This is a genomic window from Streptomyces sp. NPDC058289, assembly GCF_042880975.1.
GTDB classification, from domain to species: domain Bacteria; phylum Actinomycetota; class Actinomycetes; order Streptomycetales; family Streptomycetaceae; genus Streptomyces; species Streptomyces stoeckheimensis.
In genome coordinates, this window is sequence record NZ_JBHVYI010000003.1 from 111320 (window position 1) to 165647 (window position 54328).

A 54328-nucleotide genomic window follows, 5' to 3' on the forward strand; every position below is an offset into this window, starting at 1 on the left:
CACTTCGGCCCGCACGCCGAGGCCTACCCGGTCTTCAACGGCACCGGCGCCAACGTGACCGCCCTGCAGGCGCTCACCGACCGCTGGGGCGCGGTGATCTGCGCCGAGTCGGCGCACATCAACGTCGACGAGGGCGGTGCGCCCGAGCGGATGGCGGGCCTCAAGCTGCTCACCGTCCCCACCCCGGACGGCAAGCTCACCCCCGAGCTCATCGACCGGCAGGCCTGGGGCTGGGAGGACGAGCACCGGGCGATGCCGCAGGTCGTCTCGATCACCCAGAACACCGAGCTCGGCACGGTCTACACCGTGGACGAGGTCCGCGCCATCTGCGAGCACGCGCACGCCAAGGGGATGAAGGTCCACCTCGACGGCGCCCGGATAGCCAACGCCGCGGCCTCGCTCGACGTGCCGATGCGCAGCTTCACCAACGCGGTCGGCGTGGACGTGCTGTCCTACGGCGGCACCAAGAACGGGATGATGGCCGGCGAGGCCGTCGTCGTGCTGAACCCGGACTCCGTCCGGCAGATGAAGCACATCCGCAAGATGTCGATGCAGCTCGCCTCCAAGATGCGTTTCGTGTCGGTGCAGCTCGAAGCGCTCCTCGCGAAGGACCTGTGGCTGCGCAACGCCCGCCACGCCAATGCGATGGCCCAGCGGCTGGCGGCCGGGGTGCGCGAGACCGACGGGGTGGAGATCCTCTACCCGGTGCAGGCGAACGCCGTGTTCGCGCGGCTCCCGCACGAGGTCACGCGGCGGCTGCAGGAGCGCTACCGCTTCTACTTCTGGGACGAGATCGCGGGCGACGTCCGGTGGATGTGCAGCTATGACACCCAGGAGGAGGACGTGGACGGCTTCCTCCAGGCCCTCAAGGAAGAGCTGGCGCGCTAGCCACGCTAGCCACGCCGTAAATTTATAGGCATGCAGAGCGATGCATGAGTATGCTCCTGGATCATGGAATTGATCCAGGAGCATACTGACATTGCCGTCTATCTGGCCGCCGATGACGCGGTCGATCACGGCCATCCGCTGGTCGAAGAGACCGCCGACGCCCTGTGGACCGCCACCGGTGATGCATATTCATACGCCAAAGCGGCCTTCGAGTTCGTCCGTGACACCATCCCGCACTCCGCCGACTCCGGCGACGACCGCGTCGCGTGGCGCGCCTCCGACGTCCTCGAGACGCGCAACGGGATCTGCTACGCCAAGGCCCACGCGCTGACCGCACTGCTGCGCGCCCGGGGCATCCCGGCCGGCCTCTGCTACCAGCTCCTGGGCGACGACGACGGATCGAACCTCGCCCTCCACGGCCTCGTCGCGCTGCGCCTGCCCGGCAGCGAGGACTGGTCCCGGGTGGACCCCCGGGGCAACAAGCCGGGTGTGGACGCCCAGTTCACCCTGGACCGCGAACAACTCGCCTTCCCCGTCCGCCCGGAGCTCGGCGAGATCGACTATCCCGGGCTGTACGCGGCTGCGCACCCGGCCACGCTCAAGGCGCTCCAGGAGTCCGCGGACCGGCCGCAGTTGTGGCGGAACCTGCCGACGGGCCTGTAGCCGACGGGCCTGTACTCGACGGGCCTGTAGCCGACGGGCCTGTGGTCGACGGCCCCGTGGTCAGCGGCTCGGCGCCCGCCGAGCCGGAGGCGGCGGCCGAGCCCGGGGCCGCGCGCCGGGCGGGGCCGTGCGCCGCCACCGCGGTGTGCAGCAGGGCCGCGGCCAGTTGCAGGGCGGCGATCGCGAGCACCAGGATCCACGGCGGTGCGGCGGCGGCGAGCCCCACGAGCGCGGCGCCCGTCGACGCGGCCGTCACCTTCAGTCCGGCGCCGAGGGTGAACACCTGGGTCCGGGCCTCCTCGGGGGCGTACTCCGAGCGGATGCGCAGGGTGGCCGTCAGCAGCGGGCCGTCGCACACCCCGGCGGCCGCGAACGCCACCGCGGTGAGGGTGACGGACGGGGTGAACGCGGCCGCCGTCAGCGCCACTCCGGTCGCCGCCATGGCCCAGCGGGCCAGCCGGCCCGGCGGCACGGACGTGATCCGGCCCAGGGTCAGGGAGCCGGTCAGGGCGCCCAGGGCGAAGGCGGTCATGAGCACCCCGCCGCCGCCCGGGCTGCCGAGCGTGGTGGCCAGGAGCACCGCGGTGGTGGTGAGCGCCCCGATGCCCACGAAGGCCAGGGTCGTGGCCGAGGTGACGGCCCGCAGCTCCCGGACCCGCCACAGGGCGGCCAGTCCGGAACCCAGTCCGGCCCGGGGTGCGCCGGGGGCGGGCCTCCGGCCGGGGTTCGCGTAGGGGAGGGTCGCCGCCAGGGCCGCGGCCAGTGCGCCGGAGGTCGCGAGGAGGGCCATCGCCGGCCCGGCCGAGCCGAAGGCCGCGACCAGGCTGACGGCCGCCGGAGCGGTGACCGCGGCGCCGTTGTAGGTCGACGCGTCCCAGCCGTACGCCCGGTCCCGCGCGGGACCGGGCGGGACCAGCCCCGCCACCAGGCTCGACAGCCCGCCCGTCACCATCGGCCCGCAGGAGCCGCCGAGCACCGCCACGGCGAGCACCACAGGCGTCGGAGCTCGCCCGAGCAGGAACGCCAGTGCCGCCACGGCCGTGGTGAATCCGGCCAGGGCGCCCACGTGGAAGAGGCGGGGCCGACGCGACCTGGCCGCGGCGGCGCCCGCGAGGGGAGCCGCCAGCACGTGCGGGGCCAGCCAGGCGGTCAGGACGAATGCGCCGTGGGCGGCGCTCCCGGTCCGCTCGAGGGCGAGCAGCACGACGGCCATGCCCATTCCCTCGGAGGCGAAGCGCGCCGCCAGTGCGGCGGCCAAGTACCGTCCGAGCCCCGGCATCCCGGCCCCTTTCGCCAGGTGACGTGGCAGAGGGGTGCGAGATTACGCCATACGGGTGTAGTGCGAAAGGATCGCGGTTTTCAGTCAATAGGAAACTTTCCTGTCTGACATCGTTGTCAGCTTGGCGTGCGCATGAGTATCTTCGGCCGCACGGCTCCCCCCACGGACCCACGAAGAACCCCACCGAAGAACCCCACCGAAGGACCCCACCGAAGGACCCCCCACCTCCGATCTCCGACCTCCGACCGGAAGGCGCTTCATGCGTTACGGAGTCCCCGCCGGGCTGCTCGCCGCGGCCCTCGGCCTGGTCGCGGCGCTGACCCTCGCCCCCACCTCCGCCGCCGTCACCCCCGAGACCCCCGTCACCCCTGCCGTACTCGCCGTCGCCCCCACGGCCTTCGCCCATCCCGGAGTCCTGAACAGCCGCGCCCAGTTGGACTTCGTACGGGCCAAGGTGCAGGCCGGGCAGCAGCCGTGGAAAGCGGCGTTCGACGACATGCTCGCGAGCCGGTACGGGTCGCTGTCCCGGACGCCCAAGCCGCGCGAGATCGTCGAATGCGGCTCCTACTCCAACCCCAACCTCGGCTGCACCGACGAGCGGGAGGACGCCATAGCCGCGTACACCGACGCGCTCGCCTGGTACATCACCCGCGACACCCGGTACGCGAAGAAGTCGATCGAGCTGATGGACGCCTGGTCCGCGCGGATCAAGGACCACACCAACAGCAACGCCCCGCTGCAGAGCGGCTGGGCGGGCTCCACCTGGCCGCGCGCCGCGGAGATCGTCAAGCACACCTACACCGGCGGCTGGCCCAACCAGGGGCGCTTCGCCACGATGCTGCGCGAGGTCTACCTGCCCGAGGTGATCGGCGGGAGGCCGAACAGCAACGGCAACTGGGAACTGATCATGATGGACGCCGCCGTCGGCATCTCCGTCCACCTCGACGACCGCGCGAGCTACGACAAGGCGCTGGCGGTCTACCTCGGCCGGGTGCCCGCCTACTTCTACCTGGCCTCCGACGGGCCGCAGCCCGCGTACCCGCCGCGCTCCACGATCGACACCAGGAGCGAGCTGATCGACTACTGGCACGGCCAGAGCACCTTCGTGGACGGTCTGGCGCAGGAGACCTGCCGGGACTTCGGCCACACCGGCATGGGCATCGCGGCGGCCATGCACGTGGCCGAGACCTCGCGCATCCAAGGGCGCGACCTGTACCCGGAGTTCAAGGACCGCTTCCGCCACGCGCTGGGCTTCCACGCCACGTACGAACTCGGCGAGGCCGTGCCCTCGTGGCTGTGCGGCGGGAGCCTGACCAAGGGTCTGGGTCCGGCGACCGAGGTCGGCTACAACGCCCTGCACACCCGGCTCGGCGTCACGATGGAGAACACCCGCCGGCTCACCGAGGGCCGCCGCCCGGCCGGAACCGAGAACCACTTCGAGGCGTGGGAGACGCTGACCCACGCGGAGAACCCGAGCTGACGCCACCCCGACGCAGGACCGCGGCCCCACCCGATGGGCGGGGCCGCGGTCTGCCGTAAGGCTCGGCAGGTCTCGGCAGGCCTCAGCCGGCTTCCTTGACCTGCGCCGGGGTCGGCGCGGTGCCGCCGAGGTGGGCCGGCAGCCACCAGGAGTCCTCGGCGCCCTTGGGCTTGGCCGGGTAGGCGGCCTGGGCGGCGTCCAGCAGCTCCTGCACCCGCTCGCGCAGCCGGCGCGTGATGGCCCCGGCGTACTGGTCGGCGGGCGCCTCCAGCGGCTCGCCCACCCGCATCGTCACCGGGATGTGGCTGCGCTTGAGGTCCTTGGGACGGCCCTTGGTCCACATCCGCTGCGTCCCCCACAGCGCCACCGGGATAAGCGGGACACCGGCTTCTTGGGCCATGCGCGCGGCACCGGACTTGAAGCTCTTGAGCGTGAAGGACTGGGAGATCGTCGCCTCCGGGAACACGCCGATGATCTCGCCGGAGCGCAGCGAGTCGAGCGCGTGCTGGTAGGCCGTCTCACCCTGGGCGCGGTCCACCGGGATGTGCTTCATCGCGCGCATCAGCGGACCGGACACCTTGTGCCGGAACACCGACTCCTTCGCCATGAAGCGGACGAGCCGCTTCTGCGGGCGCGCGGTCAGCCCGGCGAAGATGAAGTCGAGGTAGCCGATGTGGTTCGACACCAGAACGGCCCCGCCCTTGCGCGGGATGTTCTCGGTGCCCTTCATGTCGATGCGGACGTCGAGCGCACGGAAGAGGGTGTGCGCGGCACCGATAACCGGGGGGTAGACGAGCTCAGCCATGGTGGGGAGACCCCGCTTTCTGCCTGGAGGTGCTCCCGGCCCGAAGTTACGGCAGCGTAGGTACGCGGCCATGGGGATCGTGCCCCATACGGGAGCCGCAGGCCAGCCCAGACGCCCGTGCCCGGCGAGATTCTCGTCACGCCGGGAATGCGGGGGGTCCGCGGGGCGCTCCGATCAACGTACGACCGTACCGGGATGATGGACGAGTGCCCGTACGGGCCAGGCGACGGCGGAGACGGGGGCGCGGGTGCGCGCAGGCGAGCGGGACGAGGGTGCGGGCGAGGCCGCGGGCGCGGGCGACGGCAGGCTGGGCATCGCCGAACTGGGAGCCGAGCCGGGGGAGCGGGCCACGCTCGTGCAGTTCTCCAGCGCCTTCTGCCAGCCCTGCCGGGCCACCCGGCGGATCCTGGACGAGGTGGCGGCCATGGTCGGGGGTGTCCGGCACATCGAGATCGACGCCGAGAAGAACCTGGACCTCGTACGGGCCCTGGGCATCGAGAAGACCCCGACCGTACTGGTCCTGGACGCGGCCGGCCGGATCGTACGGCGGGCCGCCGGGATGCCGCGCAAGGCGGACGTGATCGCCGCCCTGGGCGCCGCCGTGTGACGCGGGCGCGGAACTCGCCCGGCCGCGGGCGCCGGGGGCGTCCGGTGAGCCGGTGCACGCGTCCGCACGCAGCGTGACGCGCCCTACATCTGCCCGTTGAGGCTTGACTGTGTACACGAGAGATCGCCAGGCTTGCGATATGCGGTATGAACTCCTGCTTTACGGACGGGGCACCTCCTGATGACGGCTCCGACGGCTCCGACTGTTCCGTCCCCACGGGCCGGCGCCGGCCTGCCCGGATCGCCCGCGCTGCTGCGCTCGGTGTTCCGCCGGCACGCCGCGGGCGTCGCCGTGATCACGGCCGAGAGCGGTGGCCGGCCGGCGGGTTTCACCGCGACCTCCCTCAACTCCGTCTCGGCGGACCCCCCGCTGCTGTCGTTCACCATCGGCACCGGGTCCTCCAGCTGGCCCGCGATACGGGACTCCGAGCACCTCGGGGTCCACATACTCGGCGAGCACCAGGGGGAGTTGGCCGGCCTGTTCGCCCGCAACGGGGCCGACCGGTTCGGGCCGGCCACCGACTGGGCGCCCGGCCCGCACGGGGTTCCGGTCCTGGGCGGCGTCCTGGCCTGGCTGGTGTGCCGGGTCGTGGCGCGGGTTCCGGCCGGCGAGCACCGGGTGATCATCGCGGAGGCGGTCGCCGGGGACCCGGCGGGGGACCCCGTGGGGGATCCGGCCGGAGAGGGCCGTCCGCTGCTGTACCACCAGGGGCGCTTCAACGCGTTGAGGGACTGAATCGTCCCTGCTGGGGCCGGTTCCGCCGGCGTTGGCCAGATCACAGTTCACCGGCCTTGCAACCTGGCGGAACCCGCTGTGTACTGACGAGTAACATTCCTGACGGGGCGCGGGCCGCCCCGGCGGGAACGGCCCGAGATGGCGCCTATGCTGCCTGAACAAGGCGGTACCAGAAATGTCGATGCGGTAGGAGAGCCGGCGTGAGCCTGAGGATCGTTGTCTGTGTGAAGTACGTGCCCGACGCCACTGGCGACCGGCAGTTCACCGAAGACCTGACCGTCAACCGTGACGACGTCGACGGCCTGCTGTCGGAGCTCGACGAGTACGCCGTCGAGCAGGCGCTGCAGATCGCCGACGAGGCCGACGACGCGGAGATCACCGTCCTGACGGTGGGCCCCGAGGACGCGAAGGACGCGCTGCGCAAGGCGCTGTCGATGGGTGCCGACAAGGCCATCCACGTCGAGGACGACGACCTGCACGGCAGCGACGTCATGGCGACCTCGCTGGTGCTCGCCAAGGCGATCGAGAAGGCCGGTTACGACCTGGTCATCACGGGCATGGCCTCGACCGACGGCACCATGGGTGTCCTCCCGGCGATCCTGGCCGAGCGCCTGGGCGTCCCGCAGGTCACCCTGCTGTCCGAGGTCAAGGTCGAGGACGGCGTCGTGACCGGCCGCCGCGACGGCGACTCCGCGAGCGAGCAGCTGGAGGCTTCCCTCCCGGCGCTCGTCTCGGTGACGGACCAGTCGGGCGAGGCCCGCTACCCGTCCTTCAAGGGCATCATGGCCGCCAAGAAGAAGCCGGTGGAGTCCTGGGACCTGGAGGAGCTGGAGATCGAGTCCGACGAGGTCGGTCTCGAAGGCTCCTGGACCGCGGTCGACTCCGCGACCCAGCGTCCGGCCCGCACCGCCGGCACGATCGTCAAGGACGAGGGTGAGGGTGGCAAGTCGCTGGCCGCCTTCCTTGCGGAGCAGAAGTTCATTTAAGAACTGTCTGGCCGGCCAGAAGTTCATCTAGAGCTTCGGTCACCTCTCGATACCCCCTGACTACTTCGCATTCGCAGGAGCATCCCCATGGCTGAAGTCCTCGTCTACGTCGACCACGTCGACGGCGCCGTCCGCAAGCCCACCCTCGAACTGCTGACGCTGGCCCGCCGCATCGGCGAGCCCGTCGCCGTCGCCCTCGGCGCCGGTGCCGAGGCCACCGCCGCCGTGCTCGCCGAGCACGGTGCCGTCAAGGTCCTCACCGCCGACGCCCCGGAGTTCTCCGACTACCTCGTCGTACCGAAGGTGGACGCGCTCCAGGCCGCGTACGACGCTGTGTCCCCGGCGGCCGTACTGCTCCCCTCCTCCGCGGAGAACAAGGAGATCGGCGCCCGCCTGGCCGTCCGCATCGGCTCCGGCATCATCACCGACGCCACCGACCTGGAGGCGGGTGACGAGGGTCCGGTCGCGACGCAGGCCGCGTTCGCCGCGTCCTTCAGCACCAAGTCCCGCGTCTCCAAGGGCACCCCGGTCATCACCGTGAAGCCGAACTCGGCCCCGGTCGAGGCCGCTCCGGCCGCCGGCACCGTCGAGGCGCTCGCCGTCACCTTCGGCGCCCTGGCCACCGGCACCAAGGTCACCTCCCGCACCCCGCGCGAGTCGACCGGCCGCCCCGAGCTGACCGAGGCCGCGATCGTGGTCTCCGGCGGCCGCGGCGTCAACGGCGCCGAGAACTTCCACATCATCGAGGCCCTCGCGGACTCCCTCGGTGCGGCCGTCGGCGCCTCGCGCGCCGCCGTGGACGCCGGCTGGTACCCGCACTCCAACCAGGTCGGCCAGACCGGCAAGTCGGTCTCCCCGCAGCTGTACATCGCCTCCGGCATCTCGGGCGCGATCCAGCACCGCGCCGGCATGCAGACGTCGAAGACGATCGTCGCGATCAACAAGGACGCCGAGGCCCCGATCTTCGACCTCGTCGACTACGGCGTGGTCGGCGACCTCTTCGCGGTCGTCCCGCAGCTGACCGACGAGATCAAGGCGCGCAAGGGCTAAAACCCTGCCGCAGGCGTTGACCTGCGGGTAAGTGGTCTCCGGGGCCGTGTGGTGTTTCTCACCGCACGGCCCCGAGTCGTTTGTCCAGGACGGCGGAGGGACCATTGACTGAGCGGAACCCCGTGACTAAATTCTGTAATGCGGATCTAAGATTCCGTAAAGCGGAAAAGAGGAGAGTGCACGATGGGTCAGCAGGAGAAGGTGGCGACGAGCCTCGCAGGCGCGGTCAGCGAGGGCATCAGCGCTTCCCTCAAGCCGGTGGACGCGGAACTCGCGCGCCACTACCCGGGCGACCCCGGCACCCGTCAGCCCATCCACACGGTCTACGTGCCCGGTGACGTCTTCGCGGCGGACACCATCCGTACCTGGGGCGACCAGGCCCTCGCGGCCCTCGACGAGCACGCCCCGGACGCCGCCACCTTCGCCAAGGTACTCGGCATCTCCGACGAGCTGGCGGTACCGGTCTACGACCGCGTCCGCGCCAAGCTCGCCTCCGAGCCCATCGAGGACCTCCGCGTCGACTTCGAGGACGGCTTCGGCGTCCGCTCCGACGAGGAGGAGGACCAGGCCGCGGCCCGCGCCGCCCGCCTCGTCGCCGAAGCCTTCTCCAACGGCACGAACGCCCCGTACATGGGCATCCGGATGAAGTGCATGGAGTCCAACGTCCGCGACCGCGGCATCCGGACCACCGACATCTTCCTCTCCGGCCTGCTCGCGCACGGCGGCCTGCCCGAGGGCCTGGTCCTGACCCTGCCCAAGGTCACCTACCCCGAGCAGGTCACGGCCTTCGTGCAGCTGCTGGAGGCCTTCGAGACCGCCCGCGGCCTGCGCCCGGGGCGGATCGGCTTCGAGATCCAGATCGAGACCAGCCAGTCCATCCTGGCCTCCGACGGCACCGCCGCGGTCGCCCGGATGATCGAGGCCTCCAAGGGCCGCGCCACCGGCCTGCACTACGGCACCTTCGACTACAGCGCCTGCGTCGGCGTCTCCGCCGCGTACCAGTCGAGCGACCACCCGGCCGCCGACCACGCCAAGGCGATCATGCAGGTCGCGGCCGCCGGCACCGGCGTGCGCGTCTCCGACGGCTCGACCAACGTCCTGCCGATCGGCACCACCGAGCACGTCCACGAGGCCTGGAAGCTGCACTACGGCCTCACCCGCCGCGCCCTGGCCCGTGCCTACTACCAGGGCTGGGACATGCACCCGGCGCACCTGCCGACCCGCTACGCGGCCGTCTTCGTCTTCTACCGCGAGGGCCTCGAAACCGCCGCCGCGCGCCTGAAGGCGTACGTCGCCAAGATCGAGGGCGACGTCATGGACGAGCCCGCCACCGCCAAGGCCCTGGCCGGCTACCTGGTCCGCGGCCTGGACTGCGGCGCCGTCGGCGCCGACGAGGTCACCGCCCTGACCGGCCTGACCCGCGCGGAGCTCGACGCCTTCGCCATCCCGCGTCGCTCGGCGACGCTGACGGCCAGCGCCTGAGGCGAGTAGCCCCCGTACGAGGCCCGGCCGGTCTGCCCCCGGCCGGGCCTTCGGCGTTGCCCGACCCCGATCACGAGGCCGGCGGGATCTCGCCCGAGCCGCGGGGGATCAGGCGGGTGGGGAGCTCGATGCGGGCCGGGGGGAGGTCGGCGCCCGCCAGGCGCTGGAAGAGACGGTCCGTGGCCACCCGGCCCAGGGCCGCTGCGTCCTGGGCGATGACCGTGATCCCGGGGTTCAGCAGGTCGGCGAGTTCGAAGTCGTCGAAGCCGACCAGGGCCACCGGGCGGGGCAGGGACGCGAGGACGCGTACGGCCGTGACCGTCACGCGGTTGTTGCCGGCGAAGAGGGCCGTGACCGGCTCCGGGCCGGACAGCATCGCCCGGGCGGCGGCCGAGACGCGCTCCGGGGCCGTCGTACCGAGGGAGACCCAGGAGCCCTCGACCGGCAGGCCGGCGTCCGCCATGGCCGCGCGGTAGCCCCGCAATCGCTCGGTCGCCGTGTGGATGTGCGGCTGGTCGCCGATGAAGCCGATCCGGCGGTGGCCGCCCGCGATCAGGTGGGCCACCCCGTTCCGGGCACCCCCGAAGCTGTCGGACAGCACCACGTCGGCGTCGATCCGGCCCGCCGGGCGGTCCACGAACACCGTGGCCACCCCGGCCCGGATCTCCGGCTCCAGGTAGCGGTGGTCGTCCCCGGCCGGGATCACCACGAGGCCGTCCACCCGGCGGGCGCACAGCGCGAGCGCCAACTCCCGCTCGCGCTCCGGGTCCTCGTCGCTGGAGCCGTTGATGAGCAGGGCGCCGTGGGCGCGGGCCACCTCTTCCACGGCCCGGTTGAGCGGCCCGTAGAAGGGGTCGGAGAGGTCCTCCAGGACCAGGCCGACGGTGGCGGTGCGCCCCTTGCGCAGCACCCGCGCGCTGTCGTTGCGGCGGAAACCGAGCGCGTCGATGGCCTCCTGGACCCGCTTCTCGGTGTCCGGGGTGACCCCCGGCTCCCCGTTGACCACGCGTGACACCGTTTTGAGGCCCACGCCGGCCCGGGCCGCCACGTCCTTCATGGTCGGCCGGTTGCCGTAGCGGGGCTCGGGCGGGCGGCGGGTGTGCGGCACGGTGTCGGACCTCCGGGAGGACGGGCGCTGCGGCGGTGCGGGCCCGGCGCTGCGGACAGGCCCCTGACCTTGAGGATAAGCACTCGGCGGAGCGCCGGGGTTTCCGTGGCAGGGTGGTGCGGGCAAGCCACTGGGGGCATCGGGAGAGGGGTAGACGTGATTGTCTGGATCAACGGCACCTTCGGCGCCGGGAAGAGCAGCACAGCGCGCGAGCTGACCGGCCTCCTGCCGGAGAGCACCTTGTTCGACCCGGAGTTCATCGGTGACGCGCTGCGCGTGCTGCTGCCGCGCAAACGCCTCGCGGAGGTGTCCGACTACCAGGACCTGCCGAGTTGGCGCCGGCTCGTCGTGGACACGGCGGCGGCGATGCTCGCGGAGCTGGGCGGGGTGCTGGTGGTCCCCATGACGCTGCTGCGGCAGGAATACCGCGACGAGATCTTCGGCGGGCTCGCGGCGCGCAGGATCGCGGTGCGGCACGTGCTGCTCGCCCCGGAGGAAACGATCCTCCGCGAGCGGATCGCGACCCGGGAGGAGCCCGGCGCGGCGGCGGACGTGGACCTGCGGGTGCGGCAGTGGGCCTACGACCACATCCCGGCCTACCAGCACGCGCTGGGCTGGCTCGCGGCCGACGCGCACGTCGTCGACAACGGGACCCTGACCGTACGGGAGACGGCCGAGCGGATCGCCGAGGCGGTACGCACCGACGCGGCCCGGATCTGCGACATCGTGCAGACCCCGCAGCCGACGCGCGAGACGGTTGCGGCCGGGGTGCTGCTCTTCGACGACGCGGACCGGGTGCTGCTGGTGGATCCGACGTACAAGCCGGGGTGGGAGTTCCCCGGCGGGGTCGTCGAGGCCGGGGAGGCCCCGGCGTGCGCGGGGGTACGGGAGGTCGAGGAGGAACTCGGGCTCGTCCTGGAGCGCCTCCCGGAGCTCCTGGTCGTGGACTGGGAGCCGCCGGGCCCCCCGGCGGGCTACGGCGGCCTGCGGCTGCTGTTCGACGGGGGCCGGCTGTCGGCGGCGCAGACCGGGCGGCTGAGGCTGCCCGGACCGGAGCTGCGGGCCTGGCGGTTCGTGACGGAGGAGGAAGCGGCGGACCTGCTGCCGCAGGTGCGCTACGAGAGGCTCCGGTGGGCCCTGCGGGCACGCGAACGGGGCCGGGCGGCGTACCTGGAGGCGGGACGGGCGGTTCCGTAGCGGGACACGGGGGCCGGGGCGGGGCCCCGGCCCCCGGCCGGCATCAGCGCGTCGGGGTGGGCGAAGGCTGAGCCGCGGCCGCCGTTTCCGCTGCCGCGAGGAGGGTGGCCGCGGTGTCCGAGGTCAGGGGGTCGCCGTGGCCGAAGCATGCCACCGAAGGGGCCAGTGCGGCGAGCCGGAGCATCGACTCGACGGCCTGGACGCGGTCCACGTTGAAGACGCCGAGGATCACCTGGCCGACTCCGGCGATGCAGTCGCCCGTGAACAGCACGCCGTGCTCCGGGAGATGGACCCCGATGCTGCCCGGGGTGTGTCCCGGGGCGTGGACGACGAACGCGCCGTCGCCGAAGGGGAGTATCTCCCCGTCCGTCAACTCCCGGTCCACCGGGGTCGCGGGGGCCTGCGGGACCGTCATGGCGTGCTCCCACAGCGGCAGTTCCCAGTCCAGCAGCACCGGATCCGGAACCGGTTGCTCGCCGCGGATCACCGGCGCGTCCAGCGCGTGCGCCAGCACCGGGGCGCCCCAGCGGGCGGAGAGCTCGCCCGCCGAGCCGAAGTGGTCACCATGGCAGTGGGTCACGACGATGCGCTCGAGCCGCTCCGGCAGCAGCCCGAGGGAGCGTATGGCCCCTTCGATCGCGTCCGCCGAACCGGCGTGGCCCGCGTCGATCAGGGTCAGGGCCTCACCATCGCGCCAGAGGTAGGCCTGGCCGATGGGGAAGCGGAGCATGTGGAGGCGGTCGGGGATGACTTCTACGAGATCCATCACCCGAACGTACGGGGACGAACCACGCCATCGACGGAGATTGCGCCGGTAGCGTGGTTCGCCCCCAGCTGAGAGCCGGAGAACCGTGTCGCACCGTCAGGCGCGCTTGGACTCCGCGTAGTTGAGGAGGAACAGTGCCTCCGTGACCGACAGGCGCTCCAGCTCCTCCGGGGAGACGCTCTCGTTCACCGCGTGGATCTGCGCCTCCGGCTCGCTCAGCCCGATGAGCAGCATCTCCGCGTCCGGGTACAGCTCGGTCAGCGTGTTGCACAGGGGAATGGAGCCGCCCATGCCGCTGATCTGCATCTCCCGGCCCGGGTAGGCCGCCTTCATGGCCTGCGCCATCGAGGCGTACGCGGGGCTGGCCGTGTCCGCCTGGAACGGCTGCCCCTGGCCGACGACTTCGAGTTCCAGGCGCGCCTGCCACGGGGTGTGCGCCACCAGGTGCGCCTCCAGCAGCTTGATCGCCTCCGCCGTGTCCACGCCCGGCGGCACCCGCAGGCTCACCAGCGCGCCCGCGCTCGCGTGCACCGAGGGGGTGGCGCCGACCAGCGGCGGGGAGTCGATGGCCAGCACGGTGACGGCCGGCCGGGACCACAGCCGGTCCGCGATCGTGCCCTCGCCGATCAGCTCGACCCCGTCGAGCACCTTCGCGTCGGAACGGAAGTCGGCCTCCGGGTACTGGAGCCCCTCCCACACCGCGTCCGAGGCCAGCCCGTCCACCGTGGTCGAACCGTCCGGCGCGCGCAGCGAGGCCAGCAGCTGGATGAGGGCGGCCATCGCGTCGGGGGCGACCCCGCCGAACATGCCGGAGTGCAGGTTGCCGCCCAGGGTGTCGATCTTGACCTTCAGCAGGCACATGCCGCGCAGGGTCGCGGTGACCGTCGGCAGGCCCGTACGGAAGTTGCCCGCGTCACCGATCACCACGGCGTCGGCGGCGAGCAGTTCGGGGTGGGCCGTCGCGTACTGCTGGAGACCGCCGGTGCCCTGCTCCTCCGAGCCCTCGACGATCACCTTCACGTTCACCGGGACGCCGCCGTTGGCCTTCAGGGCGCGCAGCGCGAGCAGGTGCAGGATGAACCCGCCCTTGCAGTCGGCGGTGCCGCGGCCGTACCAGCGGCCGCCCCGCTCGGTCAGCTCGAAGGCGGGGGAGATCCAGGCCGCGTCGTCCAGCGGGGGCTGCACGTCGTAGTGCGCGTACAGCAGGACGGTCGGGGCGTCCGCCGGGCCGGGCAGGAACCCGTACACCGACTGGGTGCCGTCGGGGGTGTCGAGCAGCGCCACGTCCTGGAAGCCTTCGGCGCGCAGCGCGTCGGCCACCCACTTCGCGGCGGCCTGGCTCTCGCTCTGGGGGAACTGGGCCCAGTCCGCCACCGACTGGAAGGCCACCAGCTCCGACAGCTCCTGCTTGGCGCGGGGCATCAGCGAGGCGACGGTCTCGGCGATCGGATGAGACGGCATGGGCACGCTCCTCTTGGGTGCGACGTTGGTGTACGTGTACGGGTTACGTATACGCCTCCCGCATGCGCGGGGTGTGCGTATGCGGGCTACGGCAAAAGACTCTTCCGATCCTCGCACAACGGGGCAGTCGATCTCGCGCCGTAGGATTTCCCCGGCATCGGAGCAACGGCATGAACCGCATGATCAGGAGCAGCAGCACATCGTGAGCAGCGACGAGAGCGACAGCGGCGACGTACGCGACGCGGCGGCAGGACAGACCGCTCAGGGGGCGGACGCGCAGACGGCCGGCGGGACCGGCGAGGTGTGGGACGTGGTCGTGGTCGGGGCGGGCCCTGCCGGGTCCTCGGCCGCGCACGCGGCGGCCACCGCGGGACGGCGCGTTCTGCTGTTGGAGAAGGCGGAACTGCCCCGGTACAAGACCTGTGGCGGAGGCATCATCGGCCCCTCGCGCGATGCGCTCCCGCCGGGTTTCGTGCTCCCCTTCAAGGACCGCGTCCACGCGGTCACCTTCTCGCTGGACGGGAAGTACCCCCGGACCCGGCGCTCGAAGCAGATGTTGTTCGGGCTGATCAACCGGCCCGAGTTCGACGCGGCGCTGGTCGCGGAGGCGGAGAAGGCCGGCGCCACGGTCCGTACGGGTACGGCCGTCGCGCGGGTGGAACAGCACGGGGCGTCCGTGCCCGACCGGCGGACCGTCGCGGTGGTCCTCGCCGACGGCGAGACCGTACTGGCCCGGGCCGTGGTCGGCGCGGACGGCAGCGCGAGCCGGATCGGCGCGCACGTCGGCGTCGAGATGGACCAGGTCGACCTCGGCCTGGAAGCGGAGATCCCCGTCCCGGAGACGGTCGCCGCGGACTGGAAGGGCCGGGTCCTCATCGACTGGGGGCCGCTGCCGGGCAGCTACGGCTGGGTCTTCCCCAAGGGCGACACCCTCACCGTCGGGGTCATCTCGGCGAAGGGCGAGGGCGCCGCGACCAAGCGGTACCTGGACGACTTCATCGCCCGGCTGGGCCTGTCCGGCTTCGAACCGGCGCTCTCCTCCGGGCACTTGACCCGCTGCCGGAAGCCCGGATCGCCGCTTTCGCGCGGGCGGGTCCTGGTCGCGGGCGACGCGGCCGGACTGCTGGAGCCGTGGACCCGGGAGGGCATCTCCTTCGCGCTGCGCTCGGGGCGGCTCGCCGGGGAGTGGGCCGTGAAGATCTCCGAGGCGCAGGACGCCGTGGACGCGCGCCGCCAGGCCCTCAACTACGCCTTCGCCGTCAAGGCCGGGCTGGGCGTGGAGATGGGCGTCGGCAAGCGGATGCTGGAACTCTTCGAGGCCAAGCCGGGCCTGCTGCACGCGGCGATCACCGGCTTCCGGCCGGCCTGGCTGGCCTTCGCGCGGATCGCGCGGGGGTCGCTGACGCTGGCCGAGATGGTGCGTACGTACCCGCTGGCGCGGAAGGCGCTGCACGTGCTGGATGCGCGACAGGCGCGGAGCCGGGGTGCGGGCGCGGGCGGGGCCGCGGGCGGAGCAGGGTCCGGGGCCGGCGTTGAGGCCGGGTCCGGCTCCGGGGAGCAGGACGGAACGCAGGGAGGGGCCAAGGGCTGAGCCGGGGTCTGTTCCCAGGACTGAGCCGGGGTCTGAAGTCGCCGTCCCCCGTGGGGGAACGGCGGCGTCGAAGTGCGCAGTGTGGCGGTCTTGCCGGGGTACCGGCGAGGCCGCCGCCGCGTTTCGGGGGGCCGGGGCCGGGGCCGGGGCCGGGGCCGGGCCGGGGCTGGGGCCGGGGCCGAAGGCGGAGGGGTCGCGGAGTCCGGGGGCTGCGGGGGCGAGGGCCGCGGGGCCGGGGGGTCGAGGTTCGCGGGGCCGGGGTGGTGTCGGGAGGGCGGTGGGTGGCGGGGCCGCCGGGGTGGGCGGCCGGTCAGGGGGTGAGCGTGATGCGGAAGACCGGGTGGTCGGGGGCGGCGGCGCGGAGCTCGGACTCCGAGGACTTCGCGGTGACCCCGTTGAAGAACCGGTTGACCTCCCAGCCCCACTTCTTCAGGTAACCGCGCAGCACGACGGCCTGCTCGGCGGGGTCGGTGAGCTCGGTGACGGTGAAGGTGTGCACGGTCCGGCCCAGCCGGAGTTCACCGCCGCCCGCGGCGCGCATGTTGCGGACCCACTGGGAGTGGCCGCGGGCGGAGACCAGGTAACGGGTGCCGTCGTGGTGGTACGGGTTCACCGGGATCCGCTGCATCGTGCCGGTGGTGCGGCCGCGCACCGACAGCTCGGCCGTTCCGGCCAGGCTCATGCCCAGGCGGGCGAGCTTGCCGATGAGGGCGTTGAAGCGGATGCCGAGCGGGCCGGCCTGGACGTAGTACGGCTTGGGCGCGTTCATGGTGGCCTCCGAGGCATTTGGGAGAGCGCTGCTCTCGCTTGAGAACAGTGTGCACGGATCGCTGCTCCAAAACAAGAGCAGTGCTCTCTGAATGGATCGGCGATCTCATTGGTGGGCAGTGCTCTGCCCACGTGGCACACTGACCCCCATGAGCACCGTGCGAGGGGCGAGGGAACGAGCCCGCATCGAAGTCACCGCCGCCATCAAGGACGAGGCGCGCCGCGCACTCGCGGCGGAGGGCGCAGCCAAGCTCTCGCTGCGCGCCGTCGCCCGCGAGCTGGGCATGGTCTCCTCCGCCCTCTACCGCTATTTCCCCAGCCGCGACGAGCTCCTCACCGCCCTCATCGTCGACGCCTACAACAGCGTCGGCGCCGCCGCCGAGGCCGCCGACACCCGCTCGCTCGCCGCGGGCGGCACCCCCCGCGCCCGCTGGGCCGAGGTCTGCGCGTCCGTCCGCGCCTGGGCGCTGGCGCACCCGCACGAGTACGCCCTCATCTACGGCTCGCCCGTCCCCGGCTACACCGCCCCGCTCGACACCGTCGGCCCCGCCTCCCGCGTGGGCAACGCCCTCATCGGCATCGTGCGCGCGGCCTACGAGGGCCGCGGCATCGCCCTCCCGCCGCTCCCCGCCGAGCTGCGCCCCGAGGCCGCCCGCATGGCCGCGGACTTCGCCGAAGGACTGCCCCCCGAGGCCGCAGCGGCCCTGGTCGCCGCCTGGGCGCAGCTCGTCGGACTGATTTCCTTCGAGCTGTTCGGCCAGTTCAACCGGGTCGTCGAGGACCGCGACGCCTTCTTCGCGCACGCCGCCGGGCAGCTGGCGCACGGGGTCGGACTGCCCGCCGTATAGGGCCGTGGGCGGTCAACACCGGCAACACGCGTCGGGCGGTGTGGCCGTACGTGGGCCAGGGACGCCGGCGACCGCATCGGTCCAACTCCCGGATGCGGCGGGCTCAGTGAGAATCGTGGGCGCTGTCTGCCCCTTTGGCGTCCCGGTCCTCGACGCATGCTGATCCTCCCGGCGCGCGGGCTGCTTCGTGTGCCCGCCCACGGCTGCCGAGGAGGCAGGCGACTGCGGCGATGGCCGCTGCGGTTCCGGCGACGAGGAGCAGGACGCGATGGTCGACGAGGGCGAGCAGGCCCGCTCCGGCAGCCAGGGCAAGGGCGTTGGCGGCAAGGAGGAGGGTGTTGGCGGTGGCCGCCACTCTGCCGGGAGTTCGCGAGGGGTCTCGCGTTGGACGGCCGTCATGGCCGCGATCAGCACGCAGGGCAGTCCCGCGCCGATCATGGCGCCGGCAAGCAGGGCCACGGGCACCGAGGGCATGACGCGCAGGGCGACGCCCACCGCGAACAGCATGATTCCGGCCGCGGCGAAGACGCGTTCGGGCATCCGCCGCAGCAGGGGCGCCGGCGAACGGCCCGGGATTGCCTCGGCTGCCTGGGCGCTCCATCGTTGGGCTTCGGCCGGGCGGGGCACGGGTTCGGACACGCTTATGAGGGTGAAGGCCATGGCGGCGAGCGCGAAGGTGACCGCGTCCAGCAGGGCCACTGCCCTACCGCCGAACTGGCGGACAAAAGCGCGCCCAGAAGCGGGGCGACCAGTTTCATGCCCTCGTTCGCCGTCATCCACAGGCCGTTGAAATCGCCGCGCAGTGTCTCCGGTACGGCGGTCGCCACCAGTGCGGCCTCCGCCGCATCCAGCAGCACCGAGCTGCAGCCGTACACGATCAGTACGGGGAACAGGATCCGGATCTGGTCGCCGGAACGGACGGCGAGAAGCGGGAGCAGCACCACGGCCATGCCGAGATCGGTCCGGATCAGCAACGGCCGCCGACCCGCCCTCCGCCGCAGCCCATCCCCTTGACCCCTCCGCCGCCACGAAGTCTCAGGCGTCCCCCGCCCGGCGGGCCGGGGAAAGTTCGCTTGTCAGTTCCTCGTACTGAAGCAGGGGAATCGGCCCTGGTGCGCCCGGTGGCCCGTCTAGTGTTCCTCGGGCCGGGGTCCTGTCCCGGTTGCCGTCCCCGGCGCCCGGCCATCGCCCCGGCGCCGCCCCTGCCGCCGCCCCGAGGAGCAGTCATGACCCGCGCCGCGAAGGCCGTTTACGCCGTCCTGGCCACCCTCTTACTGGCCGCGCCGGCGCCGGCCGTCACCGCGTCGGCGAGTTCGGAGCCGAGCCGCGCCGAGGCCCGGGACCGTACCCTGGCTCCCGCCCCGACCCCCGAGGTGAGACCGACGCCCCGGGCGGCCGGCGTACGGGGCCTGGAAATAGCCGTCCCGGCCTACGTCTGGGCCGACGACCCGATGCTCGTCGATCTCACCGCCACCAGCCCGGCCGCTTCGGTCGTGGTCCTCAACCCGGGCAACGGCGACTCCCCGTTCGACGCCCGCTGGCGGGCCCGCGCCGACGTCCTGCGCACCGGTACCACCGCCACCGGCGAGAAGACCAAGGTGCTCGGCTACGTCCACACCGACCACGGCAACCGCGACATCGCCGCCGTGAAGGCCTCCGTGGACAATTACCTCAAGACTCCCGACGGCCTCCATGTGGACGGCATCTTCTTCGACGTGGTCAGCCGCGACTGCGGCCTGGCCAACGCCACCCGCGACCACTACGCGGAGCTGCGCCGCTACGTGCAGGACACCATGGAAGCCGTGGCCCCCGGCACGTCGGACCTGGTCGTCAACAACCCCGGTACGGCCATCGCCGACTGCTACCTGGAGCCCGGCCGCCGCACCGCCGACGTCTTCGTCACCTTCGAGGACACGTACGCGGCCCACACGGGCGCCGGCTGGCTCGGCGGCAACGTCTTCAACGCACTCACCGGCTACCGATCCGGCGCCGAACTCGACCCGAGCGGCACCGCGTTCTGGCACCTCGTACACGACGTCCCGGACGCCTCCGCGATGCGGGCGACGCTCCGCACGGCCTTCGAACGCGGCGCCGGCTACGCCTACGCCACCAGCGCGCAGATGCCGAACCCTTGGGACGCCCAGCCCGGTTGGAAGTACCGCGCCCAGACCTCGTACGCCTCAACCCTGGGCTGAGCCGCACTCCGTCCGTCCGACCGCGGTGATCTCGACGGTCCGGCCGTCGGGGTCCACGAGCCGGTGGCGCCCCGGGGCGAGCGACGGACGGGCCGCGGACGCGTCGACGGCCAGCCCCAGCCGCAAGGCGCCCGTGAGACGGTCGTCGCCGGCGGGATAGAGCTCGAGGACCATGCCGTCCGGGAGGACGGCCGCGTAGTGGTCCGGCCCGCGGCCGTGGCGTTCCGCGGTGAACGCCAGGCCGAGGTCCGCGTAGAACCGGCGGCACTCCTCCAACCGTGGCGTGTACAGCACCAGAAGAGAGACCCGGGCCGCGGACGCCCGTCCTTCACCGCCGGGGACGACGCTCTCCGCCGACGGGGCGGGCCGTACGGCCGGGGAATCCATGCGGCCCAGTCTAGGAGCCGGTCCGGGAGCCCGGTCTAGGAGCGGCTGAGGTCTTCGCGGCCGTCGTTCTCCGGGCGGCGGGTGAAGCGCCAGAGGACCTGTGCGACCCGGAGGAGGAACGCCGTCGCGGCCAGGGCGCCGCCCACCGTCGCCAGGGTTCGGTCGGCCGTGGGGGAGAGGTCGAAGGCCAGGACGGGCACGTACAGCGCCGCGAAGGCGAGTCCGGCCGCGAACAAGCCGCTGACGAAGGCGAACACGATCTCGACGGTGACCGCGTCCCGGTCGGCCTGACTACGTTGCTCCATGCCCGCAGTCTCGCCGCCCGAGCCGCTCCACGACAAGGGCGCCCGCGGTGTGCGCAGGGGTCAGATTCCGGCCGTGTCCACCCAGAGCCGGGCCAGTTCCGCGTCGCCGGTCACGCCCGGTCCGGTGAGCGGCTGCCGGTTCCACAGCGCCGAGTAGAGCCAGGACGCCTCGCCCGTCAGCGTGCAGTCGGCCTCCGTGCCGTCCGTGCCGTCTGCGGTCCCGCGTACCGTGCGCGCCGGCTCCTGCGACAGGTGTACGGTCCACACCGCGCCCGTGTCGGAGGCCCGTACCCGCATCACCCGCGGCTCCGCCGTCCGGACCCGGCTCTGCGGCCGCGCGTGGAACCCGGTCAGCAGCTCGTCCACCCCGTCCTCCGCGAAGCCGGGGTCCACCGCCCCGAAGGGCACGCCCAGCGCGGCTTCCGCGTCCATCCGGTGCACGGTGGTCTCGTGCGCCTGGCGCCGCGCCCAGAAGGCCAGCGGCGAAGGCGGCGCGGTCGGCAGGAAGGTCCAGCAGTGCGCGTCGGCCGATGTCCCGGAAAGGGTCCGCACCAGCGTCGAGTGGCCCTCGCGGAACCAGGCCAGCAGTTCCGCGCCCACCAGCTCCGGCGCATCCGGGAACGGCGCCCGCTCGGTCAGCCCCTGCGCCACGTACCCGGTGGCCCAGCGGTGCACGGAGCCCGTGTGGCGCAGCAGATCGGCGACCCGCCACTGCGGACAGGTGGGCACCAGGGCCTCCGTACCGGCCCGTTCGGCGACGTCGGCGAGCTGCTCGCCCTCGCGGGCCACGGTCTTCACATAGCTGATGATCTCCATGCCCGGAGTCTCGCAGCCGCCCGCGGGGCCGCACAACGATGGATGATGGAGGTCACGGAGGAGGTGGCGGAGCAGGTGGCGGAGGCCATGGAGCACCCGGACAGGGAGCACCCGGACGGCGAGCACCCGGACGGCGAGCTCTTCCCGCGCGAGCGGGCCGTGATCGTGCCCGGGGCCGTGCACGTGCCCGACTGGCTGGGGCCCGGGCGGCAGCGGGAGTTGGTGGAGGCCTGCCGGGGATGGGCCCGGCCGCCCGCCGGGCTGCGTACGGTGCGCACGCCGGGCGGAGGGACGATGAGCGCCCGGCAGGTGTGCCTGGGGCTGCACTGGTACCCGTACGGATACGCGCCCACCGCCGTGGACGGGGACGGCGCGCCGGTCAAGGCGATGCCCGACTGGCTCGCCCGGCTGGGACGCAGCGCCGTGGCCGCCGCGTACGGGCAGGCTCCCGATCCGGGCATCGCGTACGACATCGCCTTGGTCAACTTCTACGAGGGCGACTCCCGCATGGGCATGCACCGGGACGCCGAGGAGCGCTCGGAAGCCCCGGTGGTCTCGCTGAGCCTGGGTGATTCCTGCCTCTTTCGCTTCGGCAACACGGCCTCGCGCGGGCGTCCGTATCGGGACGTTGAGCTGCGCAGCGGGGATCTGTTCGTCTTCGGCGGGCCCGCCCGAAGGGCCTTTCACGGGGTGCCGAAAGTCCTGCCCGGCACCGCTCCGCCCGGCCTCGGGCTGACCGGGCGGCTGAACATCACGCTCCGGGTCGGCGGGCTCGGATAGCAGGCGGCGTCCTCGACCCTCCGATCATGCGAGGATCGCTGTCATGAACGGCAACGGGGCCCCGCGGCGCGTGGGGGATGTGACCACGGTGTCCGCTGGGACGGGCGGGGCGGACGGGGCGGGCAGGACGGACGGGGCCGGCACGGCCGAGGGATCCGACAGGGCTTCGGCCTCGACTTCGGCTTCGGGCTCCGCTTCGACCTCCGCTTCGACCTCCGCGTCCGCGGCAGCCGGCTCCGCACGGACCAAGCTGGAGCGGGGCCGTGGCGCGCTCGGCCCGGCGCTGGAGCTCGTCCACACCGGCCGGGCCCCGACCCGCGCGGTCCTGACGGCCGAGCTCGGTGTCACCCGCGCCACCGCCGGCGCCGTTGCCGCCGAGCTGGAGGCGCTCGGCCTGATCCGCGTGGACTCCCGCCCCGGCGGGGCCGGCGGAACCCAGGGCCGTCCCTCGCACCGGCTCTCCGTGGACGAGAACGGCCCGGTGGCCCTGGCCGCGCAGGTGCACTCGGACGGGTTCCGGGCCGCCCTGGTCGGGCTCGGCGGCCGGATCGTCGCCACGGCTCCCGGAAGGGTGCCCGTGTCGGCCGACCCCGCGCAGGTCCTCGGCGCGGTCGTCGAAGCCGGGGCCGCGCTGCTCGCGCAGACCGGCCGTCGCTGCATCGGCGCCGGCCTCGCGGTGCCCTCGGCGGTCGCGGAGCCGGAGGGCACGGCGCTGAACCCGCTGCACCTGGCCTGGCCCGCCGGTTCCCCCGTGCGGGCCATCTTCGCCGACTGCGTGAAGGAGGCCGGCATCGACGGCCCGGCGCTGACCGGCAACGACGTGAACCTCGCCGCGCTCGCCGAGCACCGGCACGGCGCCGGCCGCAGCGCGCAGCACCTGCTGTGCGTGGCCACCGGGCACCGCGGCGTCGGCGGGGCGCTCGTCCTGGACGGCCGTCTGCACAGCGGGAGTTCGGGCCTCGCCCTGGAGGTCGGCCACCTCACCGTGAACCCCGAGGGGCGCCCCTGCCACTGCGGCAGCCGCGGCTGCCTCGACGTGGAGGCAGACCCGCTGGCCTTCCTCACCGCCGCCGGGCGCATCCCGGGCCCCGAGGTGTCCCTGCTCCAGCAGGCCCGTGACCTGCTGCGCGAGGAGTCGACGGACCCGGGGGTGCGGGCCGCCACCGAGGAGCTCATCGACCGGCTCGGCCTGGGCCTCGCGGGCCTGGTCAACATCCTGAATCCGGACCGGATCATCCTGGGCGGACTCCACCGCGAGCTGCTCTACGCCGACCCCGAGCGGCTGCGCGCGGTGGTTGCGGACCGCAGCCTGTGGGGGCGCAGCGGCGGCGTGCCGATCCTGCCGTGCACGCTCGACCACAACAGCCTGGTCGGCGCCGCCGAGCTGGCGTGGCAGCCGGTGCTGGACGACCCCCTCGGGACCCTGGGCGCGGCGGCCTGACGGCTCGACGACCCCTCCTGGCGGCTGCGGCGGCCGGAGGTTACCCGGGCCGGGCGCCGACCGAGGCGGTCACCGACAGGCCGGCGGAGACCGGCTCGGGGGGTGCGGCGACAGGCGGGGCCGGCGCGGGGTCCCGTACGGGCTCCTTCTCGGCCCGGTGCGCCGGTTTCTCGGCCAGGAGCACCGGGCGGAGTTCCGGTGCGGCCGGGCCGGGGGCGGCGCGCAGGGAGAACCACACCACCTTTCCCGGGCAGTCCTCCTGCTGCCGGGCCCCCCACGCCTCGCTGAGGGCCTCCACGAGCGCGAGCCCGCGGCCGGAGGTCTCCAGGGCGTCGACCGGGGAACCGCCCGCGGGGCGGGCCTCGGCGGCTGCTGGATCCCCGGAGGCACCGCAGTGCCCGGAGTGCCGGAGCATCGGGAGGCGGGGGTCGCTGTCGTAGACGGAGACGGTCAGCCGGCCGAGGCGGAGCTCGATCTCGACGGTGCACGTCTTGTCCGGCTGCGCATGGCGGTGGACGTTGCTGAGCAGCTCCGTCACGCCGAGCGCGGCGCGGTCTATGAGCGGATCGAGCTGCCAGTGGCGCAGTTGCGCCGAAACGATTCTGCGGATCTGTCCGATCCGCAAGGGCAGGGCCTGCAGTTCGACGACGCAGTGCCTGCGGGAATGACTGATCACGGCTGCGACTCCCCGACATCAGTGTTACGGGTGCTGCACCCTCGGTGACGCCTCCCCAGGGTCACCCACTGTGGGCCGGTGTGCAACCGAACGCGATCGAAAGGGATCCGCATGGATACCCAAAGTGACCGTTTGTGCAGGTGAGGGGGGTACATTGCGAAAGCGGGCGGATGAAGGCGAAGAGGCGCCGGGCCGGCCGAGGACTCGGGACATCGGGAAGTACGAAGGAGCACGGCGCATGAGCACCACCGGGACGACCGCCACGACCATCGACGTCGACCGCAGCGACGCGGACTACCGCGCTTGGCTGAAAGAGGCCGTCCGCAAGGTGCAGGCGGACGCGAACCGCTCGGCCGACACCCACCTGCTGCGCTTCCCGCTCCCCGAGGCCTGGGGCATCGACCTGTACCTCAAGGACGAGTCCACCCACCCGACGGGCTCCCTCAAGCACCGCCTCGCCCGCTCCCTGTTCCTCTACGCCCTCTGCAACGGCTGGATCCGACCCGGCCGCCCCGTCATCGAGGCCTCGTCCGGTTCCACCGCCGTCTCGGAGGCGTACTTCGCCAAGCTGATCGGCGTCCCGTTCATCGCCGTCATGCCGCGGACGACGAGCCCCGAGAAGTGCCGGCTCATCGAGTTCCACGGCGGCGAATGTCACTTCGTCGACGACTCGATGAAGATGTACGAGGAGTCGGCCGAGCTCGCCGCCCGCACCGGCGGCCACTACATGGACCAGTTCACGTACGCGGAGCGGGCGACGGACTGGCGCGGCAACAACAACATCGCCGAATCGATGTACCAGCAGCTGCGGTTGGAGCGTTACCCGGAGCCCGCCTGGATCGTGGCCACGGCCGGCACCGGCGGCACCTCCGCGACGATCGCCCGCTACGTGCACTACATGCAGCACGACACCCGCATCTGCGTCCCGGACCCGGAGAACTCCTGCTTCTTCGACGGCTGGACCCGGAACGACCCGCACGCGACGAGCGATTGCGGCTCGCGCATCGAGGGCATCGGCCGGCCCCGGATGGAGCCGAGCTTCGTCCCCGGTGCCATCGACCGGATGATGCGGGTCCCGGACGCCGCGAGCGTCGCCGCGTGCCGTGCGCTGGAGCGGGTGATCGGCCGCAAGGCGGGCGGTTCCACCGGTACCGGAGTGTGGAGCGCGCTGAAGATCATCTCGGAGATGGTGGCGGAGGGCCGTACGGGCAGTGTCGTGACCCTGCTCTGCGACGGGGGCGAGCGCTACCTCGACAAGTACTACTCCGACGCGTGGCTGGCGGAGCAGGGGCTCGACATCACCCCGTACGCGCGGACCCTCGACACCATGCTGGAGACCGGCGTGTGGAGCGAGCCCGTCGGGTGAAACGTTTTCCCTGGCCGGTGCCGGGTCCGCTGGCTACGCTGTGCTGACTTTGGACGGGGTCTGGGTGGGGAGCCATGGCGGAGTTCACGGACGGCGACGGTAAGGGCGTACGCGGCCACGGCGGGGGCGGCCAAGGCGGGGGCGGCGAGGGCTCGTTGGCCTGTCCCCGGTGCGGCCGGGAGGACCAGGTGCTCGGCGTGTCCGCCGCGTACGTGCGGTCCAAGGCCAAGATGCGGGTGGAGCGCGGGGGCGGCGAGGACGACAGCGTCACGCTCCGCGAGGAGAACTCGGCGCTGGCCAAGGCCCTCGCCGTCGCCCCCGAAGAGCCGGACAACGGCACCGCGGGCTGCCTCGGGGTGCTGTCCCTCCTCGCCGCGGTCGGCGCCTTCGTCTGGGGTGCGATCGCGGGGAAGTGGTTCGAGGCCGGCGAGACCCCACGGCTCTACGGGACCGACGGCGGCGGCCCCTTCGAGGTCGGGCAGCCCGCGACCTATCTGGTCTGGATCGGTGCGGTCCTGCTGCTCGTGGGCATCCTCCTCATCGCCCTGTCGGGCCGGGCCGTACGGGCCTGGCGCCGCCGGACCGAACCGGGCCGGGTGGCCGCCGACCGCGTCTGGGCGGACGGCTGGTACTGCGGCCGCTGCGGAACGGTGCACTTCGCGGGCGAACGGGCCCTGACCCTCCAGGAGTTCCGGACCCGGGTCTGGTCGGCGGGCGGCTACGGGGACCTGGCCGTGCGGCATCCCGCGGTCTGAACCGTGGAACCGTGACGGGCCCGTGGCGATGACCCCGTAGGCGCGGCGGCATCGACTGCTTACGCTGTCCGGACTTCGATCACGGCGCGGCCTCGGGGGGAACCATGGCGGACATCGAGTACAACAGGCCGGAGCGGGACGGGCGGACGCGGGACCAGATCCCGTCGCCGCCGCCTTCGCCCTCCCCGGCGGCCGGCGCGGGCGGGGGAGCGGGCTCGCTCCCCGGGTGTCCCAACTGCGGCCGGGCCGACGAAGTCCGGGCGGTCCAGGCGGTGTTCCTGGACGGGCACCGGCACGTCAGCGAGGAGAGCGGCGCCGGGGTCCAGCGGCGGGCCATCACCAGGGAAACCGTCTCGCGCCTGGCCCGGGCACTGGCGCCGACCCCGCCCACACCGCGGATCCAGGGACGCAGCTGCCTGGGCGTGTTCCTCCTCATGGTGTCGATCGGCACCTTCTGGGTCGGCGCGCTGGCCGGGCACTGGTTCGACGGGAGCGCGGGGGAGGCCCGGCCCGAGTATCCGTACGCGGGGTGGGACGGGCCGGAGGCTTCCGGCCCGGAGGCCGGGCTCTACTTCCTCGGCGTGATCTCGGCGGTCGCGCTGCTGGCCGCGGTAGTCCTCTTCGTCAGGGCCTCCAGGGACGGACGGGAGTACCGCCGGCGGACAGGGGCGGGCCTTGCCGCCGCCGAGCAGCTCTGGATCCGGGGCTGGTACTGCGGGCGTTGCGCCAGGGTGCACTTCGAGGGCGAGTCCGCGGCCCTGACGCTGCAGGAGTTTCGTGTGCGCGTGTGGACGGCGGGAGGGTACGGGGACCTGGCCGAAACGCATCCCGCGGTCGAGCTGGTCATCGCCCGCCACCCCGAGGGCTCCTACTGATCCGTACCGGTGCGCCGCCGCGCCAGTCGCAGGTCCAGTGTGCGGACCGCCGAGCGGAACGAGTGGCCGAGTCCCGGTCGGGCTGCGGTGAGGGCGAAGCGCACGGCGGACGGGCCGTCCGCGGCGAAGGTCCACTGGACGTGGGTGCCGGAGCCGGAGGGGGTGAGACGCCACTCCTCCAGCAGGGCCCGTATGCCGGGGGCGTTGGTCTCGTCGACCCGGTACGCGTAGCGCCGCTCGGGATCCGCGGCCATGATCGTCTCCTGGAACCGGACCCCGCCGGCCAGTTTGACCTCGCGCCCGGCGCCGCCGTGCGTGGGCCGGGCCAGGGTGACGGCCCGGAACCAGCTCGGCCAGCCCTCGACCTCCTCGGCCAGTGCCCGGTACACCTCCTCGGGGGCCGCCGTGGTCCGGCCGGCGAAGACCAGGCGGGTGGGGGCGACCTCGATGAAGTCCAGTCCTACGGGGCGGAGTCGGCGGGCCATGGCGGCACTCCCTCGGTTCGGCGGACGGACGGTGGCATCCGGCGGGCTGTCACCTTAGCTGTCGGTCCGTCAGTTGTCCGCCGCGGGGTCGGCAGGCAGGCGTCGGCAGGCACGGGGTTGGGGTTGGGCGGCACGGGTCGGGGTTACCGGCACGAGTTGGCCGGCGCGGTGGCGAACCCGTTTCGCCGACCGGGTCCCGGCCGGGACAATGCCGCACATGCTTATCAGAGCAGCACACATCGACGAGCTGTCCCTCCTGCAGGACATCGAGCGGGCCTCCGGTGAATGCTTCCGGACCATCGGCATGCCGGAGATCGCCGACGACGAGCCGCTTCCGCTGGAGGATCTCCTCGGCTACCGGCGGGCCGGCCTGGCCTGGGTCGCGGCCGAAGGCGCCGGGACGGGCACCCCGGTCGGCCATCTCCTCGCCGACCGGGTCGACGGGAACCTCCACATCGAACAGGTGTCAGTGCATCCGCGCTGCGCTCACCGCCGCATCGGACGGTCCCTGCTGGAACACCTCGGGGAGCGGGCCCGCGCGGAAGGCGCCGCCGCACTGACCCTCACGACCTTCACCGACGTGCCGTGGAACGCCCCGTACTACGCCCGGTGCGGATTCCGGACCCTGGACGAGGGCGGCCTCGGGCCCGGCCTGCGCGACATCCGCGACCGTGAGGCCGTGCACGGGCTCGACCGCTGGCCCCGGGTGTGCATGCGCCGGGACCTGTAAGGGCTTCCGGGTCCAGATGCGGGGTCCCCGCGGTCAGAGGTCCGGGAGGTCCGCCGGGTACAGCAGGGTGAGGTCGTCCTTGCTCGGTTCCGACAGCTGCGCGACCCGCCCCGCGTGCCGCTCGACCATCGACTCGAAGGTCTGGCGGGCGGTGCGGCCGTTGCCGAAGGCGGGCCCCTTGGGCAGGTCGGTGAAGTACGTCAGCAGCGCGTCGGAGGTCTTCTCGCCGAGCAGGTACTCGTGCTCCTCGGCCTGCTGCTCCACGATCCGCAGCAGCTCCCCGGGCCCGTAGTCCCCGAAGGTGATGGTCCGGGAGAAGCGGGAGGCCACCCCCGGGTTCACGGTGAGGAAGCGGTCCATCTCCGCCGTGTACCCGGCGACGATCACCACCACCGCCTCCCGGTGGTCCTCCATCAGCTTCACCAGCGTGTCGATCGCCTCGCGCCCGAAGTCGCGGCCCGAATCCTCGGGCGCCAGCGCGTACGCCTCGTCGATGAACAGCACCCCGCCGCGCGCCCGGTCGAAGGCCTCCTGCGTGCGGATCGCGGTGGACCCGATGTGCTCGCCGACCAGGTCGACCCGGGACACCTCCACGAGGTGGCCGCGCTCCAGCACCCCGAGGGAGGCCAGGATCTCCCCGTACAACCGGGCCACGGTGGTCTTGCCGGTACCGGGGGAGCCGGTGAAGACCAGGTGGCGGCGGACCGAAGCGGCCTTGAGCCCCGCCAGCTGCCGGCGCCGGCCCACCTCGATCATGTCGGTGAGCGCGCGGACCTCGCGCTTGACGCTGTCCAGTCCCACGAGCGCGTCGAGGTGTCCCAGCACCTCGACCGAGCCACGGGCCGCGGGCTGCCCGGTCGAGCCGGAGTCGGTCTCGTCGGCCGGCCGCTGGGCCGGCACCCGCTCGGCCGTGCCCACCGCCACGGGGCCCGGCGCCGCGGACACCGTACGGATTCCCGTACGCTCCCCGGCCGCCGCCACGCCCGCACCCGACCCGGCGCCCGCGCCGGAGGCGGACCGGGCGGCGAGGCGGGGTCCGGACTCGTCGCTCGTGCAGTCCTCGGCGACCGGACCGTCCTCCGCGAACTCGTAGCCCCCGCGCGCGCAGCGCTCGGTGTGGCAGCGGTGCAGGGAGGTGCGGCAGCCGTCGATGACGTGGAAACCGAAGCCCGCGCTGCCCGTGACCCGGCACGCCGTGAAGGTGCCGCGCCCTCCGGCGGACACGTAGAAGCCGGCTTCGGCGGGGGAGGCGACCGTGCACCGCTCCAGCGTGGGATCCGCGCCCTTGGTGACGATCACGCCGGTCTGGACGGAGTCGATGGTGCAGTTGGCGAGGGTGCCGCCGCTGCCGTGGTCGCGGAACCAGGCCCCCGTCGCCGCCTCCCGGATCCGGCAGTCGTCCAGCTGGGCCGTCGCTCCGTCGCTCACCGAGACGGCAGTGTTGCGCACTTGGGAGATGTCGCTGTCCACGACGTCCACGCGCGAACCCCGGTCCAGGACGAACAGCGCGTCCGGTACGTCGTGCACCCGGCAGGAGTCCAGCGAGACCCCGGCTCCGTCGCTGATCCAGACGGCGGGATAGTCGCCGGTGCTGTCGTGGATCTCGCAGGAGTCGGCGACGACGCGGGTGCCCGGGTCCCACACCGACAGGCCGTTGCGGCCGAAACGGCGGACGCTGGTGCGGCTGAGCGTGAGCACCGAGCGAGAGCGCAGGTCCACCGCGTTCTCCGGGATGTCGTGGATGTCGCAGCCGGCGAGCGTGAGCACGGCGTCCGTGTCGAGGGTGACCCCGTCGGCCGAGGTGCGGTGGACCGCGCAGTCGGTGAGCACGGCCGTGGCCCGGGCGGCGATCTGCACGCCGGCGCCCTTGATCTCGTAGACCTCGCAGCCCAGCGCCTCCAGGCCCGAGCCGTCCCCGGTCACGGCGATGCCGGCGCCCGTGGCGTGGTGGATCCGGCAGCGCTCCAGCCGGGGGCGGCCACCGCCGCGCACGGAGACCCCGGCCTGGCCGGCGGCCACCACCTCGCAGTCGGCGAACACCCCGCCGCCGCCGTCCAGTACGGCGATCCCGATCCCGGCGGGATTCTCCACCGTGCAGCGCCGGACCAGCGGCCGCGCACCGCTCCCGCGGACCTCGATGCCGGCCGCCGACCGGGTGCTCACCCGCAGATCGGTGAGCTCGGGGGAGCCGTCCTCGACGAGGAGCGCGGGCGCCGTGGGGTCCTGGCCCTCCAGGTGGAGGTCCTGGATGACGGCCGAGGCGCGGACGGTCAGCGCGACCCCGTCGAGCGGTGCGATCCGCACCGAACCCAGCGAGCCCTCCGGGCCGCGCAGGGTCACCGCGTGGTGCAGCACCAGATTCTCCCGGTAGGTGCCCGGCGCGATGGACAGGACGTCGCCGTCGCCCGCCACGGCCAGCGCGGCGGTCAGCGTCGGATAATCACCGGAGCGGCGACGCCACCGCGAGGAACCGCCGTGCGTCACCTGGACCGTGCCCTGAGCCATGGTGCTGTCGTGCCCCCACCCTCGTGTTCCGTATGTCCGCCTGCTGGTCGGAGCTGCGGCTCCGGCGCTCCACCGTAGCGCGCGCGGGGCCGGTGAGTTGCCAGGTCAGCTGCCCGCATCCGCCCGGCCCCAGTCCGGCCCCGCCGCGGCCCACGCGCGGTCCAGCCGGATGTACCGCCGATGCATGAGCCTTCGTACGACCAGACGGCGAAGCGTCTCGACGAGCGCGGCGATGCCCAGGGCCGCCGCGAGCCCCGCCATGCCCGCGTGGAAACTGGCGGAGGAGGGGTCGAGGGGCTGTCCGACGAGCCGGCCGTGCGCATCGGTCCATATCCGGAAACGGTCGCCGGGATGCGGCGGTTCCTCCGCGGCCGGCACCGTCCCCTGGTGGTTGCTGCCGTCGGGCGCCGTCCACGACGCGACGATCTGCGTACGCTGCGGGGTCTGGCGCTGCGCCGCCGGATCGGTGGCCGCACCGAGGAGCGGATCCGGTGTCGGCCGGACCACCACCGCCGGTACGAGATGGCGCTCCTCGCGCTGTTCGCGCGCGGCCCGCTGCAGCGTGCCGTCCACCCGCAATCCGGCGGCCCAGCCGATGGCCGGAGCCACCAACAGGACGCACAGCAGCGCCGCGAAGGCCACCCAGGCCTCGAATAGATCCGTCTGGCGGCGCAGCGGATTGCGCCGCCAACGCCACACTCCCATTGCTGTCCGCACGGTCCGGCTCCCCCTACTTGTGCCAGTCTGCGCCTGCCTGCCGTCCCAGCCTCCCGCATGCCCCGGCCACCCGCATTCCGGGACGCGCGAGACGTGTGTCACCCGATCCGGTGCTCACGTCCCGCATGTTCCAACGGGCAGGCGGTGGCGGTTGGTTCCAGGGTGACGCGAGAGCCGCTCGAAGGTGTCATTCCGGGTGGTCTCACCGGCCCTCTGGCGGCTCGGGCCGGCAGCTCAGCCTGGCGGCTCAGCTCCTCCTGGTGGTTCGCCGGTCCCTGGTGGCTCGTCCGGCTGCGGGCGCCCTCACGCCAGGACGCGCACCTCGTCGCCGACCCGCAGCGTCCCCAGCCGCACCGGCACCAGCAGCCGTCCGAAGGCCAGCGACTTCCCGATCCGCCGGTGCCTGGCCAGGGTCTGGAGCGGCTCCTTGCCCCGGATCGCCGTCGTCTGGTCGGTGGTCGTCACGACACAGCGACCGCACTCGCGCGCCCCGCGGAAGACGGCGTCGCCGATCGCGACGCGCTCCCAGCCGTCCTCGGCCCACGCCTCCGCTCCGGACACCACCACGTTCGGGCGGAACCGGTTCATCGGGAGGGGGCCCTCATTCGGATGGCTTCCCGTGGCGATCAGCGCGTTGAGCGCGTCCAGCGAGGCGAGAGTGGTGATCAGCAGCGGATAACCGTCGGCCAGGCTCACGGTCTCGCCGGGCAGCGCGTACTGGGGATCGACCGGCCGGCGCACGGCCGGGTCGTCCAGGTGCACCAGGTGTGCCGGTACGCCCAGGTACGCGGTGAACCAGTCGGCGGCGGCTTGCGCCGCCTCCACGGTCTCGATCTTCTTGCCGAAGAGCATCACCGGCTCCAGCGGACCCCGCCCCGGGACCTCCACCGTCAGATCCGCCATGCCCGGCGCCGAAACCTCGAACCCGCCGCCCCCCAGCGGACGGGCTCGTGCCAAGGCCAGCCTCGGCTGCTGGCGTTGGGTGATGACCGTGCCCTCCTCGTCCACCACCGCCCACCTGCGGTCGCCGGACAGACCCCAGGGCTCCACGGCCACCTCGTCGGGTGTCGTCCCCGCCACCGATTTGACGGGATGGACGTGGAGCGCCTGAACACGCAGTTTCACCATGGGGAAATACTGCCAGCCGTCCTCACGGACTCCGCGGCGACCTCGTCGGAGAGGGCCGGCCGGCTGAGGCGGTCAGTAACCGCGTCCCTGCGGCTGGTACGGACGCCCGTACGGGTCCTCGAACGAGGCGGCCGGGACGGGTGCGGGCGGTGCCTGCATCGGACGCGGCGCGGCCGGGCGCATCGCCTCGTACCCGGTGCCCGTGGCGACCGGGCGGGGCTGCTGCGGCTGGGGCTGCGGAACGTAACCCGTGCGGGCCGCGAACGGCTGCGGCTGCTGCGGGACGTACGGCACCGGCGCCTGCTGGAGCGGCATCGGCATCGACATGGGCTGCGGCATCGGGGCCATCTGCTGCATCTGCTGCATGTGCGGCATCTGCTGGGGCGCGGCCTGCTGCTGGTACGGGTACCCGTACGCCGGTGCCTGTTGTTGTTGCGGGCGGGCGGGCGGCAGCGCGGCCGGCAGGGCGGGGAGCGCGGACGCGAGGGCCGGGAGGTACCCACCGCTCGAGTAGCCGGAACTCGGCGAGTCGTAGGCGGCGGGGACGCGGATCGGGGCGATCTGCGGGGTGCCGCGTTCGGCGACGAGGGAGTCGTAGATAGGGGTGTCCGGGAAGGAGGGCGCGGAGTAGTAACCGCCGCCATAAGTGGAGCGGGGGGAGGTCATGGACCTAAGTTAAGCCCACGACTTCACCGGGTCCATAGCGAGGTGCCGTCAACACCGCCCTGACCTGCATATTCGCAGGTCAGGGCCACAGCTTTCACTTCGCGTTCACGTGCACGATTTGGCCACTTCCGCCCCGTCTTGCTCCTACTCGTACTCACCGGTTGGGTGGTGCACGAATATGCCGCCGGCCTCGTGCTGACGGGACGTCACAACCCCGTGACCTCGGACGACGTGAAGTCGAAGGATGGAGTCCGGTTTCAGGCGTCGCTGGGGCGGGCATAGGTACGGCCCTTCCATGCCGCTCCGCGTCCGCGGTAGTGCTGCACGGCCGAGTCGACGGTCATCAGGAGGTAGAGCAGCGCGGTGAGCGGGAGCAGCGGTGCGAGGGCCGCCGGCTGGCGGTAGTAGCGCAGCATCGGCAGGTACGTGCCGGCCATCAGCAGCCAGGCCAGGCCGCCGGCCCAGGCGACGGCGGGCCGGCCGGCGGCGAGGCCCGCGAGGAGTGCGGCCGGCGGCACGAGGTAGACCAGGACCAGCCCGGCCACCGTCCCGGCCAGGAGCGCGGGGTGGTGGCGCAGTTGCGCGTAGGCGCTGCGGGAGACCATCCGCCACAGGTCCGCGAGGGAGCTGTACGGGCGCACGCTGTCCACCCGCTCCGCAAGGCCGAGCCAGATCCGCCCGCCGCTGCGCTGGACCGCCCGGGCGAGCGAGACGTCGTCGATGACGGCCTGCCGGATCGACTCCGGGACCCCGGCCCGCACGGCCGCCTCGGTGCGCAGCAGGACGCACCCGCCGGCGGCGGCCGCGGTGCGGGCGGCGGGGCGGTTGATCCAGCGGAAGGGGTAGAGCTGGGCGAAGAAGTACACGAAGGCAGGAACGATCAGCCGCTCCCAGACGCTGACGGCGCGCAGCCGGGCCATCTGGGAGACCAGGTCGAGGTCGGCCGCCGTCGCGGCGCAGACCAGCTCGCGCAGGCTGTCGGGTGCGTGGGCGATGTCGGCGTCGGTGAGGAGGAGGTAGTCGGGGACGGGGCCCGCGCCCGAGCGGGCGTGGGTGATGCCGTGTCGCAGTGCCCAGAGCTTGCCGGTCCAGCCGGCGCCGGGTTCACCGGGGGAGAGGACCGTCAGGGGCAGCCCGCCGGGGTGGGCGTCGGCGAGCCGCCGGGCGAGGTCGGCCGTGCCGTCCGTACTGCCGTCGTCGACCAGGACGACCTCGGCCTCGCCGGGATAGTCCTGCACGAGGAGCGAGGGCAGGCTGTGCGGCAGCACCTCGGCCTCGTCCCTGGCCGGGACCACGATCGCGACGGACGGCCAGCGGGCGGGGGCGTGCCGGGGAGGCAGGCGCGTATCGGTCCGCCAGAACATGCCTTGGCCGAGGGTGAGCCAGAACCAGACGGCGAGCGAGGCACACGCGGCGACGAGGAGGTAACCCATCCCGGCAGTCTGCCGGGAGCGGCACCGCGGAGGGTGCCGGGACACCGGGGTTCGGCGGTCCGGGTCGGGACGGGGGCACGGGTGCAGCTGCACCGGCAGGCCCTGGGCGGAAGCGCGGCCGTCCGGGGCCGCCTCCTCGTAGGGTCCGGGGTCGGTCGGGGCCGGTGTTCCTTCGCGGTCGGTGTGGTGTGGTGCAGTGGCGGCCCGGACGGAGTGGCGGGCCCGTTGCCCCGGGTGGGGTGGGGGGATCGATTAAGGTGACCAAGTGAAGATCGCCCTCATGGACTCCGGTATCGGCCTCCTCGCGGCGGCCGCCGCGCTGCGGCGGCTTCGGCCGGACGCGGAGCTGGTGCTGTCCAGCGACCCCGACGGGATGCCCTGGGGTCCCAGGACTCCGGAGGACCTCACCGGGCGGGCCCTAGCCGTCGCGCGGGCCGCCGCCGCGCACCGGCCGGACGCGCTGATCGTCGCCTGCAACACCGCTTCCGTACACGCCCTGCCCGCGCTGCGCGCCGAGCTGGAGCCGTCGATCCCGGTCATCGGGACCGTACCGGCGATCAAGCCCGCCGCGGCCGCCGGAGGGCGCGTGGCCATCTGGGCCACCCCCGCCACCACCGGCAGCCCCTACCAGCGCGGCTTGATCCGCGACTTCGCCGACGGGGCGCGCGTCACCGAGGTGCCCTGCCCGGGGCTGGCCGACGCCGTCGAGGCCGGCGACGAGGCCGCCGTCGTACGGACCGTCGCCGCGGCCGCCGCGCTGACCCCGGCCGACGTCACCGACGTGGTGCTCGGCTGCACCCACTACGAGCTGGTCGAGGCCCCCATCCGGGCCGCGCTCGACCGGCGCACCGGCGGCGGCGCGTACGTCTTCCACGGCTCCGCCGAGCCCGTCGCCGTCCAGGCCCTGCGCCGGCTCGGCGCCCGCCCGGAGCCCGGCCTGCCGTACACCGGCAGCCTGACCGTCCTGCTCAGCGGCCGCCCCGGAACGCTCCCCGAGGCCGCCCTCGAGTACGCCGAGGGCCGTCTGCTGACCGGGCGGAGCGCCGGCGTGGGCCAAGTGGCCGGGGGATCCGTCTCGGGCTGACCCCCGAGTGCGCGGTCAGCTGAACGCGCGGCGGTAGGCGTGGGGGCTGACCCCGGTGGTGCGCTTGAAGCGGTCGCGGAAGGCGGTGGGCGAACCGAAGCCGACCTGGGTGCCGATGCGTTCGACGGAGTGCTGCGTGGTCTCCAGGAGGTGCTGCGCCCGGCGGATGCGGGCGCGGTGGAGCCACTGGAGCGGGGTGGTACCGGTCTGTTCGCGGAAGTGACGGATCAGCGTCCGCGTGCTGGTGCCGGCGCGGGCGGCGATGTCGGCGAGCGTGAGGTCGGAGGCCAGGTTCGCCTGCAGCCAGGAGAGCAGCGGTTCCAGCACGGAACCCCGCGGGGTGGGCACGTGGTCGTGCACGATGAACTGCGCCTGCCCGCCCTCCCGCTCCAGGGGCATGACGGACAGCCGGGCCGCGTCGGCGGCGACCGCCGAGCCGTAGTCCTTGCGGATCATGTGCAGGCACAGGTCCAGGCCCGCGGCGGCGCCGGCCGAGGTGAGGATCCGGCCATTGTCGACGTACAAGACGTCCGGGTCGACCTCGACGTCCGGGTAGGTGGCCGCGAGGAGATCGGCCGCCATCCAATGGGTCGTCGCCCGCAGGCCGTTCAGGAGCCCGGTGGCGGCCAGCGGGAACGTCCCCGAGCAGATGGAGGCGATGCGCGTGCCCTGTTCGGCCGCCGTCAGCAGCGCGGCACGGACGGCGGGGGAGAGCGGGGCCGTGGGTACGTCGGTACCGGGCACGATGATCGTGTCCGCGCCCTGGAGTCCCTCCAGCCCCCACGGTGCGCGCAGGCTGAAGGAACCCGCGTCGACCTCCGGCTGCTCCGCGCACACCCGGATCTGGTAGCCCGCGCGGCCGTCCGGCAGGCGGGTACGGGTGAAGACCTCGATCGGGGTGGCCAGATCGAAGGGGATCACCCGGTCCAGGGCGAGGACGGCGACAGTGTGCATGGCCAGAACATACCCGGTCGCAGGGCCTGGCTGGATGGGTCTGGCGATCCTCGGACCGCATCTTCATACAGGTCAGAGGAGCCGGTGAGCTGGTGAAGGGGCTATGACGTTATCCCGTTGAAAGCTGTCATTAATGCCACTGGGGCAAGGGGCGCAGGGCCCATAGCGTCAAGGGCGAGCCCGGACCGGCACGGACCGGGCCGCCGCACGTGGAGGAACCCTTCATGCACGCCCAGATCGTCCTGTTCGACGGCTTCGATCCACTCGACGTCATCGCCCCCTACGAGGTCCTCTACGCCGGGGGCACCGCATCCGGCGGCGCGGTGAGCGTGGAGCTGGTCTCCGCCGAAGGGCCGCGCGAGGTGGTCAGCGGCACCGGGGGCCTGGTGCTGCGTGCCACGGGCGCCCTGGACCCCGGCCGTGCGGGCCTGGTCCTGGTTCCCGGCGCCTCGGGCCGTGTCGGAGAACCCGGCGAGGTCCCGGACCTCGACGCGGGCGAGGGGCAGTGGCGGCAGGACGAGTTCATCCCCGTCCTGATCGGGCGCACCCTGGCCACCGAACTGCCCGCGCTGCTCGAGGCGGCGATGGCCGACCCGCGGATGACGGTCGCCGCGGTGTGCGGCGGCTCGCTCGTCCTGGCCATGGCCGGCCTGCTGGAGGGCCGCCACGCCACCACCCACCATCTGGGCCTGGACATGCTCGACGCCACCGGCGTCCGCGCCGTGCGCGCCCGCCTCGTCGACGACGGGGACCTCGTCACCGGCGCCGGTGTCACCTCCGGGCTCGACCTGGGCCTGTACCTGCTGGAGCGGGAGGTGGGCCCGAGGATCGCGCAGGCCGTGGAGGAACTGTTCGCCCACGAACGCCGCGGCACCGTCTGGCGCGAGCGGGGCCCGGCCCCCGTCGGCTTCTGACCGGCGCACCCCCGCCCCGCACCCGGTACGTGTCCCCCGTTCGCCCCGCACCCGGTACGTGTCCCCCCGCTCGCCCCGCACCTCTAGGAAGAACCACAGCATGTCCGTTGAAGGAACCTGGGACCTGACCGTCTCCACGCCCATCGGCCGGATCAACGCCGTAGTCGAGCTCTTGCGCCAGGACGGCGTCCTGACCGGGATCGCCCGAGGGGCGGGAGAAGAGGTCCCCCTGGACGACCTCACCCTCGCTCTCGACGTCGACGGTGACCGCCTCACCTGGAAGCAGGCCGTCACCAAGCCGATGCGCCTGAACCTGGCCTTCGCCGTGACGGTGACCGGCGACGTCCTGGCCGGAACCTCCAAGGCAGGCCGCCTCCCTGCGTCCAAGGTCACCGGCCGGCGCCGCGCCACCGGCGTCCGGACGGACGCGGAGCCGCGCCCGTGACGAAGCTCTTCCTCTCCCTCCACGTCCTGGCCGCCGTGCTGGCCATCGGGCCGGTCGCCGTCGCCGCGAGCATGTTCCCCGCGGCGCTGCGCCGCGCCCACGGCGCATCGGCTGCCGGCGCCCCGGGCGACCGCGACGCTCTCGCGAACCTGCGGATGCTGCACCGCGTGTGCCGTGTCTACGCGGCCGTCGGCACCGCGGTTCCCGTCCTCGGGTTCGTCACGGCCGACAGTCTGGGAGTCCTCGGCAGCGGGTGGCTGATCGTCTCGATCGTGCTGACCACCGCCGCGGCCGCCGTCCTCGCCCTGCTGATCCTCCCGGGCCAGGACGCCGCCCTCATCGCCCTGCAGGAGCAGGAGCAGGAGCAGGAGCAGGAGCCGGAGCCGGAGCGGGGACCCGGTCCCGTTCCAGGTCCAGGTCCCGGTCCCGGTTCCGGTCACGCCGCCCGGTCCGCCGCTCGCCTCGCGATGCTCACCGGGGTCTTCAACCTGCTGTGGGCCACCGTGACCGTCCTGATGATCATCCGCCCGGGCTCCACCACGGGAGCCTGACGGTTCCGCTCTGCCGCCCGGGGCCTACGCCTCCCGGGCGGCGTAGGCCGCCCCGGCCGTCGCGAGGCGCCGGGCCAGTTCCCGTAGCCCGGCGGCATCCAGTACGTGGTCCCCGTAGCCCGGTACGGGTACGTGCAACGGGGCGGTCCAGGACTCCGGGACCGCCGCCGCGCCGTACCGTGCCCCGGCCAGGGTGCCGGTCACCGCCGCCACCGTGTCGGTGTCGCCGCCCAGGTCCACGGCGGTCCGTACGGCCTCCGCGAAGCCCGTCGTGGTGCGCAGCGCCCACACCGCCGAGCCCAGGCAGGGCCACACCGCTCCGTTGAACTCGGTGGCCAGGTCCGGATGCCAGTCCGGGGCCAGGACCCGCGCGTACCGCTCGCGGTGGTCCGGGTGCACCTGCTCCAGCGTCGCGGGCAGGGCGCCGAGCGGGTCACCGCCGTGCAGGGCCACGCGTACGAGCTCGTGCAGGACGGCCGTCCCTTCCCAGGCGGCCCGGTCCCCGTGGGTGAGCGCGGCGATCCGCCGGGCGGCGTCCATGGTCGCGTCCCGCCCGGAGGGAGCGAAGTACACCGCCGAGGTCGAGGCGCGCATCAGGGAACCGTTGCCCGCAGCCCGCGCGTTGATCTGGAAGTGCAGCGCGGCGGCCAGGTCCCACGGGTCGCCGCCGGTCAGCACGATCTCGGTCTGCAGCCCGATGTCCTTGGGGTCCCCGGCCGCCCAGCGCCGGAACCGGTCGAAGACGTCGGGGAGTTCCAGCCCGCCGCACTCCAGCAGGGATTCGCCGACCAGCACCGCCATCTGCGTGTCGTCGGTGGCCTCGCCCGGATCCCAGCCACCGCCGCCGCGCATCTCCTCGCCGCGGGCACCCAACTGCCCCGCGGGCCCGAACTCGTAGGGAGCGCCGAGCGCATCCCCGGCCGCCGAGCCGAGCACGGCGCCGACGGCACGGTCGATCCGGTCGGTTACGGGCTCTCCTCCTTCGGTCCGGGTTGCCCGCGGTCCAGCACGCCGCGGGCGAAGGCGTCCAGGTCGTCCAGCCCGGCCGCGGCCAGGGTGGCCGGGGCGCCCGTCAGGAGGTGGAGGACGGCTCCGTGCAGAGCGAGCGTGAGGGCGCGGGCCTGCTCCGGACCGGCCGGCAGACCGGCGGAGGCCAGCAGGTGCCCGAACGCCGCGAAGTCCGCCGCCGCGATCGGGTCCAGCAGCGCGGCCAGCCACGGTCGCCGGGTCGCCTCCACCTGGAGCTCCAGGTACGCCACGACGCGCGGCCGGCCGGCTCCGGCCGTATCGCGGAGCAGTCCGGCGAGCAGCGCGGCGAGTCCGGCCCGGTCGCCGGGCCCGGGGCCGGCCCCGGCGAGGCGGGCGGCGAGTGCCCTGTACTGCTCCAGGCAGCGCTCGGCGACCGCGCGCAGCAGTGCGTCGCGGGTCGGGAAGTAGTTCTTGGAGGTGCCGAGCGGCACGTCGGCCGCCGCGTCGACGGCCCGGTGCGTCAAGCCCCGCCCGCCCGCCTGTGCGAGCACCTCGATGGCCGCGTCGCGCAGCCGGTCCCTTCGGTCCTGGTTCACCTTGCCAGCTTAACCACGCCCGTGGTACCACAGTTGTGGCACCACAGCTGTGGTGGTTGAGTAGGGGCGACTCGAACGAGGGGTGTGCCATGGGCGTGAGCGCGGGGGCCAAGGGTGCGGAGAGGGGCTCCGCGGTGGTCGTCGGCGCCGGGGTCGGGGGTCTCGCCACCGCCATCGGCCTGCGACGGGCCGGATGGGCGGTGGCCGTTCTGGAGCGCCGGGCCGAGCCGGAGCGGTACGGAACCGCCTTCGGCGTCCACCCCACGGCCCAGGCTGCCCTGGACCGGCTCGGCCTCGGCGGAGCGCTCCGCGAGCGAGCGGTCCCGTACCGCGACGGGCTGATCCGGCGCCCCGACGGCCGGGTGCTGGCCGCCCTCCCGCTGGAGCGGATCGAACGCAAGGCGGGCCGCCCCGAACTCCTCATCTCACGGCCCTACTTGATGGACGCGCTCCTCGCCGAGCTCGCACGGCTCGGCGGCACGGAGGTCGCGTACGGCCGGGCTTACGAGGCTTCGGCCGCTCGGGGCGCCGACCTCCTCGTCGGCGCCGACGGGATCAACAGCGCGGTCCGCGCCGCTCGCTTCGAGGGCGGGAGCCGGCCGCGCGAGCTCGGCTCCACGGCCTGGATCGGCACCGCCGGTTTCGAGACCGGTGTCTACGGCGAGACCTGGGGCCGGGGCCGCTTCTTCGGGATGACCCCGGTCGAACCCGGTCGCACCAACTGGTACGCCACCGTTCCCGAGGCCACCACGGCCGAGGAACTACGGGGCGCTTTCGCCGACTGGCACGACCCCATCCCGCGCGTGCTCGCCGACACCGACCCACAGACCTGGATCCGGTACCGGATGCGCCACCTCCACCCGGCGCTGCCCTCGTTCATCCGCACGGCCGGGCCCGGACCGGTCGCGCTCGTCGGCGACGCGGCCCACGCCATGACCCCGAACCTCGGCCAGGGCGCCTGCACCGCGCTCCTCGACGCGGAGGCCCTCACCCGGGCCGTCGCCGCCCACGGCCCGGGCAGCCTGCCCGCCGCACTGCGTGCGTACGAGGGCGAGCGCCGCCGCAGCGCCCAGCGGGTGGCATTCGGCTCCCGGACCCTGCACCGCTTCATGACCGTCCGCCGCCCGGCCCTGCGCGACGCGCTCGTGGGCCTGCTGCCCGGTTAGCCCGCCCCGGTTGGCCCGCCCCGGTCGGCCCGCCCCGCCGAGGCCGGCCTCGGCGCCCCCTGACACCTCTGCTGCCTCGTCGTCCGTCATGGCCGTGACCGCAGAACCTCGCGTGCGATTCGCGTCGAGAGGCCGGTGGCGGCCCTGCGGAACGTGAGTACGCTGCTACACATGACGGGTCACCCGCCGGGGCCGCTCTGGACGGGCCGGGCCTCCAACCGTGTGCAGTGGCTGCTCGCCGGAGCCGGTGCGGCCTTTCTGGCGCTCGGGATCGAGATCGCCGTCGACCACGCCTGGGACGCCGGCATCGTCGCGATGCTCATGGCGGTGATCGGCTGTCTCGCCGCGGGCCTGCTCATCCTCTTCGGCACCCTCGCCTTCGTGCACGCCGCCGTCACCGTCGACGCCGAGGCCGTCGAGGTGCGCTGCGGGCACATCGGGCTGCCGCGCCGCAGGATCCGCCTCACGGAGGTGGAGGCCGCCGAGTACCTGCCCCGGATCACCCCCCAGCAGTGGGGCGGCTGGGGCTACCGCTGGCGCCCCGAGCGCGGCACCGCCGTCATCGTCCGGCGCGGCGAGGGTCTGGAGCTCCGGCTCGGCGACGGCAAGCTGTTCACCGTCACGGTCGACGACGCGGAGAACGCGGTCCGTGTGATCCGCACCCATCTGCGCGCCCTGGCCCACTGACTCCGCCACCGGCACAGCGAGGGGACGTACACTCCGCCAGATGAGCACCAGTGCGACCCGCGCGGCCGGGAACGATGCCGGGAACGAAGCCGGGAACGATGCCGGGAACGACCAAGGGCAGGGGTCGGTGCGGGAGGCCGTGGCGGGTTCGCCCATCCGGCGGCGGTGGGCCGGACGGCTCGCGCGGCCCGCGTGCGCCGTGCTCTCCGGAGTGCTCCTCTACCTCAGCTTCCCGCCCCGCCCCCTGTGGTGGCTGGCCCCCCTCGCCCTCGCCCTGCTCGGCTGGTGCCTCTACGGGCGCCGCGCGCGGGCCGGTTTCGGCCTCGGCGTGCTGCACGGCCTCGGCTTCCTGCTGCCGCTGCTCGTCTGGACCGGCGAGGGCGTCGGCCCGGTGCCGTGGCTGGCGCTCGTCACCCTCGAATCCCTGCTGATCGGCCTCACCACCCTCGGCATCGCCCTCGTCAGCCGGCTCCCCGGCTGGCCGCTGTGGGGCGCCGCCGTCTGGATCGCCGGCGAGGCACTGCGCGCCCGGGCCCCCTTCGGCGGTTTCCCCTGGGGCAAGCTCGCCTTCGGCCAGCCCGACGGGGTCTTCCTGCCGCTCGCCGCGCTCGGCGGCACCCCGCTGCTCTCCTTCGCCGTGGCCCTGTGCGGATTCGGGCTGTACGAGGTGCTGCGCGTCGGCGCCGACACCCGGCGGGCCACCGCCGCGCTGCTCGCCGCCACTGCCGTGGCCGCCCCGCTCGCCGGGGCGCTGGCCGCCCGGCCGCTCGTCTCCGACGCCGCCGAGGACGGCACCGTGGTGGCCGCCGTCATCCAGGGCAACGTCCCGCGCGCCGGATTCGACTTCAACGCCCAGCGCCGACAGGTCCTGGACAACCACGCCAACCGCACGATCCAGCTCGCCCAGGACATCAAGCTCGGCAAGGTGGCGAAACCGGACTTCGTCGTCTGGCCGGAGAACTCCTCCGACATCGACCCGTACGCCGAGCCCGATGCCTACGCCGTCATCGACAACGCGGTCAAGACCATCGGGGTGCCCGTCGCCATCGGCTCCGTGCTGGCCCCGGAGACCGGCCCGCTGCGCAACACGATGATCCTGTGGGACCCGGTCAAGGGCCCCGTCGAGACCTATGACAAGCGCAAGATCCAGCCCTTCGGCGAGCGCATCCCGATGCGCTCCTTCGTCCGGCTCTTCAGCTCCGACGTGGACCGGGTGCGGCGCGACTTCGGCCCCGGCAAGGAGCCCGGGGTCTTCGACATGGCGGGCAGCGGGGTCGGCATGGTCACCTGCTACGAGGCCGCCTTCGACGACGCCGTCCGCTCCACCGTCCAGGCCGGAGCCCAGGTCATCGCCGTGCCCAGCAACAACGCCACCTTCGGCCGCACCGAGATGACCTACCAGCAGCTCGCCATGGACCGGGTGCGGGCCGTGGAGCACAGCCGGACGGTCCTGGTGCCCGTCACCAGCGGGGTCAGCGCCGTGATCCGCCCCGACGGCAAGATCGTGCAGCAGACGAAGATGTTCACGGCCGACGCCCTGGTCGCCGAGATCCCGCTGCGCTCCACGCAGACCCCGGCCACCCGCTTCGGCCCGCTCGCCGAGTACCTCGTTCTGGCCGTGGCCCTGGCCGGACTCGGCTGGTCGTTCGCCCGCCGTTTCGCCCGGTCCGGCCGGTCTTCATAGGGTTGGGGAATGACCACACCTGACTTCATCCGCACCCTGCGCGCCACCGCCGGTCACCAGTTGCTGCTGCTGCCCGGGGTGACCGCCATCGTCGTCGACGACGAGGGGCGGGTCCTGCTGGGCCGGCGCGCCGACACCGGGCGCTGGTCGGTGGTCGGCGGGATCGCCGAACCGGGGGAGCAGCCGGCCGAGACGGCGGTGCGCGAGGTGTACGAGGAGACGGCGGTGCGGTGCGTACCGGAGCGCGTGGTGCTGGTGCAGATGCTCCCGGCGATGACCTATCCGAACGGGGACGTCTGCCAGTTCCAGGACATCACCTTCCGCTGCCGGGCCACGGGCGGGGAGGCGCGGGTCAACGACAACGAGTCGCTGGAGGTGGCCTGGTTCGCCCCGGACGCGCTGCCGGAGCCGCTGGAGTCCTTCGCCGTCGACCGGATCCGCCAGGCCCTGCGCGACGAGCCGACCTGGTTCGAGGCCGCCGACGCGGCGGCCCTCGGCCTCTGACCGCCCGGGCCCCGGCGGGCCGGGCTCAGCCGTTGTCGGCCGCCTCGCGGTACAGCTCCACCGCCCGGTCGCCCATGACCGCGCTGTACGAGACCTCCGGCACGGTCCCGCCGCCCTCGTAGCCCCCGAGGACGCCCGCCAGGGCGCCGTCGACGAGCCACGGGCTGCCACTGGTGCCGCCGCTGAGGTCCGGGCACTCGATGCGGCGCTGGGTCTCGGAGAACAGGGTCGTCGCGTTGGCGCAGTACAGCGGGGACTCTTCGCGGCTCGGGTAGCCCACGATGGACACCCTGGCATCGGCCGGCTGCTCCGCCGCGACCGGGAAACCCCCGACGAGGTCCTCCAGCTGCCGTCCGTCCAGCGGGGCCACCGTCGCGAAGGCGATGTCGGCGTCCGGGTCCTCGCCGTCCGTCCAGCTCGGGGCCGCGTACATGCCGGTGAGCTTCCACAGGCCGTACGGGGCTTCGCCGTCGCGGTAGCCGGGGGCGAAGTAGGTGGTGTCCAGGCTGCCCAGACAGTGCGCGGCGGTGGCGATCACATCACGGTCCTCGCTGCGCACCACGGACGCGGTGCAGAAGTGGCCGCCGTGGAGGCCGCCCGCGAACAGCGCGCCGACCCGCGCGGACGTCGCATCGGCCGCGGCCGTGCTCGTGACTCCGAGCGGCGGCTCGGCGAGCGCGTCGGGGAGGTCCACACCGATCAGGGCCGTCATCACGGCCGGCGCGAGCAGGACCCTGGAAGCGCGCCGGCCACGGGCACGGGCGCGGGGGCGGCGGTCCGGTCGGGAGGAAAGGCGCTGGATCATGCTCCGAGCCTGCCGGGGGAACCTGTGACCGGAACCGGGGAATCCGTGTGAATCCGCTGTGAATCGCCCCGCGGCGGCTGCGCGGCCCGGCGACCGGATGGGCGCCGCCCGTTGGCCGCGGGCGCCGGGATATGAGGTAGTCGGGGGAAGGCCGGTCACCCCGAGGCGGAGGGCTCAGCGTGCGGGTACTCAGCTCCGTCGCCGGGTTCCTCGTGGTCCTCGGCACCTTCGTATCGGTCACCCAGGCCCTGGTGACGCCCCGGGCCATGCGCTCGAGGCTGCCGCGGATCGTGCGCGTCCTGATCCGCGCCCCGTACCAGTTCGTCGCCGACCGGATGCCCACCGAACAGCTCAAGGACCGCGTCCTGGCCCCGGCCGCACCGGTCGCGATGCTGTTCCTGCTGGTGATCTGGCTGCTGCTGTTCCTCCTCGGCTACGGGCTCCTGGAACACGGAGTCTCCGACCTGCCGCTCACCGTCGCCCTGCGCGAAGCCGGCTCCTCCGTCCTCACCCTCGGCTTCGCCGGCGTCGACCGCGGCCGGTTGACCGCCGTGGACTTCTGCGCCGCGGCCACCGGCCCCATCGTCATCGGCCTCCAGATCGGCTACCTCCCGACCCTCTACGCCGCCTACGCCCGCCGGGAAGCCGAGGTCAGCCTGCTGCGCATCCGCGGCGGCGTACCGTCCTGGGGGCCGCAGCTGCTGGCCCGCCACGCCCAGGTCGACCTGGCGGACACCCTGCCCGACCTGTTCCGGGACTGGGAGCGCTGGTCCGCGGAAGTCAGCGAGAGCCACACCAACCACCCCGGGCTGATCCACTTCCGCTCGCCGAGCTGGGAGCGGAACTGGCTGATCAGCCTCCTCGCCGTCCTGGACGCCGCCGCGCTCCACCTGGCCTTCAACCCCACGGCCCCGCAGACCCAGATGCGCGTGACCCTGCACGCGGGCTTCAACTGCCTGCGCGACCTGGCCCACGAGGAGGGCATCGCCTACGACCCCGATCCGCTGCCGGAGGACCCCATCGAGCTGACCTACGAGGAGTTCCTCGAGGGGGTCGTACGGATGCGCGAGCGCGGGGTGACCATGGCGCGCGACCCGGAGCAGGCCTGGCCGCACTTCCGCGGCTGGCGCGTCAACTACGAGGCGGTGGCCTACGCCCTGGCCTACCGCATCGACGCGGTTCCCGCACCGTGGTCCGGACCTCGCCGCCGGGGCGGCGGCCCCCTCGAGGTCCCCACCCCGGTGGACCGCAAGCCGGTGGACGGTTAGCCGGTGGATGGATGGCCGGTGGATGGATGGCCGGTGGGCGGATGGCCGCATAGGCCCTCCGGCGTCAGCCGCGCCGCTCGTACACCGTCACCCGGCGGCCGCGGACCTGCCGGTCCTCCACCACGGTGAACTCCGCCCGCAGGACGGCCGCCTTCGCCCGGTCCGCCGGGGAGCCCGAGGGCTTCGCCGCCTTCCCCGAGTCCGTCACCAGGAGGACCCGCCGCTGCTCCCGCAGGGCCGCCGAGATCCGTGCCGGGTCGGCCTCCTCGCCCTTCAGGGTCCCCGACTCCGCGGGGCCCCTGGACAGGGCGATGTCCTTCAGGCCGGTGAACGCCCCGGGCGAGACCAGCGCGGTGTCCCGCCGGGCCGCCGGGACGAAGAGCACCGCGTCGCCGTCCCGCTTCAGCACGGACACCTCCCCGGCCACCGCGAGTACGTCGTCCACCCGGCTGGCCGGGGACCTGTCGGCCAGGGCCACGGGCAGCAGGGCCACCGCCGAAACCGCGACCACGGCCGGCACGAGCGCGCCCGACGCCCTCGGGTACCGGGGCGCGAGGGCCCGTACGGCCGCGCCCAGCGCCGCACCGATCAGCAGGGCCAGACCCAGCATGGAGAACAGCACGTACCGGTCCAGGAACAGCGGCTGGACCAGGGAGGCGGCGGCCAGCCCCAGCAGGGGCACCGCCAGCAGCGGCAGTCCGACCGAGGCCGCCGTCAACCGGGCCGGGAGACCGGTGCGCGGTCCGCTCAGGCGGTCCGCCCACGCACCCAGCGCGCCGACGGCCAGCAGGACGCCCGGGCCGATCATCATGTGCCAGGTCAGCGGCGGTATCCAGGAGACCTGCCCGGACTGCGTCCGGCTGAACAGGATCAGCGGCAGCGCCCCCGCCACGGCCGCAGCCGAGGCGAGCAGCCAGGGCGCCACGACACCGCGCCGGGCCCGCGCCCACCACAGGGTGACCGCGTGGGCGGGCAGGATCAGCAGGGAGAACCAGTTCAGCAGGGCGCAGACCAGCACGAGAGCCCCGTACGCCGTCCAGCGCGGCAGGATCCGCCGCCCGGGACCGGCTCCGTCGCCGGCTCCCGTGCCCGCGATCAGCGAGACGAGCAGCAAGGTCGACAGCCCGGCCCCGCCCGCGATCAGCGCGTACGACCGGCCCTCCTGGAGCTGGAACTGCACGGCCGGCAGCAGCCCGAGGGTCAGCCCGCCGCCCAGCCCCGCCCACGGGCCCGCCAGCCGGCGCCCGATCAGCGCCACACAGCCGGCGGCGACCGCCACCGCCAGCACCGAGGGCAGGCGCAGGGTGGTCGTGCTCGCCCCGAACACCTCGAAGAGCAGGTGCATCAGCAGGTAGTACAGGCCGTGGACCGCGTCCACGTTGCCGAGCAGGTGCCAGATCTCACCGGGGGAGCGCTCCGCCACCTGCCAGGTCGCCGCTTCGTCCCGCCACACGCTGTTCTGCCGGGAGAGCCCCCACATTCCGAGCGACAGCGTCCAGAGGACCGGAACCAGCCACACGAGATACGGCCGTCGGACACCGGTGGATATGTGGGAACTCATGAAGGCGTACGGATCCTCGGGCAGCTGTTCGGGCGGAAAGCACCAGTCTATGGACGATACGGAGGGTTCCCGGACCGGCTGTTGTGCACGACGGAGCGTGATCAAGCGGCCCGCCCGCCCCTAGCCTCGCGGCAGCAAGGTGCGCAACAGGCACGGAGCAGGCACGCAGGAGCACGAACGAGGGGCGGTACCCGGTGAACTGGCTGATCCACGACTACCGCGAGAGCGATCTCGCGGCCGTTGTCCATCTGATCGACACCACGGCCGAACTCGGCCAGGAGTCGGTCTTCTCACTCGCCGAATGCATCAGCGCCCTCACCGACCGGCAGCCCTGCGTGGTCGCCGTCCACCAGGGCGTCCCCATCGGCGCCGCCCTCGCCTGCGTCACCGGCGAACGCGCCTGGGTCATGCGCATCGCCATCGCCTCCGGCTGGCGCGGCCGGGGCCTGGCCAGCGCACTGCTCGTGGAGCTGGAGCGACGGCTGATCGCCGCCCGCGTCGGGCGCATCGCGTACGTCCTGCCCGAGGAGGACCTGCTCGGCGAGGGACTGCTCAACGCCGGCTACACCCGGCAGCCCGCCGTCGCCTACTTCGAGAAGACCGAGCCGCTGCACGGCCCGGCCGCCGGTCTCCTGGACGACCTCGGCGGCCGCTTCCTGCCGAGCGACCTGTGGGCCAAGGTCGCCGGCATGGAGACGGAGAAGGACCTCATCGAGCGGCGCGTGGTGCTGCCGCTCGCCGAGCCCGAGCGGGCCGCCGCGCACGGGGTGCGGCCGCCGCGCGCCATCACCCTCTTCGGCCCGCCCGGCACCGGCAAGACCACCTTCGCCCGGGCCATCGCCTCCCGGCTCGGCTGGCCCTTCGTGGAACTGCTGCCCTCCCGCCTCGCCGACGAGGGCAACCTCGCGGCCGCGCTGCGCGACGCGTTCGCCCGCATCGCCGAGCTGGAAAGGGTGCTCGTCTTCATCGACGAGGTCGAGGAGATCGCGCCCGTGCGCACCGAGCCCGCCCAGCCCGGCGGGATCCACGGCGTGACCAACGAGCTGCTCAAACTGATACCCGGCTTCCGCGAGGGCGACGAACGGCTGCTGGTCTGCGCGACCAACTCCATCCGCTCCCTCGACCCGGCCTTCCTGCGCCCCGGCCGCTTCGACTACCTGATCCCGATCGGCACCCCGGACCCGGGCGCCCGCGCCGCGATCTGGGGCCGGTACACGGAGGGCCGTCCCGATGTGGACGTGGCGGCGCTGGTCGCGGCGAGCGAACTGTTCACCCCGGCCGACATCGAGCACGCGGCGCGGATCGCCGCGCAGGTGTCCTTCGAGCGGGACCTGGAGGCGGTGGGCGCGCGCGGCGCGGCGGCGGCCCAGCTGGGCGCCAGCACGGAGGACTACCTGGCGGCGGTGGCACAGTGCCGGCCGACGGTGACCCCGGCGATGACGGGAGAGTTCGCGGCGGACATCACCGCGCACGCCCGCTTCTGACGGGGAGGCGCCCGGAAGGGAGCCGCCCGAGCTGCCTGCACGCCACGGACGGGCAGGCAGAAATGGCCCGCAGCCACTCCCCAAAGCGGCTGCGGGCCTCCCGCGCGGACTTGGCATCCGTGCGGGACGGCCACGTTCCTTTGGGGTGTATCGCCGGCTGGAACGTGGCTGCAAGGGTGCCGTGAGGGCCGCATCCCTGATGCCCTCGCCAACACATTCGAGTCAACCAGGGACGGGGGTGGCTGCGCCTCGGCCGCACGGCCACGATCGCCCCGGCCGGAAGGACCGGTCCGCGGGCCCGGGCCGTTGGCCGAAAGGAGGACCGGGGTCAGCGGGTGTCTTGTCGATCGGGCCGCAGGGCGCTCGGTGATCCGGCTGCCCGCTCCCTCTAGGGCCTGTCGTCAAACTCCCTTCTGCGGGCGACGACGGGGGTTTGACGACAGGCCCTAGGGGCGGCAGCGGTACGTGAACTCCGCCGCGGCCGTGCGCCCTACCGGCGAGACGAGCTCGAGCTCGGCCTTCGCGGGGTAGGTGCCCGCGCCCTGGAAGGTCCACAGCAGGTGCAGCCGGGCCTCGTTCCGGCCGCTCGGCACCCGCTCGCTGAGCTGCTCGGAGCGCGTGCCGTCACTGCGCAGCCAGCGGTACGTGAGGACCCCCGGCCGCCCGTTGGTCCGTACGACGGCCACCACGTCGGCGGTCCCGTCGCAGCCGGGCCCCCCGGCCTCGGCAGCATCGGTGGACACCACCAGGTCCCGGACCTCCAGGGCCGGGCCGTAGCGCTGCCAGCCCAGGTAGCAGAGCACCCCGATCAGGACCACGGCGGCCAGGGTGTAGCGCCGCCACTCGCTCCGCCGGCGGGGGGCCGGAGCGGCGTACAGCGGGAACGGCACGGGCAGCGCGGCCGTCACCCCCGGTCCGAAGCGCAGGACCGAACCCTCGACCCGGTCGGGCACGGCACCGACCGGTACGTCGAACCGCGCGGTCGGGCCGGTCCGTTCGGTCCCGCCGGCGAGGCCGAGCCGCCGGGTCCGTTCCGTGCCCTGGGGCGGCCCGGTGATCCAGTGGCTGCCGAGCACGGTGGCGCTGTAGTCGTCGTCGCCCTGCGGGGCGTGGGGATCGCTCATGCCGGCTTGCACCCCCGGATGTAGATGCTCTGGACGGAACTCTGGTTGGCGGCGGCCGGCTGCGTGGTGGCGCGGACGCTCCAGTAGCAGCCGGCGCCCTGCGCGAAGGTGTGCGCGAGGGTTTGCGTACCGGGACTCCCGGCTCCGAACGCGACCGTCTGGCGGCCGTCGGGCACGGTCAGGGCGCCCTTGTCGTCACCGGTGAACCACTCGACGACCAGGGTGTACGGACCCGCGCCGTCGCTTTCGACGGAGAAGGCGGCCTCGGTGGTGCCCGGGGCCGTCTGCCGGAAGGAGGTGACGTTCACCGCGGAGATCTTGACCTTCGGCGACGGGGTCGGGGTCGGCGTGGGGGTCGCGGACGGGCTCGGGGGCTTGGTCACCGTCCAGCTCGGCTTCGGTGTCGGCGTAGGCGTGGGGGTCGGCATCGTGTAGCTCGGACTCGGACTCGGGCTCGCCGACGGCGACGCGGACGGTGTCGGTGTCGCCGTGGCCGTCGGCGACGTGGAAAGGCTCGGTCCGGGCGCCGCGCTGGCCGGGCCAGGCGCCGACGCGCTCGACGTCGCGAAGGCGTTGAGCGCCATCGCGCCGCCGGGCTCGGAGCCCACCGCCTGGTAGCCGAGTACGGCCACCAGCCCGAGCACGAGCGCCGCACCGGCCGCGAGCAGCCCGCGCCCGCCCGGTGACCAGCCCGGGGGAGGCGGCGGCAGGACCGTGGTGGCCAGCGCGGTGGCGCCCTGCGCCGGGGCGCCGGCCGAGGGGAACAGCAGGGGCAGCAGGGCCGCCAGCGCGGCCAGCTTGCGCTGTCCGCGCTCCTCCCACTGGGGCCCGTACGCCGCCAGGGCCACCGCCTCCAGCTCCGCCACGAACGCCTCGGCGTTCTCGGGCCGTTGTTCGGGGGCCTTCGCCAGTCCCCGCCGGATCAGCGGGCGCACCGGCTCGGGCGCCTCGGTCTCCGGGACCGGAGCCTCGATGTGCTGGACCGCGAGCTCCGCGAAGTTCTGCCCGTCGTACGGCTTGCGGCCGGTCAGGCATTCGAAGAAGGTCGCCGTCGCCGCGTACACGTCGGCCTCGGGCGACGCGGGCCGGCCCTGCCACTGCTCCGGGGCCATGTACGCGGGGGTGCCCGCCGCGCCGGGCGTCGTGCCCAGGGGGGTGGCGATCCCGAAGTCCACCAGCTTGGAGGTCCCGTCCGCCGCCACCAGGACGTTCGCCGGCTTGTAGTCCCGGTGGACCACACCGGCCCGGTGGGCGTCGGCCAGCCCCAACAGGGATCCCTTCAGGAGCACCAGCGCCGCTTCCGGTCCGGTCCGCCCGCACTGCTTGAGCAGGGCGTTCAGCGGGATGCCGTCCACGAGCTCCATGACGATCGCGGCGCCGCCGGGCGCCTCGACGTACTCGTACAGCCCGACCACGTAGGGGGAGCGCAGGGCGCCGAGCAGTTGGGCCTCCGCCCGGAACTCCCGGACGAAGACCGGGTTCTCGAGCATCCGGTCGTTCAGGTACTTCACCGCGACGGCCGTGCCGGTGACCTCGTGGACCGCGAGGACCACACGGCCGCTGGCGCCCGAACCGAGCTCGCGGACCTCCGAGTAACCGGGAACCGACCACACGCCGTTCATGCCTTCCCCCTTGCCGTGGCGTGACCGCGCCCCGGAGCCGCTCCTTCCAGGGGACCGGCCATCACCTGGGACACATTTCCGCCACGGCCGGTTCCCTGTCGAGGGGCCGGGCGTCAGGCCGCCGCGGCCCGCGCCCCGATCATGGAGTGCAACCGGTCGGCCGCCGCCCGTCCGAACTCCGGATCGTTGATGTGGGTGTCGTAGTCGTGGATGCGGGCGGTGCTGCCCCGCAGCCCGTCGCGCAGTGCCGAGAACAGCGCCCCGTCGGCGTCGGGGTCGTGGTAGGGCCCGCCTGGCGCGCCGAGCGTGGACAGTCCGCGCAGGGGAACGCAGACGGCCGTGGGGCCGGTGGCCGCACGGAGTTTGGCGGCGACCCGGCGGCCGAGTTCGGTGCACTCGGCCTCGGTCGTACGGATCACCGTGATCGAGGGGTTGTGGACGCGGACCCGGCGGTACCGGACCCGTTCGGGCAGGCTCTCCATCGGGCCGAACTTCACCATGTCCAGCGCGCCCAGGCTCACCACCTGCGGTATCCCGGCCCGCCCGGCGGCGCTGAGCCGGTCGGGCCCGGCGGTCAGGATGCCGCCGCACAGATCGTCGGCGAGCTCGCTGAGCGTGAGGTCGAGGACGCCCGCGAAGACCCCCTGGCCGGCCAGGGTCTCCAGGGTCCGGCCGCCGGTGCCGCTGACGTGGAAGACCAGTACCTCGTAGCCCAGTTCGGTCAGCCGCTCCCGGGCCGCGTCCACGCCGATCGTGGTCACGCCCGCCATGCTCGCCGCGATCAGCGGCCGCGGCCCCGAGCCCAGCAGGGCCGGCCGCCGCAACTCCATGGCGGAGCGGGCGAAGGACTCGGCCATCCCGGCCACGGCCGCGACGGCATTGGCCAGGACCGGCGCCGAGATGCTGTTGATCCCCGCGATGTCCACGACGCTGTACATCATCGTGATGTCCGCCGATCCGACGTACGGGGCCACGTCCCCGGACGCCATGGAGGAGACCATCACCTTCGGAACGCCGAGCGGCAGGGCGCGCATCGCCCGCGTGGCGATGGAGGTCCCGCCGCTGCCCCCGATCGCGAGGACTCCGTGCAGCCGGCCTTCGGCGTGCAGGCGTAACAGGGTCGCTTCCGCGCCCCGGGCCATCGTGGTCACGGCCGCACCCCGGTCGGCGGCCGCGCGCAGTTCGGACAGTTCCGTTCCCGCGGCCCGCGCCACCGCTTCGCGCGGTACGTCGGCGGGCACCCGGGGCTCGTTCATGATTCCTGTGTCGACCGTGATCACTTCGACGCCGGCGCGCAGCAGCCTCTCGCGCAACCAGCCGTACTCCACACCCTTGGTGTCCAGGGTTCCCACCAGCACGACGTTCGTCATACGTGCAATGTCCATGCAGATGGGGTTTGTTGGCAAGTAAAGGTCAGGTCAACCCTCGTTCGCCAGAACGCCCAACAGCCGTTCCAGGAAGGGGATCTGAGACACCACCAGCTTGGTTCTGGCCACCGCGGGAACGAACCACTCCACCCGGTCCAGTTCGGGGAACTCCTCCGTCCGCCCCGACTTCGGAGGCCACTCCATGGTGAAGGTGCCGGGCACGGCGAGGGCCGGATCCAGGTCCGCGCGCACCGCCCAGACGGTCACGAGCTTCCCGCCGACCATCCGCACCTCGCCCAGCGGCAGGTACGGACCCTCCGGCGGGGGCAGCCCGATCTCCTCCGTGAACTCCCGGCGGGCGGCGTCGCGCGGGGTCTCGTCGGGCCCGTACTCGCCCTTCGGGATCGACCAGGCACCCGCGTCGCGGCGCTCCCAGAGCGGGCCGCCCATGTGGCCGAGCAAGATCTCCACCTCGGCGCCGGGGTGCCGGCGGAACAGGAGCAGTCCGGCGCTGCGTTTCGCGGTCATGGCCCCATCCCTACCCCGTCCGGGCGCGGCTCAGGCAGCGG

54 protein-coding genes (1 of these 54 only partly in view) are annotated in these 54328 nt (G+C 73.3%); 28 read left to right on the forward strand and 26 right to left on the reverse strand.

The window, feature by feature from the left end; translation table 11 throughout:
• On the forward strand, positions 1-888 hold the 3' portion of the coding sequence (locus ACFVX6_RS02380) for a threonine aldolase family protein (RefSeq protein WP_389687109.1). The gene continues 201 nt to the left of window position 1, outside the view; 888 of the gene's 1089 nt are visible here — the last part of the coding sequence; its start codon lies off the left edge, out of view; its stop codon occupies positions 886-888.
• 63 nt (positions 889-951) lie between these two features.
• Positions 952-1551, forward strand: coding sequence for a transglutaminase family protein (locus ACFVX6_RS02385; RefSeq protein ID WP_389687111.1), 600 nt, complete (start codon positions 952-954; stop codon positions 1549-1551).
• On the opposite strand, the gene ACFVX6_RS02390 is transcribed toward ACFVX6_RS02385, so the two are convergent.
• A complete protein-coding gene (locus ACFVX6_RS02390; protein WP_389687113.1) occupies positions 1487-2830 on the reverse strand; it encodes an MFS transporter in 1344 nt (447 codons plus the stop codon). The two genes, ACFVX6_RS02385 and ACFVX6_RS02390, sit on opposite strands and share 65 nt — an antisense overlap.
• Positions 2831-3089: 259 nt before the next feature.
• Between ACFVX6_RS02390 and ACFVX6_RS02395 the strand changes: the two genes are divergently transcribed.
• The gene (locus ACFVX6_RS02395) at positions 3090-4310 is read left to right on the forward strand and encodes an alginate lyase family protein (protein ID WP_389687115.1); all 1221 of its coding nucleotides are present in this window, start codon (positions 3090-3092) and stop codon (positions 4308-4310) included.
• A gap of 82 nt (positions 4311-4392) precedes the next feature.
• Here the strand turns inward: ACFVX6_RS02395 and ACFVX6_RS02400 are convergent, their stop codons facing one another.
• Entirely contained in the window at positions 4393-5115 is a 723-nt protein-coding gene (locus ACFVX6_RS02400) for a 1-acyl-sn-glycerol-3-phosphate acyltransferase (RefSeq protein WP_266959746.1), read from the reverse strand.
• A gap of 247 nt (positions 5116-5362) precedes the next feature.
• On the opposite strand from ACFVX6_RS02400, the gene ACFVX6_RS02405 reads away from it, so the two are divergent.
• The 5 genes from ACFVX6_RS02405 to ACFVX6_RS02425 all read left to right on the forward strand — a co-directional run bounded on the left by ACFVX6_RS02405 (position 5363) and on the right by ACFVX6_RS02425 (position 9975).
• Positions 5363-5722, forward strand: coding sequence for a TlpA family protein disulfide reductase (locus ACFVX6_RS02405; protein ID WP_389687118.1), 360 nt, complete (start codon positions 5363-5365; stop codon positions 5720-5722).
• Positions 5723-5902: 180 nt separating this feature from the next.
• The gene (locus ACFVX6_RS02410; RefSeq protein WP_389687120.1) at positions 5903-6457 is read left to right on the forward strand and encodes a flavin reductase family protein; all 555 of its coding nucleotides are present in this window, start codon (positions 5903-5905) and stop codon (positions 6455-6457) included.
• A 200-nt stretch (positions 6458-6657) separates the two neighbouring features.
• The gene (locus ACFVX6_RS02415; RefSeq protein ID WP_243342015.1) at positions 6658-7443 is read left to right on the forward strand and encodes an electron transfer flavoprotein subunit beta/FixA family protein; all 786 of its coding nucleotides are present in this window, start codon (positions 6658-6660) and stop codon (positions 7441-7443) included.
• An 87-nt stretch (positions 7444-7530) separates the two neighbouring features.
• Entirely contained in the window at positions 7531-8493 is a 963-nt protein-coding gene (locus ACFVX6_RS02420; RefSeq protein WP_327308205.1) for an electron transfer flavoprotein subunit alpha/FixB family protein, read from the forward strand.
• A gap of 183 nt (positions 8494-8676) precedes the next feature.
• Complete coding sequence (locus ACFVX6_RS02425; protein ID WP_274547437.1) at positions 8677-9975, forward strand: DUF6986 family protein; 1299 nt, start codon at positions 8677-8679, stop codon at positions 9973-9975.
• A gap of 70 nt (positions 9976-10045) precedes the next feature.
• Here the strand turns inward: ACFVX6_RS02425 and ACFVX6_RS02430 are convergent, their stop codons facing one another.
• Positions 10046-11032, reverse strand: a complete 987-nt coding sequence (locus ACFVX6_RS02430) for a LacI family DNA-binding transcriptional regulator (protein ID WP_389687227.1) — start codon at positions 11030-11032, stop codon at positions 10046-10048.
• A 207-nt stretch (positions 11033-11239) separates the two neighbouring features.
• On the opposite strand from ACFVX6_RS02430, the gene ACFVX6_RS02435 reads away from it, so the two are divergent.
• Positions 11240-12280, forward strand: coding sequence for an NUDIX domain-containing protein (locus ACFVX6_RS02435; RefSeq protein WP_389687123.1), 1041 nt, complete (start codon positions 11240-11242; stop codon positions 12278-12280).
• 43 nt (positions 12281-12323) lie between these two features.
• Here the strand turns inward: ACFVX6_RS02435 and ACFVX6_RS02440 are convergent, their stop codons facing one another.
• Positions 12324-13046, reverse strand: coding sequence for an MBL fold metallo-hydrolase (locus ACFVX6_RS02440; protein ID WP_389687125.1), 723 nt, complete (start codon positions 13044-13046; stop codon positions 12324-12326).
• A 96-nt stretch (positions 13047-13142) separates the two neighbouring features.
• Positions 13143-14507, reverse strand: coding sequence for a dipeptidase (locus ACFVX6_RS02445; protein WP_389687127.1), 1365 nt, complete (start codon positions 14505-14507; stop codon positions 13143-13145).
• Positions 14508-14808: 301 nt separating this feature from the next.
• On the opposite strand from ACFVX6_RS02445, the gene ACFVX6_RS02450 reads away from it, so the two are divergent.
• Positions 14809-16098 carry a geranylgeranyl reductase family protein gene (locus ACFVX6_RS02450; protein WP_389687229.1) on the forward strand — a complete coding sequence of 430 codons (1290 nt, stop codon included), beginning with the start codon at positions 14809-14811 and terminating at the stop codon, positions 16096-16098.
• 310 nt (positions 16099-16408) lie between these two features.
• On the opposite strand, the gene ACFVX6_RS02455 is transcribed toward ACFVX6_RS02450, so the two are convergent.
• On the reverse strand, positions 16409-16867 hold the full coding sequence (locus ACFVX6_RS02455; protein ID WP_389687129.1) for a nitroreductase/quinone reductase family protein: 459 nt from the start codon (positions 16865-16867) through the stop codon (positions 16409-16411).
• A 148-nt stretch (positions 16868-17015) separates the two neighbouring features.
• Here ACFVX6_RS02455 and ACFVX6_RS02460 point away from each other — a divergent pair, with 148 nt between their 5' ends.
• Entirely contained in the window at positions 17016-17714 is a 699-nt protein-coding gene (locus ACFVX6_RS02460; protein WP_389687131.1) for a TetR/AcrR family transcriptional regulator, read from the forward strand.
• 641 nt (positions 17715-18355) lie between these two features.
• On the opposite strand, the gene ACFVX6_RS02465 is transcribed toward ACFVX6_RS02460, so the two are convergent.
• A complete protein-coding gene (locus ACFVX6_RS02465) occupies positions 18356-18688 on the reverse strand; it encodes a hypothetical protein (protein ID WP_389687133.1) in 333 nt (110 codons plus the stop codon).
• Between the two features lie 252 nt (positions 18689-18940).
• Between ACFVX6_RS02465 and ACFVX6_RS02470 the strand changes: the two genes are divergently transcribed.
• On the forward strand, positions 18941-19909 hold the full coding sequence (locus ACFVX6_RS02470; RefSeq protein ID WP_389687135.1) for a spherulation-specific family 4 protein: 969 nt from the start codon (positions 18941-18943) through the stop codon (positions 19907-19909).
• Here the strand turns inward: ACFVX6_RS02470 and ACFVX6_RS02475 are convergent.
• From ACFVX6_RS02475 to ACFVX6_RS02485, 3 genes are read right to left on the reverse strand one after another with little or no spacing between them, the layout of a single operon-like run.
• Positions 19895-20296, reverse strand: a complete 402-nt coding sequence (locus ACFVX6_RS02475) for a glyoxalase/bleomycin resistance/dioxygenase family protein (protein WP_389687137.1) — start codon at positions 20294-20296, stop codon at positions 19895-19897. The genes ACFVX6_RS02470 and ACFVX6_RS02475 overlap by 15 nt on opposite strands.
• Positions 20297-20331: 35 nt before the next feature.
• Positions 20332-20601 carry a DUF6332 family protein gene (locus ACFVX6_RS02480; protein WP_389687139.1) on the reverse strand — a complete coding sequence of 90 codons (270 nt, stop codon included), beginning with the start codon at positions 20599-20601 and terminating at the stop codon, positions 20332-20334.
• A gap of 60 nt (positions 20602-20661) precedes the next feature.
• The gene (locus ACFVX6_RS02485) at positions 20662-21417 is read right to left on the reverse strand and encodes a maleylpyruvate isomerase family mycothiol-dependent enzyme (RefSeq protein WP_389687141.1); all 756 of its coding nucleotides are present in this window, start codon (positions 21415-21417) and stop codon (positions 20662-20664) included.
• Between the two features lie 87 nt (positions 21418-21504).
• Here ACFVX6_RS02485 and ACFVX6_RS02490 point away from each other — a divergent pair, with 87 nt between their 5' ends.
• Both ACFVX6_RS02490 and ACFVX6_RS02495 read left to right on the forward strand, forming a co-directional pair.
• Positions 21505-22197, forward strand: coding sequence for an alpha-ketoglutarate-dependent dioxygenase AlkB family protein (locus ACFVX6_RS02490; RefSeq protein WP_389687231.1), 693 nt, complete (start codon positions 21505-21507; stop codon positions 22195-22197).
• A gap of 43 nt (positions 22198-22240) precedes the next feature.
• Positions 22241-23638, forward strand: a complete 1398-nt coding sequence (locus ACFVX6_RS02495) for an ROK family protein (RefSeq protein ID WP_389687143.1) — start codon at positions 22241-22243, stop codon at positions 23636-23638.
• Between the two features lie 40 nt (positions 23639-23678).
• Here the strand turns inward: ACFVX6_RS02495 and ACFVX6_RS02500 are convergent, their stop codons facing one another.
• Complete coding sequence (locus ACFVX6_RS02500; RefSeq protein WP_389687145.1) at positions 23679-24314, reverse strand: ATP-binding protein; 636 nt, start codon at positions 24312-24314, stop codon at positions 23679-23681.
• A 238-nt stretch (positions 24315-24552) separates the two neighbouring features.
• On the opposite strand from ACFVX6_RS02500, the gene ACFVX6_RS02505 reads away from it, so the two are divergent.
• The 3 genes from ACFVX6_RS02505 to ACFVX6_RS02515 all read left to right on the forward strand — a co-directional run bounded on the left by ACFVX6_RS02505 (position 24553) and on the right by ACFVX6_RS02515 (position 27310).
• Positions 24553-25680 carry a PLP-dependent cysteine synthase family protein gene (locus ACFVX6_RS02505; RefSeq protein WP_389687147.1) on the forward strand — a complete coding sequence of 376 codons (1128 nt, stop codon included), beginning with the start codon at positions 24553-24555 and terminating at the stop codon, positions 25678-25680.
• A 74-nt stretch (positions 25681-25754) separates the two neighbouring features.
• Positions 25755-26435 (forward strand): hypothetical protein, encoded by a 681-nt coding sequence (locus ACFVX6_RS02510; RefSeq protein WP_389687149.1) that lies wholly within the window; start codon positions 25755-25757, stop codon positions 26433-26435.
• 104 nt (positions 26436-26539) lie between these two features.
• Entirely contained in the window at positions 26540-27310 is a 771-nt protein-coding gene (locus ACFVX6_RS02515; RefSeq protein ID WP_389687151.1) for a hypothetical protein, read from the forward strand.
• Here ACFVX6_RS02515 and ACFVX6_RS02520 read toward each other — a convergent pair.
• Entirely contained in the window at positions 27304-27795 is a 492-nt protein-coding gene (locus ACFVX6_RS02520) for an SRPBCC family protein (protein WP_389687153.1), read from the reverse strand. The genes ACFVX6_RS02515 and ACFVX6_RS02520 overlap by 7 nt on opposite strands.
• A 217-nt stretch (positions 27796-28012) precedes the next feature.
• On the opposite strand from ACFVX6_RS02520, the gene ACFVX6_RS02525 reads away from it, so the two are divergent.
• Positions 28013-28525 (forward strand): GNAT family N-acetyltransferase, encoded by a 513-nt coding sequence (locus ACFVX6_RS02525; RefSeq protein ID WP_389687155.1) that lies wholly within the window; start codon positions 28013-28015, stop codon positions 28523-28525.
• 33 nt (positions 28526-28558) lie between these two features.
• On the opposite strand, the gene ACFVX6_RS02530 is transcribed toward ACFVX6_RS02525, so the two are convergent.
• The 5 genes from ACFVX6_RS02530 to ACFVX6_RS02550 form a co-directional block, all read right to left on the reverse strand.
• Entirely contained in the window at positions 28559-31030 is a 2472-nt protein-coding gene (locus tag ACFVX6_RS02530; protein ID WP_389687157.1) for a right-handed parallel beta-helix repeat-containing protein, read from the reverse strand.
• 105 nt (positions 31031-31135) lie between these two features.
• Positions 31136-31747, reverse strand: a complete 612-nt coding sequence (locus tag ACFVX6_RS02535; protein ID WP_389687159.1) for a hypothetical protein — start codon at positions 31745-31747, stop codon at positions 31136-31138.
• A 303-nt stretch (positions 31748-32050) separates the two neighbouring features.
• Positions 32051-32875: an MOSC domain-containing protein gene (locus ACFVX6_RS02540; protein ID WP_389687161.1), complete on the reverse strand. Its 825-nt coding sequence runs from the start codon at positions 32873-32875 to the stop codon at positions 32051-32053.
• 72 nt (positions 32876-32947) lie between these two features.
• Positions 32948-33541 (reverse strand): DUF6643 family protein, encoded by a 594-nt coding sequence (locus ACFVX6_RS02545; protein ID WP_389687163.1) that lies wholly within the window; start codon positions 33539-33541, stop codon positions 32948-32950.
• Between the two features lie 257 nt (positions 33542-33798).
• Positions 33799-34974, reverse strand: coding sequence for a glycosyltransferase (locus ACFVX6_RS02550; protein WP_389687165.1), 1176 nt, complete (start codon positions 34972-34974; stop codon positions 33799-33801).
• 265 nt (positions 34975-35239) lie between these two features.
• Between ACFVX6_RS02550 and ACFVX6_RS02555 the strand changes: the two genes are divergently transcribed.
• Positions 35240-36058, forward strand: a complete 819-nt coding sequence (locus ACFVX6_RS02555) for a glutamate racemase (protein ID WP_389687167.1) — start codon at positions 35240-35242, stop codon at positions 36056-36058.
• A gap of 15 nt (positions 36059-36073) precedes the next feature.
• Here the strand turns inward: ACFVX6_RS02555 and ACFVX6_RS02560 are convergent, their stop codons facing one another.
• Positions 36074-37012: a GlxA family transcriptional regulator gene (locus ACFVX6_RS02560; RefSeq protein ID WP_389687169.1), complete on the reverse strand. Its 939-nt coding sequence runs from the start codon at positions 37010-37012 to the stop codon at positions 36074-36076.
• 224 nt (positions 37013-37236) lie between these two features.
• On the opposite strand from ACFVX6_RS02560, the gene ACFVX6_RS02565 reads away from it, so the two are divergent.
• The 3 genes from ACFVX6_RS02565 to ACFVX6_RS02575 all read left to right on the forward strand — a co-directional run bounded on the left by ACFVX6_RS02565 (position 37237) and on the right by ACFVX6_RS02575 (position 38922).
• Entirely contained in the window at positions 37237-37926 is a 690-nt protein-coding gene (locus tag ACFVX6_RS02565) for a DJ-1/PfpI family protein (protein ID WP_389687172.1), read from the forward strand.
• A gap of 100 nt (positions 37927-38026) precedes the next feature.
• Positions 38027-38371 (forward strand): hypothetical protein, encoded by a 345-nt coding sequence (locus ACFVX6_RS02570; RefSeq protein ID WP_389687174.1) that lies wholly within the window; start codon positions 38027-38029, stop codon positions 38369-38371.
• Positions 38368-38922, forward strand: coding sequence for a hypothetical protein (locus ACFVX6_RS02575; protein WP_389687176.1), 555 nt, complete (start codon positions 38368-38370; stop codon positions 38920-38922). Before ACFVX6_RS02570 ends, ACFVX6_RS02575 begins: the two co-directional genes overlap by 4 nt.
• A gap of 24 nt (positions 38923-38946) precedes the next feature.
• On the opposite strand, the gene ACFVX6_RS02580 is transcribed toward ACFVX6_RS02575, so the two are convergent.
• Positions 38947-39858, reverse strand: coding sequence for an ADP-ribosylglycohydrolase family protein (locus ACFVX6_RS02580; protein ID WP_389687178.1), 912 nt, complete (start codon positions 39856-39858; stop codon positions 38947-38949).
• Between the two features lie 29 nt (positions 39859-39887).
• Complete coding sequence (locus ACFVX6_RS02585; RefSeq protein WP_389687180.1) at positions 39888-40487, reverse strand: TetR/AcrR family transcriptional regulator; 600 nt, start codon at positions 40485-40487, stop codon at positions 39888-39890.
• A gap of 89 nt (positions 40488-40576) precedes the next feature.
• Here ACFVX6_RS02585 and ACFVX6_RS02590 point away from each other — a divergent pair, with 89 nt between their 5' ends.
• The 4 genes from ACFVX6_RS02590 (at position 40577) to ACFVX6_RS02605 (ending at position 44528) form a co-directional block, all read left to right on the forward strand.
• Positions 40577-41653: an FAD-dependent oxidoreductase gene (locus ACFVX6_RS02590; protein WP_389687182.1), complete on the forward strand. Its 1077-nt coding sequence runs from the start codon at positions 40577-40579 to the stop codon at positions 41651-41653.
• A 171-nt stretch (positions 41654-41824) separates the two neighbouring features.
• Positions 41825-42340 (forward strand): hypothetical protein, encoded by a 516-nt coding sequence (locus ACFVX6_RS02595; RefSeq protein ID WP_389687184.1) that lies wholly within the window; start codon positions 41825-41827, stop codon positions 42338-42340.
• Positions 42341-42380: 40 nt separating this feature from the next.
• Positions 42381-44024 (forward strand): apolipoprotein N-acyltransferase, encoded by a 1644-nt coding sequence (gene lnt, locus ACFVX6_RS02600; protein ID WP_389687186.1) that lies wholly within the window; start codon positions 42381-42383, stop codon positions 44022-44024.
• Positions 44025-44033: 9 nt separating this feature from the next.
• Positions 44034-44528, forward strand: coding sequence for an NUDIX domain-containing protein (locus ACFVX6_RS02605; RefSeq protein ID WP_389687188.1), 495 nt, complete (start codon positions 44034-44036; stop codon positions 44526-44528).
• Positions 44529-44553: 25 nt separating this feature from the next.
• On the opposite strand, the gene ACFVX6_RS02610 is transcribed toward ACFVX6_RS02605, so the two are convergent.
• A complete protein-coding gene (locus tag ACFVX6_RS02610; protein ID WP_389687190.1) occupies positions 44554-45333 on the reverse strand; it encodes a trypsin-like serine peptidase in 780 nt (259 codons plus the stop codon).
• A 179-nt stretch (positions 45334-45512) separates the two neighbouring features.
• Here ACFVX6_RS02610 and ACFVX6_RS02615 point away from each other — a divergent pair, with 179 nt between their 5' ends.
• Positions 45513-46601 carry a hypothetical protein gene (locus tag ACFVX6_RS02615; protein ID WP_389687192.1) on the forward strand — a complete coding sequence of 363 codons (1089 nt, stop codon included), beginning with the start codon at positions 45513-45515 and terminating at the stop codon, positions 46599-46601.
• Between the two features lie 64 nt (positions 46602-46665).
• On the opposite strand, the gene ACFVX6_RS02620 is transcribed toward ACFVX6_RS02615, so the two are convergent.
• Complete coding sequence (locus ACFVX6_RS02620) at positions 46666-48162, reverse strand: hypothetical protein (RefSeq protein ID WP_389687194.1); 1497 nt, start codon at positions 48160-48162, stop codon at positions 46666-46668.
• A 194-nt stretch (positions 48163-48356) separates the two neighbouring features.
• Here ACFVX6_RS02620 and ACFVX6_RS02625 point away from each other — a divergent pair, with 194 nt between their 5' ends.
• Entirely contained in the window at positions 48357-49646 is a 1290-nt protein-coding gene (locus ACFVX6_RS02625; RefSeq protein WP_389687196.1) for an ATP-binding protein, read from the forward strand.
• A 446-nt stretch (positions 49647-50092) separates the two neighbouring features.
• Here the strand turns inward: ACFVX6_RS02625 and ACFVX6_RS02630 are convergent, their stop codons facing one another.
• From ACFVX6_RS02630 to ACFVX6_RS02645, 4 genes are all read right to left on the reverse strand, one after another.
• Entirely contained in the window at positions 50093-50770 is a 678-nt protein-coding gene (locus ACFVX6_RS02630) for a hypothetical protein (RefSeq protein WP_389687198.1), read from the reverse strand.
• Positions 50767-52392, reverse strand: coding sequence for a serine/threonine-protein kinase (locus tag ACFVX6_RS02635; protein WP_389687200.1), 1626 nt, complete (start codon positions 52390-52392; stop codon positions 50767-50769). The genes ACFVX6_RS02630 and ACFVX6_RS02635 overlap by 4 nt, the downstream gene beginning before the upstream one ends.
• Positions 52393-52505: 113 nt before the next feature.
• Positions 52506-53762, reverse strand: coding sequence for a Tm-1-like ATP-binding domain-containing protein (locus tag ACFVX6_RS02640; RefSeq protein ID WP_389687202.1), 1257 nt, complete (start codon positions 53760-53762; stop codon positions 52506-52508).
• Between the two features lie 48 nt (positions 53763-53810).
• Entirely contained in the window at positions 53811-54287 is a 477-nt protein-coding gene (locus ACFVX6_RS02645) for an NUDIX domain-containing protein (RefSeq protein ID WP_389687204.1), read from the reverse strand.
• Positions 54288-54328 lie beyond the last annotated feature (41 nt).

What these genes read in the sequence shown, in the direction of transcription:
- ACFVX6_RS02385 (WP_389687111.1), top strand. Translation starts at nt 952, where the DNA reads ATGGAATTGATCCAGGAGCATACTGACATTGCCGTCTATCTGGCCGCC.
- ACFVX6_RS02390 (WP_389687113.1), bottom strand. Translation starts at nt 2,830, where the DNA reads ATGCCGGGGCTCGGACGGTACTTGGCCGCCGCACTGGCGGCGCGCTTC.
- ACFVX6_RS02395 (WP_389687115.1), top strand. Translation starts at nt 3,090, where the DNA reads ATGCGTTACGGAGTCCCCGCCGGGCTGCTCGCCGCGGCCCTCGGCCTG.
- ACFVX6_RS02400 (WP_266959746.1), bottom strand. Translation starts at nt 5,115, where the DNA reads ATGGCTGAGCTCGTCTACCCCCCGGTTATCGGTGCCGCGCACACCCTC.
- ACFVX6_RS02410 (WP_389687120.1), top strand. Translation starts at nt 5,903, where the DNA reads ATGACGGCTCCGACGGCTCCGACTGTTCCGTCCCCACGGGCCGGCGCC.
- ACFVX6_RS02420 (WP_327308205.1), top strand. Translation starts at nt 7,531, where the DNA reads ATGGCTGAAGTCCTCGTCTACGTCGACCACGTCGACGGCGCCGTCCGC.
- ACFVX6_RS02425 (WP_274547437.1), top strand. Translation starts at nt 8,677, where the DNA reads ATGGGTCAGCAGGAGAAGGTGGCGACGAGCCTCGCAGGCGCGGTCAGC.
- ACFVX6_RS02430 (WP_389687227.1), bottom strand. Translation starts at nt 11,032, where the DNA reads ATGAAGGACGTGGCGGCCCGGGCCGGCGTGGGCCTCAAAACGGTGTCA.
- ACFVX6_RS02440 (WP_389687125.1), bottom strand. Translation starts at nt 13,046, where the DNA reads ATGGATCTCGTAGAAGTCATCCCCGACCGCCTCCACATGCTCCGCTTC.
- ACFVX6_RS02445 (WP_389687127.1), bottom strand. Translation starts at nt 14,507, where the DNA reads ATGCCGTCTCATCCGATCGCCGAGACCGTCGCCTCGCTGATGCCCCGC.
- ACFVX6_RS02455 (WP_389687129.1), bottom strand. Translation starts at nt 16,867, where the DNA reads ATGAACGCGCCCAAGCCGTACTACGTCCAGGCCGGCCCGCTCGGCATC.
- ACFVX6_RS02460 (WP_389687131.1), top strand. Translation starts at nt 17,016, where the DNA reads ATGAGCACCGTGCGAGGGGCGAGGGAACGAGCCCGCATCGAAGTCACC.
- ACFVX6_RS02470 (WP_389687135.1), top strand. Translation starts at nt 18,941, where the DNA reads ATGACCCGCGCCGCGAAGGCCGTTTACGCCGTCCTGGCCACCCTCTTA.
- ACFVX6_RS02475 (WP_389687137.1), bottom strand. Translation starts at nt 20,296, where the DNA reads ATGGATTCCCCGGCCGTACGGCCCGCCCCGTCGGCGGAGAGCGTCGTC.
- ACFVX6_RS02480 (WP_389687139.1), bottom strand. Translation starts at nt 20,601, where the DNA reads ATGGAGCAACGTAGTCAGGCCGACCGGGACGCGGTCACCGTCGAGATC.
- ACFVX6_RS02485 (WP_389687141.1), bottom strand. Translation starts at nt 21,417, where the DNA reads ATGGAGATCATCAGCTATGTGAAGACCGTGGCCCGCGAGGGCGAGCAG.
- ACFVX6_RS02490 (WP_389687231.1), top strand. Translation starts at nt 21,505, where the DNA reads ATGGAGCACCCGGACAGGGAGCACCCGGACGGCGAGCACCCGGACGGC.
- ACFVX6_RS02495 (WP_389687143.1), top strand. Translation starts at nt 22,241, where the DNA reads ATGAACGGCAACGGGGCCCCGCGGCGCGTGGGGGATGTGACCACGGTG.
- ACFVX6_RS02505 (WP_389687147.1), top strand. Translation starts at nt 24,553, where the DNA reads ATGAGCACCACCGGGACGACCGCCACGACCATCGACGTCGACCGCAGC.
- ACFVX6_RS02510 (WP_389687149.1), top strand. Translation starts at nt 25,755, where the DNA reads ATGGCGGAGTTCACGGACGGCGACGGTAAGGGCGTACGCGGCCACGGC.
- ACFVX6_RS02515 (WP_389687151.1), top strand. Translation starts at nt 26,540, where the DNA reads ATGGCGGACATCGAGTACAACAGGCCGGAGCGGGACGGGCGGACGCGG.
- ACFVX6_RS02520 (WP_389687153.1), bottom strand. Translation starts at nt 27,795, where the DNA reads ATGGCCCGCCGACTCCGCCCCGTAGGACTGGACTTCATCGAGGTCGCC.
- ACFVX6_RS02525 (WP_389687155.1), top strand. Translation starts at nt 28,013, where the DNA reads ATGCTTATCAGAGCAGCACACATCGACGAGCTGTCCCTCCTGCAGGAC.
- ACFVX6_RS02530 (WP_389687157.1), bottom strand. Translation starts at nt 31,030, where the DNA reads ATGGCTCAGGGCACGGTCCAGGTGACGCACGGCGGTTCCTCGCGGTGG.
- ACFVX6_RS02540 (WP_389687161.1), bottom strand. Translation starts at nt 32,875, where the DNA reads ATGGTGAAACTGCGTGTTCAGGCGCTCCACGTCCATCCCGTCAAATCG.
- ACFVX6_RS02545 (WP_389687163.1), bottom strand. Translation starts at nt 33,541, where the DNA reads ATGACCTCCCCCCGCTCCACTTATGGCGGCGGTTACTACTCCGCGCCC.
- ACFVX6_RS02550 (WP_389687165.1), bottom strand. Translation starts at nt 34,974, where the DNA reads ATGGGTTACCTCCTCGTCGCCGCGTGTGCCTCGCTCGCCGTCTGGTTC.
- ACFVX6_RS02560 (WP_389687169.1), bottom strand. Translation starts at nt 37,012, where the DNA reads ATGCACACTGTCGCCGTCCTCGCCCTGGACCGGGTGATCCCCTTCGAT.
- ACFVX6_RS02565 (WP_389687172.1), top strand. Translation starts at nt 37,237, where the DNA reads ATGCACGCCCAGATCGTCCTGTTCGACGGCTTCGATCCACTCGACGTC.
- ACFVX6_RS02570 (WP_389687174.1), top strand. Translation starts at nt 38,027, where the DNA reads ATGTCCGTTGAAGGAACCTGGGACCTGACCGTCTCCACGCCCATCGGC.
- ACFVX6_RS02590 (WP_389687182.1), top strand. Translation starts at nt 40,577, where the DNA reads ATGGGCGTGAGCGCGGGGGCCAAGGGTGCGGAGAGGGGCTCCGCGGTG.
- ACFVX6_RS02595 (WP_389687184.1), top strand. Translation starts at nt 41,825, where the DNA reads ATGACGGGTCACCCGCCGGGGCCGCTCTGGACGGGCCGGGCCTCCAAC.
- lnt (WP_389687186.1), top strand. Translation starts at nt 42,381, where the DNA reads ATGAGCACCAGTGCGACCCGCGCGGCCGGGAACGATGCCGGGAACGAA.
- ACFVX6_RS02605 (WP_389687188.1), top strand. Translation starts at nt 44,034, where the DNA reads ATGACCACACCTGACTTCATCCGCACCCTGCGCGCCACCGCCGGTCAC.
- ACFVX6_RS02610 (WP_389687190.1), bottom strand. Translation starts at nt 45,333, where the DNA reads ATGATCCAGCGCCTTTCCTCCCGACCGGACCGCCGCCCCCGCGCCCGT.
- ACFVX6_RS02620 (WP_389687194.1), bottom strand. Translation starts at nt 48,162, where the DNA reads ATGAGTTCCCACATATCCACCGGTGTCCGACGGCCGTATCTCGTGTGG.
- ACFVX6_RS02630 (WP_389687198.1), bottom strand. Translation starts at nt 50,770, where the DNA reads ATGAGCGATCCCCACGCCCCGCAGGGCGACGACGACTACAGCGCCACC.
- ACFVX6_RS02635 (WP_389687200.1), bottom strand. Translation starts at nt 52,392, where the DNA reads ATGAACGGCGTGTGGTCGGTTCCCGGTTACTCGGAGGTCCGCGAGCTC.
- ACFVX6_RS02640 (WP_389687202.1), bottom strand. Translation starts at nt 53,762, where the DNA reads ATGACGAACGTCGTGCTGGTGGGAACCCTGGACACCAAGGGTGTGGAG.
- ACFVX6_RS02645 (WP_389687204.1), bottom strand. Translation starts at nt 54,287, where the DNA reads ATGACCGCGAAACGCAGCGCCGGACTGCTCCTGTTCCGCCGGCACCCC.